The organism is Amycolatopsis vancoresmycina, from assembly GCF_000716785.1.
Classification (GTDB): domain Bacteria; phylum Actinomycetota; class Actinomycetes; order Mycobacteriales; family Pseudonocardiaceae; genus Amycolatopsis; species Amycolatopsis vancoresmycina.
Map to the genome: position 1 here is coordinate 284113 of NZ_JNYY01000008.1, position 54873 is coordinate 338985.

Genomic DNA, 54873 nt, shown 5'->3' on the forward strand with positions numbered 1-54873 from the left:
CCCCCAGTACCGCGTCGAACAACTGCAGCTGACCGAGGTCCTGCTCCGGCCGGGGACGCACCATGGTTTCCCGGTCGTTGGAGGTCATCGGCGGGTGTTCGGCCGTCCGGGGCTCCTCGAAGCCGGGGCCCTGCGGCAGCAGCCGCCCGAGCGCCGGCCGGGCCCGCACCGCGGCGGCGACCACCGGGTCCGCCGCGCTGCCCAGCGGGGCGAGCGCTTCGGCGAACGGAAGATAAGGAAGACCGCCCTCGCGGACGTCGATGCAGCGGCCGGTGAGCACCAGCCCACCGCACGCCGAGACGTGCTCGCCGAGCGCGGTCAGCAGCCGGGTCTTGCCGACCCCGGCGTCCCCCGAGAGCAGCACCGCGCCGGCTTCGCCACGTTCAGCCCTGGCGAAGGCGGCGCGGAGCCGCCGCATCTCGTGGGTACGGGCGACGAGCGGGATTCCGGAGCCGAGTCGGGGCACGAGGAGCATTCTTGCCTACACCCCCGACAGTTTCCGACCGCTTATCGCCATCGACACCATCACGCCGCCCCTTACCGGGCGGTCTCGCCGACACCCGCGGTCTCCCGCGCGGCTTCCCGGCGCTCCTGCTTCGGTACGTCGACGTCGGTGTGCGCGGCCCGCAGGTGGCGGACGGCGCGGCGGGCGCGGGCGGCCCAGGCGCTGCGCCCGGCCTTCCGCAGTTCCTCGGCCCGGTACGCCGCTTCGGCTCGGACCGCGTCGAGCATGAGATCGCTGTGCATCGTGTTCCCCTGTTCCTGGTTCTCCGGTTCGGTAGCACTCAGGTTCGTCCTGAGGGGGCACCTCAGGCATCGGGTGATCACGTTGCCGTGGGCACGAAAAGACCCCTTACTCCCGGCCAAGCCCAGCTCGGCGGGGGTAAGGGGTCTTCCCGAGCGCCTCAGTCGTGCGCCGGGCCGCCGGTCCGCACCGTGGCCAGCAGCCCCTGCCAACCCGACGCGGGCAGGCGGAACGCACCCCCTTCGGGGTCCTTCGAGTCGCGCACCGCGGCGCCGCCGCCGACGAACGCGACCTCGACGCAGTCGTTGCCGCCACCGCTGTGGCTGCTCTTGCGCCACCGCGCCCCGGAGAGTTCTGCTTCCATGGTCCCCACTCCTTACTGTGTCCTCGGTTCCAGTTGGTGCACCGGAGCCGGTACGGCCGCCTGTTCGGCGAACCGTCCGGCCGCCTCGGCGATCAGCTCCACCGAGTCGTCCGGCTTCAGTGCGGCCGCGCGCAGATGGTCGAACATCAGCCCGTAGCGCCGGACGTCTGTGGGTTCCTCCAGGTAGAGGCCGCTGGACGTGCTGTCGTCGACGTAGACGACGTCCGGGTCGGCCTGCTCGGGGAAGCCCATGATCAGGAAGGGGCCCTCCATGCCGGGGTGCGCCCCGGCGCCGAACGGCACCACCTGGATGGTCACGTTCGGTTTCTCGGCGACGGCGACCATGCGGTAGAGCTGCTCGGCCATCACCTCGGGGGTGTCGACCACGCGGCGCAGCACGGCCTCGTCCATCACCGCCCAGTACTCCGGCGGCGGGGTCTCGGACAGCAGTTCCTGGCGCGCCATCCGCGCGGCGACGCGCCGGCGGATCTCGGCTTCTTCGGCGTCCGGCCGCAGTGCGCGGATCACCGCGCGGGCGTACCGCTCGGTCTGCAGCAGGCCCGGCACCAGCAGCGCCTGGAACGCCCGCAGCGAGCTGGCGTCGGCTTCGAGCCCGACGAAGGTGCCGGTGAAGACCTCGTTGTACGCGTGCCACCAGCCGCGTTTGCGGGCTTCCCTCGCCAGCTGGACGAGCGCCTCCTGCTCGTCGCCGGTGATCCCGTAGAGGGCCAGCATGTCCCGGGCGTCACGCGGGGTGACCCCGACGTGGCCGGTTTCGATGCGGCTGATCTTCGAAGCGGAGCACTCGAGCTTCTCTCCCACCTCGTCGATGGTGAGGTCCGCGGCCTCGCGGAGCCGGCGCAGCTCGCCCGCGAGCCGCCGGCGGCGAACCGTGGGGCTCTGTCCCCTTGCCATCGCGGCACCTCCGGATCTCGACGTTCCTGTATCTAACCAGCCGGTCGCAGACTCGGTGGAGCATTAACACGAGGCGATTGCCGGCACCGGATCTGCAATTTGCAAAATGCTCTTGTACCCTCGCACCCTGCACTCGCAACGGGCGCTCGACAGTCGGCCCGCCGTGGCTTCGACCGGCCTCTGAGCAGGGTAGACGATGATCCCGCGATGTGCCGCCCGGTCGCCGGGCGAAGGGGTCCGGGGCCGTCCCCCGATCGGTCCCGGCCCCCTCACAAGGGCCGGGTGCCCCTTTCCCGGGACCAATATTCGACCTATTCGTCGCCCGGAAGGGTGATTTCCCGGCGAACTTCACAACACGCGCAAGAGTCCTTCTTGGACGACCGTCGCGATCAGGGTGCCGTCCGCGGCGAAGAACCGGCCGGTGGCCAGACCACGGGCCCCGGACGCGGTCGGCGAGGCGCTGTCGTACAGGAACCACTCGTCGGCGCGGAACGGCCGGTGGAACCACAGCGCGTGGTCGAGGCTGGCGCCGAGCACCTTGTCGGTGTCCCAGTAGACGCCGTGGCGCGCGAGCACCGAGTCCAGCAGCGTCATGTCGGAGGCGTAGGTGAGCACGCACACGTGCAGCAGCTGGTCGTCGGGCAGCTTCCCGTCGGCGCGCATCCACACCTGGTTGCGGGCGGGCCGCTCGCCGGTCTCGCGGGTGATCCACGGCGGCTCGTTGACGTACCGCACGTCGATCGGCCGCGGCCGGGCGTGCGCGCCGATCGCGTAGCCCTCGGCGCGTTCCATCAGGGTCGGCAGCGTCTCCGGCGCCGGGACGCCCGCCGGCATCTCCTCGGCGTGTTCGATGCCCGGCTCGTCCTTCTGGAACGACGCCGAGAGCGAGAAGATCGCCTTGCCGTGCTGAATCGCCACGACCCGGCGGGTGGTGAACGAACGGCCGTCGCGGATCCGGTCGACCTCGTACACGATCGGCACGCTGGGGTCGCCGCCGCGGATGAAGTACGCGTGCAGCGAGTGGACCCGGCGTTCGTCGGGGACCGTGCGCCCGGCCGCGACCAGCGCCTGGCCGGCGACCTGCCCGCCGAACACCCGCACCGGCGAGTGGGCGGGCGAGACGCCGCGGAAGATGTTCTCTTCGATCTTCTCCAGGTCGAGCAGCGCGATCAGGCGGTCGAGCACCGGCTGGCCGCCGCCGGGGGTTTCCTGTTCGGCGGCGGCCCTGGCCATTTCAGTCATGGCCAGACCCTATGCGCTGGACGGGTGACGCGTCCCTTATGCGTGGTCGTCTTCACCGAGGCGGTGCACGCGGATCAGGTTGGTCGACCCGACGGTGCCCGGCGGGGAACCGGCCACGATGACGACCAGGTCGCCCTTCTGGTACTTGCCCATCTCCAGCATGGCGTGGTCGACCTGCTGGATCATCTGGTCGGTCGAGTTGACCTGCGGGACGATGTGGGTGTTGGTGCCCCAGGTCATCGACAGCTGGCTGCGCACGCACTCCTCGGGGGTGAACGCCAGCAGCGGCAGCCGCGTGTGCAGCCGCGCCAGGCGGCGCACGGTGTCACCGGACTGCGTGAACGCGACCAGCGCCTTCGCGTTGAGCCGCTCGCCGATGTCGCGGGCGGCGTAGGAGATCACGCCGCGCTTGGTGCGCGGGACGTGCGACAGCGGCGGCACGATCGGCGAGTCGGTCTCGACCGCCTCGATGATCCGGCCCATCGTCTGCACGGTCTCGATCGGGTACCGGCCGACGCTGGTCTCGCCGGACAGCATCACCGCGTCGGTGCCGTCGAGGACCGCGTTCGCGACGTCGGATGCCTCGGCGCGGGTCGGGCGCGAGTTGTTGATCATCGACTCGAGCATCTGCGTCGCGACGATGACCGGCTTCGCGTTCTCGCGGCAGATCTGGATGGCGCGCTTCTGCACCAGCGGGACCTGCTCCAGCGGCAGCTCGACGCCGAGGTCGCCGCGGGCGACCATCACCGCGTCGAAGGCCAGCACGATGGCTTCGAGGTTGTAGACGGCTTCGGGCTTCTCGATCTTGGCCACGACCGGCAGCCGGCCCTTGCCGACCCGATCCATCACCTGGTGGACCAGGTCGATGTCGGCCGGGGAGCGGACGAAGGACAGGGCGATGAAGTCGACGCCCAGCTCCAGCGCGAACTCGAGGTCCTCGATGTCCTTGTCGGACAGCGCCGGCACGGAGACGTCCATGCCGGGCAGCGAGACGCCCTTGTTGTTGCTGACCGGGCCGCCTTCGGTGACCTCGCAGACCACGTCCGGGCCCTCGACCTTGCGGACCACCAGGCCGACCTTGCCGTCGTCGACGAGCAGCCGGTCGCCGGGCTTGGCGTCCTTCGCCAGGCCCTTGTAGGTGGTCGAGACCCGGTCGTGGGTGCCGGCGACGTCCTCGACGGTGATCCGGACGACGTCACCGTTGTGCCACTCGACCGGCCCGCCGGCGAACGTGCCCAGGCGGATCTTCGGGCCCTGCAGGTCGGCGAGGACGCCGACCGCCCGCCCGCTCTCGGCGGCCGCGGACCGGATGAGGTCGTAGACCTCCTTGTGGTCGCTGTGGCTGCCGTGGCTGAAGTTCATTCTGGCCACGTCCATGCCCGCGTCGACCAGCGCCCGCATCTTCTCCGGTGTGGCGGTGGCGGGGCCCAGGGTACAAACGATCTTCGCGCGTCGGCTCACGTCCACATAGCGTAGACCCTCTTCGCTCGTTCGTCTGTACCGATCCCGAATGTTCAAGAAGATGTTCAGAAACCTGCCCGCTCAGGTCACGCTCAGCGACGCGGCTGTTCGCTGGGGCCGACCCGGTCACGGGCCCATTCGTTGAACTCGCGCAGCTGCCGCCACGCCTTCCGGACCCGGTCGAAGGCACCCCGCTCGTGCAGGACGTCGTCGGGCTCCCAGCCGCGCACGGCGTACACCGAGCGGTAGCGCAGCAGGTCCAGGCGCGGGTGTTCGGCGTCGAACCCGCGCGGCTTGGACTTCAGCCGGTCGCCCTTGACCTCCCAGCCGGTGCGCTCCAGCTTGGCGAGGATCTTCTGCAGCGCTTCGCCGTGCAGGTCCGTGTCGACCGCCTTGCGGAACCGGGCGACCTGGTCGGAGGCGAGGTAGAAGCAGCCGCCGCCGACGCGCAGGCCCTCCGGCCCGACCTCGACATAGTAGGCGCCGCCGCCCCGGCCCTGCTCGATCACCCCGCCGCAGTGGGTCTTGTACGGCGTCTTGTCCTTGGCGAAGCGGACGTCCCGGTAGGGGCGGAACACCTTGGGCTCGCCGAACCCGTCGGAGAACTCGGGCGCCAGCTCGGCCAGCAGGGCTTCCATCGGGGCGCGGACGTCGGACTTGTACGTCTCGACGTGGTCGTCCCAGTAGGGCTTGGAGTTGTCCTCCACCAGTCCGTCGAAGAAGTCGACGGCGTACTCGCCGAATCCGCTGAACTTCACGCGGACGACAGTAAACGGGGGCACCGACGGTTTCCGCCGGTGCCCCCGGGACGCTACTTCGCGACGGCGGTGATCAGCTCGCCGTTCGTGGTGTCACCCGAGAGCTCCCAGAACATCGCGCCGCCCAGGCCCTGGGTCTTGGCGTAGGAGATCTTGCCCGCGATGGTCGCCGGGGTGTCGTAGCTCCACCAGTTGCTGCCGCACTTGGCGTACGCGGTGCCGGCGATGGTGCCGGTCGCCGGGCAGGACGTCTTGAGCACCTTGTAGTCCTCGATGCCCTGCTCGTACTTGCCGGGCGCCGGGCCGGTCGCCGTGCCGCCCGGGGCGCTCTGCGTGACGCCGGTCCAGCCGCGGCCGTAGAAGCCGATGCCCAGCAGCAGCTTGCTCGCCGGGACGCCCTTGCTCTTCAGCTTCTGGATGGCCGCGTCGGAGTAGAAGCCGGCCGTCGGGATGCCCGAGTAGCTGGTCAGCGGCGAGTGCGGGGCAGTCGGGCCCTGCGCCGCCCATGCGCCGAAGTAGTCGTAGGTCATCACGTTGTACCAGTTGACGTACTGCGCCGCGCCGCCGTAGTCGGCCGCGTCGATCTTGCCGCCGCTCGTGCCGTCCGCGGTGATCGCCGCGGTGACCAGCTTCGAGCCGAACTTCGCCCGCAGGGCCTGGAGGAGGTTCTTGAACGCCGCCGCGCCGCTGGTGTCGCAGCTCAGGCCGCAGGCGTTGGGGTACTCCCAGTCGATGTCGATGCCGTCGAAGACCCCGGCCCAGCGCGGGTCGTTGACCAGGTTGTAGCAGGAGTTCGCGAACGCGGTGGGGTTCTTCGCCGCCTGCCCGAAGCCGCCCGACCAGGTCCAGCCGCCGAAGGACCAGATGACCTTCAGGCCGGGGTGCTTGGCCTTGAGCTTCTTGAGCTGGTTGAAACTGCCGGCGAGGGGCTGGTCCCACGTGTCGGCGACGCCGTCGACGCTGCCCGCGGCGTCGTAGGTCTTCTGGTAGTCGGCGTAGGCGTCACCGAGCGCGCAGCCGCCGTTCGTCACGTTGCCGAACGCGTAGTTGATGTGGGTCAGCTTGCTCGCCGAGCCCGACGTCTCGATGTTCTTGACGTGGTAGTTGCGGTCGTAGACACCCCATTCGGTGAAGTAGCCGACCACCTTGCCGACGGACGCCTCGGTCGCGGCGGTGGCGGCCGGGGCGGTGACCCCGCCCGCGACGAGACCCGCGGCGGCCGCCACGGTCAGCAGGGCCGAGAAGCTTTTCCTGCGGAAACGGGACATGCGTTCTCCCTCCGGGGAATTACTCACGGCGTCGGTGCCGGAGTGGTGGGGACCACACTCACCGTAAGTGGACTAGACCACTAGGTCAATGGTTCAGACCATGGTCGATCCACATTCCTTGACAGGAATATGCCCGGCGGAGCACATTTCAGGGGTGATGCGGACTTTCGACGTCCTCGCCGAGCCCCGGCGCCGGACCATCCTCGACCTGCTGCGCGACGGCGAGCGCTCGGTCGGCGAGCTCGTGGACGAGCTGGAGCTGAGCCAGCCCGCGGTGTCCAAGCACCTGCGGGTGCTGCGCGAAGCCGGGCTGGTGACGGTCCGGGTCGCGGCGCAGCGGCGGTGCTACGCGCTGCGCCCGGAACCCCTGGCCGAGGTCGACGCCTGGCTGGCGCCCTACCGCCGGTTCTGGTCGGACCGGCTCGACGCGCTGGAACGGCGGCTGGACGAGAGCTGAGCGTCAGCCGAACGTGATCCCCCGGTCCGCCGCCCGGCGCTCGCCCCATTCGTACAGCGCCGTCAGCGCGGGCCGCAGCTCCTCGCCCACCGCCGTCAGGTGGTACTCGACGTGCGGGACCCGGCCGTCGAACTCCTCGCGGCGGACGATGCCGTCCGCCGCCAGCTCGCGCAGCTGCTGGGTCAGCATCTTCTCGCTCACCCCCGGCATCCGGCGCCGCAGCTCGCCGTAGCGGTGCGCGCCCTCCTTCAGGTGCGCCAGGATCACCGGTTTCCACTTGCCGCCGATGAGGTCGACCGCCAACTCCGTCGCGCAGTGGTACCGCTTCATCGCCACTCCCCCTACGCACCGGAAAGTACGTGGTTGCCCGGCCGGGCCACCCCTGGTTGCCTGGTGATCGTGCCAGAAACCCCGCCGACGCCGACCCTCTACGACTGGGCCGGCGGCCACGAAGCCTTCGTGAAGCTGCTGACGATCTTCTACGGCCACGTCCTCGAAGACCCGCTGCTCGAGCCCGTCTTCCGCGACATGGACCCGGACCACCCGGAGCACGTCGCGGTCTGGCTCGGCGAGGTCTTCGGCGGACCGGCGGAGTACTCCGCGAGCCACGGCGGCCACGCCCACATGGTCGGCCGCCACCTCGGCCGCGGGATCACCGAAGAGCAGCGCCGCCGGTGGGTGAACCTGCTGCTCGACGCCGCCGACGAGGCCGGCCTGCCCGGCGATCCCGAGTTCCGCGCCGCCTTCGCGGGCTACCTCGAATGGGGCAGCCGGCTGGCCGTCGTCTTCTCCGCGCCCGGCGCCGAGCCGAACCCGCACGAACCCGTCCCCCACTGGGACTGGCCGATGCCCCCCTGGCAGCCGCCGTCGCCCTGACCGCATAGTGAGGGCAGCCGGAAAGGAGGGCTGCCGTTGATCCGGGTGGACGGCCGGACCCTGCGCTGCGCCGACGTCGTCACCGCGGCGCGCACCGAGGGCCCGCTGGGCATCGACGTCTCGATCGCCGCGCTGCGCGCGGCCGAGCACGCGTGGAAGCTCGCCGAAGAACTGAGCACGCGCCGGGTGGTGTACGGCCGGACCACCGGCGTCGGCGCCAACAAGGACGACACGGTTGAAAGCTCCGTCGAGCACGGCCTGCGGCTGCTGCGCAGCCACGCCGGCGGCAGCGGCGAGGAAATGCCGCCGGGGCACGTGCGGGCGATGCTGCTGATCCGGCTCAACCAGCTGCTGGCCGGGCGGTCCGGGATCAGCCCCGAGCTGATCGGCGCGCTGGCCGAAGCGGTCCGCACCGGCGCACGGCCGCTGGTGCACCGGCTGGGCGCGATCGGCACCGGCGACCTGGCCCCGCTGGCCGAGGCGGCGCTGGCGCTGACCGGCGAGCGGCCGTGGGTGACCGGGCACGTGCCGCCGGTGCCGGTGCGGGCGGGCGACGCGCTGGCGTTCATGAGCAGCAACGCCTCCACGCTCGCCGAAGCGACCCTCGCCGCGATGCGGCTGGACACCCTGACCAGGGCGAGCCACGCGGTCGCGGCGCTGACGTACGTCGCCCTCGACGGCAACCCCGAGGCGTACGCGACGCCGGTGCACGAGGCGCGGCCGCACGCGGGGCAGGTCGCCTGCGCGGCCGAGATGCGGCGGCTGCTGGGCATGCACCAGACGCCGAAGCCGGGGCGGCGGATCCAGGACCCGTTCGGGCTGCGGGCGTTCCCGCAGGTCCAGGGCCCGGCGCTGGACGCGATCCACTACCTGCGTGACGTGCTCGCCGTCGAGATCAACGCGAGCACGGAGAACCCGATGATCTCGACGGTCCACAACGACGCCTACCACCACGCGCACTTCCACACGGCGTACGTGTCGACGGCGCTGGACCAGGCCCGGGCGACGGTGCACCAGGTGGCGGAGCTGTCGGTGGCGCGGCTCGGTGACCTGGTGGAGCCGGAGTTCACCGGCCTGCGGCCGTTCCTCGCGGCCGGGCCGCCGGGCAGCTCGGGCGTGATGATCCTGGAGTACGTGGCCCACGACGCGCTGACGGAGCTGCGCCAGGCGGCCCTGCCGGCCACCCTCGGCACGGCGGTGGTGTCCCGCGGCATCGAGGACCACGCGAGCTTCTCGACCCAGGCGGCCCGCGCGGCGACCGCGGCGTGTGCGGCGTACCAGCAGGTGCTGGCGTGCGAGCTGGTGGCGGCGGTGCGAGCGCTGCGGATGCGGGAGGCCGACCTGGTGGAGCTGCCGGTGCGGGACGCGTTCGACGCCGCGTCGGCCGTGCTGGACCCGAGCGTCGACGACCGGCCGCTGACCGAGGACATCGCCGCCGCCGTCGGCGTACTGGCGGAGCTGGCCCGCATCTAGCGTGAACCCGATCCGCCAGGTGAAACCGGGGACGGCGCGGACGTGATCACCGCGTCCCGAGCGGTTCGCGGCGGTTTCGACCGCTACCTCGCCCGGCGGCTCGGCGCCCAGGTCGCCGGCGTGGTGAGCCAGGGCATCGTCGACGCCGTGCGGCAACGGCCCTGAACGCGCGAAGGGCCGCCCCGGGACTTCCCGAGGCGGCCCTTCGGCGGCAGAACTCAGCCGAAGAAGACTTCGGCTTCCTGGTAGCGCTCGGCCGGGACCGTCTTCAGCTCGGCCGTCGCCTCGGACAGCTTCACGCGGACGATGTCCGTGCCCTTCAGCGCCACCATCACGCCGAAGTCGCCGTCGGCCACCGCGTCGACCGCGTTGAGGCCGAAGCGGGTCGCCAGGACGCGGTCGTAGGCCGTCGGGGTGCCGCCGCGCTGGACGTGGCCCAGGACCACCGCGCGGGACTCCTTGCCGGTGCGGTGGGCGATCTCGTCGGCCAGCCAGGTGCCGATGCCGCCGAGGCGGACGTGCCCGAAGGCGTCCTTCTCGCCGGTCAGCAGCTTCTCCTCGCCGCCCTCGGGCAGCGCGCCCTCGGCGACGACGATGATCGGCGCGAACTCCTTCTCGAAGCGGCGCTCGACCCAGGAGACGACCTGGTCGACGTTGAAGTGCCGCTCCGGCACCAGGATCACGCTCGCGCCGCCGGCCAGGCCGGAGTGCAGCGCGATCCAGCCGGCGTGCCGGCCCATGACCTCGACGACGAGGGCGCGGTGGTGCGACTCGGCCGTGGTGTGCAGCCGGTCGATCGCCTCGGTCGCGATGGAGACCGCGGTGTCGAAGCCGAACGTGTAGTCGGTGGCGCCCAGGTCGTTGTCGATCGTCTTGGGGACACCGACGACGCCGACGCCGTCGTCGGTCAGCCGCTTCGCGACGCCGAGGGTGTCCTCGCCGCCGATCGCGATCAGCGCGTCGACACCTTGGTCGGCGAGGACCTGCTTGATCTTGTCGACCCCGCCGTCGACCTTGTACGGGTTGGTGCGCGAGGACCGCAGGATGGTGCCGCCGCGGGTGAGGATGTCCTCGACGTCGTTCAGGCCCAGCGGGCGGCTGTCGCCGGTGAGGGGGCCGTTCCAGCCGTTGCGGAAGCCCACGAAGTCCCAGCCGTGCACCTCGATGCCCTTGCGCACCACCGCGCGGATCACCGCGTTGAGCCCCGGGCAGTCGCCGCCGCCGGTCAGCACACCGACACGCATGAGAAGCCTCCGTCTGTTCTCGGGAGATGACAGTCACATTTCGTCAGACGCCAGGGTAGCGGCTCACGTCTTGATCGGTGCAGCCCGTACCACCTGCCGGATCGGTCCGCGTCCGGGCTGTGCTACGTTGACTGCGTGCAGCGCTATTTCTGGTTTACGAAGCCGGCCCCGGGTGGGCACGGCGGCGTGAACCTGCGCTGACTCCCACCCCGAGCCGGATTTCGAAACCGGCTCGGCGAGTCCCCCGCGGGTCGGTGTCCACCAGGAAGGAACACCCCCGCCATGACGCTCTCCGCCGGACCGGCCACCATCGGCGACCTCGACGCGGCGCGCACCACGTCGATCAGTCCGCTCATTTCGCCCGCGCTGCTGCGCGAAGACCATCCGGTCGACGCCGCCGTCGCGAAGGTGGTGCGACACGGTCGCGCCGAGACGGTCGACATCCTCGAGGGCCGCGACGACCGGCTCCTCGTCGTGGTCGGCCCGTGCTCGGTGCACGACCCCGAGGCGGCCCTCGACTACGCCCGCCGGCTGGCCGCGAAGGCCGAGGAGCTGCGCGGCGAGCTGCACATCGTGATGCGCGTGTACTTCGAGAAGCCGCGCACCACGCTGGGCTGGAAGGGCCTGATCAACGACCCGGACCTCGACGGCACGTTCGCCGTCAACAAGGGCCTGCGGATGGCGCGCAAGCTGCTGCTCGACGTGTCGGCGCTCGGCCTGCCGGTGGGCTGCGAGTTCCTCGACCCGATCACGCCGCAGTTCATCGCGGACATCGTGACGTGGGGTTCGATCGGCGCGCGGACGGCGGCCAGCCAGGTGCACCGCCAGCTGTGCAGCGCGCTGTCGATGCCGGTGGGCATCAAGAACTCGACGGAGGGCGACGTCCAGGTGGCGATCGACGCCACCCGAGCGGCGGCGGCGAGCCACGTGTTCCCCGGCATCAACACCGACGGCCTGGCGGCCCTGCTGACGACGGCGGGCAACCCGGACTGCCACGTGATCCTGCGCGGCCACAACGGCGGCCCGAACTACGACGCGGCCACGGTCGCCGACACCTTGGCGCGGCTGGCGAAGGCGGGGCTGCCGGAGCGGGTGATCATCGACGCTTCGCACGGGAACAGCGGCAAGGACCACGTGCGGCAGGGGGTGGTGGTTTCCGAGCTGGCGGAGCGGCTTGCCGGCGGTGAGCGCGGGATCGCGGGGCTGATGATGGAGAGCTTCCTGGCCGGTGGGCGGCAGGAGCTGTCGCTGGGGCACGCGGCGGAGCTGACGTACGGGCAGTCGATCACGGACGCCTGTTTGGCTTGGGACGACACGGCGCCGCTGCTCGACGAGCTCGCTTCGGCGGTGCGGGCGCGGCGGTAAGGAGCCCGGGCGCGGGGCCCCGGCGGCGTTCGCGCCGGCTGGGGGTCCCCGCCCGGGGGATCCCCGGTTTTTACGTTACCGGTGGGCACCGACAGTTTTCGGATCGCGGCGGCCGGGCTTCTCCCGCCCGGCCGGATCGGCCCCTCAACTCCCAGCGCAACGACCCCGAACTCAGCCCGGCTGAAAGAACTCCAACAGCCGCTGGGCCGCATCCGGGGACATCAGCAGCTCCTGCATCTCCGCCGACATCCGCGCCGCCGCACCGGTTCGCTCGAACATCTCCAGCTCGTACTCCTCGACCGCCGCCGCGTAATCGGCCGGGTGAGCGACCAATGCCAACGCCAACAGCGCGCCATCCAGCAGGGCCATGTTCGCCCCCTCCCCCACCGGAGGCATCAGGTGCGCCGCGTCGCCGACCAGTGTCACGTCCGGCTTTGATTCCCACCGCAGGCCCGCCGGGAGCGTGGTGAGCGTCCGGGGCACCACCCGGTCGTCGCACGCCTCGATCAAAGCCGTGATCCCCGCGTCCCAGCCCGGGAGCAGCTCGATCAGCCGGGCGCGGGCCGCCGCCGGGTCGTCGAAGCGGATGCCGCTCGTCTCGAACCAGTCCTCCGGTGTGTTGTAGAAACTGATGCCGATCCGGACCCTGCCGTCGCCGTTGCGCTGGGCCGCCAGGGAAATCCCGTCGCCGAAGACCCAGTAGTTGCCGCGGCCCACCATGGCCGCCAGGCCCGGGTGCGTGCGGTCGATGTCGGGGATGCCGAGCTCGACGGCGTTCTGGCCGAGGTGCGCCGGGCGGGCGTCGGTGAGCAGCGGGCGGACGCGGGAGTTCGCGCCGTCCGCGCCGACCAGCAGGTCGTACGGTGTGCTGCGGCCGCCGGCGAAGCGCAGCACGCCGTCCGCGGCGGACTCGAACGCGTGTCCCCAGTGCACCACGCCGTCGGGCAGGGAATCGAGCAGCAGGTCGCGCAGGTCCGCGCGGTCCACTTCGGGGCGCAGGAGCGGGGCGTCGTCGGGCGTGTCCTCCTGCAGCAGCAGGGTTCCGTCCGGTTGCAGCAGCCGCATGTCCTGGCCCTCGCCGCGGGCGATCGCGAAGAACCGGTCGAGCAACCCGGCTTCGCGCAGCGCGCGCTGTCCCGAATGGATGTCGAGCATGCTGCCCTGGTCCCGCGCGTCGCGCGCCGGTTCGCGCTCGTACACGGCCGAGTCGACGCCGTGCACGTGCAGCACCCGGGCCAGAGCCAGGCCGCCCATGCCCGCTCCGATGATGGCGATGGTCATCGTCGTCCCCTTCGATACGCTGTATCTCTCGATACACTGTATCGCAACAGGCGATGTATCGTCCGCGGCATGCTCGTGTGGGAACGACCCGAACCGCCGGAGCGGCCGGCGCCGGCGCCGCTGAGCCGGGAGGCGATCGTCCGGGCGGCGGTCCGGCTGGCCGACGCGGACGGCCTGGACGCGGTGTCGCTGCGCAAGGTCGCCGGCGCGCTGGACGTCGGGCCGATGCGGCTGTACGGCTACATCGACACCAAAGAGGAGCTGCTCGACCTGATGGTCGACGCCGTCTACGCCGGGATCCGGCCGGACGGCGACGGCTGGCGCGAGGTGCTGCGCTCGCACGCCGAAACCGTCCGGCGAGCCGTGCACCGGCACGAATGGCTCGCCGACCTGCTCGGCGGGCGGCCGCAGCTCGGGCCGCACACCCTGGCCAGCGGGAACGCCGTGCTCACCGGGCTGCAGGACCTCGACCTCGGCACCGCCGTGCCGGCGATCTCCGCGGTCAACGCGTACGTGATCGGCGCGGTGCGCCGCGAAATCGGCGAGCGGCGGGCCGAGCGGAGCAGCGGGCTGGACAAGCGGCAGTGGCAGGCCGCCTACGGGCCGTACCTGGAGCGCACCTTCGCCTCGGGACGGTTCCCCGCGGTGGAGTCGATGGTCCGCGACGGCCCGCACCTGGACGCCGGCGAAACCTTCCGGATCGGTCTCGAGTTCCTGCTCGACGGCATCGCCGCCCGGGTCAGCGGCGGGGGAAGTACTCCTCGATGACTTCCCAGCGGGCCAGGTTGTGCTTCGCGTCCGCGAGGGCGTCGTGCTGGTCGGTGGGGGCGGCCGGGAGCTTCGGCTTCCCGGCGTCCTCCCAGCGCTGACGCAGGTCGCGGGTGAACCGCGGCAGCTGCCGCGGCAGGGCGGGCATCGGGCCCCAGAGCTGAGCCAGCGCCACGTGGTCGTACGCCGCGAACCAGGCCCACAGTTCGATGCCGCCGGGCGGCTTGCCGAAGAACTCCAGCAGGTCGGCGCGGATCTTTTCCCGGCTCCGCCAGGCCGGGTCCGCCGGCGAGGGCAGCTTGTCCAGGACGTTGTCGCGGACCCAGGCGCCCGCGCGAGCGGGGTCGAACTCCGTCGACACCGCGTAGAACTCGCGGCCGCGTTCGTCCACCACTCCGATCGACACCAGATCGATGGTCACGCCGTCTTCGATGAACTCGGTGTCGTAGAAAAAACGCACTGGTGAACAGTAGTGGGTCAGCCGACCTTGGAATCGGGGACCCGGGCGGCGTCGCGAGCGGCCGGTTGAGCAGGCACCTTCGGCTTCACGCCGGCCGCCTCGGCCGCGAGGAGTTCCTTCGCCTTCGCCGCGTAAATGTCGACGTACTCCTGGCCCGACAGCTCCATGAGCGCGTACATGATCTCGTCCGTGATGGACCGCTCGATGAAGCGGTCACCCGACAGACCCTCGTAGCGCGAGAAGTCCAGCGGCTTGCCGAAGCGGACTTCGAGGCGGCGCGGCCACCACATCTTCGAGCCGATCGGGTTGACCTTGTCGGTGCCGATCATCGCCACCGGGACCACGACGCCGCCGGACTCCAGGGCGATCCGGGCGACGCCGGTCTTGCCCTTGTAGAGCCGGCCGTCCGGGGACCGGGTGCCCTCCGGGTAGATGCCGAGCAGGTGGCCGGCCTTGACAAGGCGGATCGCGGTGTCGAGCGCGGCCTGCGCGGCGTTGCCGCCGGACCGGTCGATCGGGAACTGGCCGACGCCGGTGAAGAACCACTTCTTGAGCGTGCCCTTGAAGCCGGGCTCGGTGAAGTACTCGGACTTGGCCGGGAAGGTCACCTTGCGCTTGACCCGCAGCGGCATGAAGAACGAGTCGGCGACCGCCAGGTGGTTGCCGGCCAGGATCGCGCCGCCCGTCTCGGGGATGTTCTCCGCGCCGACGACCTTCGTCGGCCACAGCGTCTTGAGCAGCGGTCCGATGAATACCCACTTCATGAGCCAGTACAGCACCGGTGCCTCAGTCCTCCATCGCAGCGCAGCCCCTGTTCACCCGAGACGAACAGCCTACGAACACCGGTGGCCGCCGCACAACGCAGACCACCCGGTTACCACTTCGGCAGCGATCGATCTCACAGCGAATTCCGGGCCCGGGCGGAGCCCCACAAGGTCCGCCGGGCGTGAGAGCATGGAGGGACTGCCCCGCTCACACGGAAGGCGATCGCATGGGCGTGCTCGCCGGCGCGGAACCGTTCGGCCACACCGGTTCGGCCGAAACCGGGTTCCTGCTCTGCCACGGGTTCACCGGTACCCCGGCGAGCATGCGGGCCTGGGGTGACCACCTGGCCGGAGCCGGGTTCACGGTGCGCTGCCCGCTGCTGCCGGGCCACGGGACCCGCTGGCCGGACCTCAACCGCACGACGTGGGAGGACTGGTACGGCGCCGTCCGCGAGGCGCTGCTCGCCCTGCTCGCGACGTGCAAGACCGTCTTCGTCGGCGGCCTGTCGATGGGCGGCACGCTCACCCTGCGCCTGGCCGAGGAGTTCGGCGACCGGATCGCCGGGATCGTCCTGGTCAACCCGTCGGTGACGCGGCTGAAGTGGGACACCAAGCTGCTGCCGGTGCTGGGGAAGATCGTGCCGTCGGTGCCGGCGATCGCGAACGACATCAAGAAACCGGGCGAGACGGAGCTGGCCTACCCGCGCACGCCGGTGCGGGCCGCCGCGAGCCTGGCGAAGCTGTGGGCCGTCGTCCGCGCCGACCTGGCGAAGGTGACGCAGCCGGTGCTGCTGCTGCACTCGTCGGTCGACCACGTCGTCGAGCCGGTGAACTCGCAGCTGGTGCTGCAGGGCGTCTCGAGCACGGACGTCACCGAGGTGGTGCTGGAGAACAGCTACCACGTGGCGACGCAGGACAACGACGCCGAGGTGATCTTCACGCGCAGCGTCGAGTTCGCGAAGGCGCACGCCGCCCAGCCGGAGGAGACCGCATGAGCCGGGGGAAGGACGGGCCGGAGGACGTCGACGCGACGTTCGCCGAGATCGTCGCCGACCTGCGGGCCGGCGGGTTCGGGCTCCCCGAAGAGGACACCGCCGACACCGCGGACGCCGCCGGCGCCACCGGGGCCGGCGCGGGGACCGAGCCGCGCAAGGCGCCGGACCGGCCCGCCGAGCCACCCGCCGTGGACTCGCCGCCGGAGCCCGGCTGGCGCTCCGGGGGCACGACGTGGGACACCACGATGTTTTCCGACGACCCGGCGGACGACGACGAGCACTACGTCCCGCCGGAGCCGCCGCCGCTGCCCCGGCCGAAGATGGGCGCGTTCCTCATCCTGCTGCTGTTCCTGGCCGGGCTGTTCCTGCTGATCCTGCCCGGCGCGATCGGCGTCGGCCCGACGGTGGCGACGCCGCTGGGCATCCTCGCGCTCGCGACGGCGATCGCGCTGCTGCTGCTGCGCGTCCGGCAGGGTCCGCCGCCCGGCGCGGACCCCACCAACGGCGCCCAGGTCTGACCGCGCGGCGATGCACATCGAGTTCAGCCCTTCGCGGCGATCGACCGTCGGCGTGGAATGGGAGCTCGGCCTGGTCGACCGCCGCAGCGGCGAGCTGTCCTCGGTGGCCGAGCAGATCCTCGAAGCCGTCCGGCCCGACGGGCAGGCCGAGCACCCGAAGATCAAGCAGGAGCTGCTGCTCAACACGATCGAGATCATCACCGGCGTCTGCGACACGATCGGCGAGATCAAGGCCGACCTGAACGACTCCCTCGACGTCGTGCACGGCGTCGCCGACCCGCTCGGCGTCGAGATGTTCTCGGCCGGGACGCACCCGTTCTCGAACTGGTACCAGCAGAAGGTCACCGACAAGGAGCGCTACGCCAAGCTGATCGACCGGACCCAGTGGTGGGGACGGCAGATGCTGATCTACGGCGTCCACATCCACGTCGGGGTCGACCACCGCGAGAAGGTGCTGCCGGTCCTCGACGCGCTGCTCAACTACGCCCCCCACCTGCAGGCGCTGTCGGCGTCGTCGCCGTACTGGGGCGCCGAGGACACCGGGTACGCGTCGAACCGGGCGCTGATGTTCCAGCAGCTGCCGACGGCCGGGCTGCCGTTCCAGTTCCGGAAGTGGGCGGAGCTGGAGAGCTACGTCGAGGACATGTTCACCACGGGCGTGATCGACAGCTTTTCGGAGATCCGCTGGGACATCCGGCCGTCGCCGAAGCTCGGCACGATCGAGATGCGCGTCTGCGACGGCCTGCCGACGCTGGAGGAGGTCGGCGCGATCGCGGCGCTGACGCAGTGCCTGGTCGACGACTTCGTCGAGCGCCTGGAAGACGGCGAGATCCTCCCGACACTGCCGCCGTGGCACGTCCAGGAGAACAAGTGGCGCGCGGCCCGCTACGGCACGGACGCGATCATCATCTTGGACGCGGCCGGGCGCGAACGCCTGGTCACCGACGACGTGGCCGACCTGCTGGACCGGCTGGAGCCGGTGGCGAGGCGGCTGGACTGCGTGGCCGAGCTGCGGGACGTCGAGATGATCCTGCGGTACGGGCCGAGCTACCGGCGGCAGCGCGCGGTGGCGGAGCGGCACAAGGGCAGCCTGAAGGCCGTCGTGGCGTCGCTGGTCGCCGAGATGCGCGACGGGATCGCGAAGGACTAGAGCGCGTCCAGCCGCGTGCGGAGGGTGCCGGGGCCGAGGATCGACGCACCGAGGGCTTCGACGCGCCGCTTGAGCTCCCGGTCGGCCGTCGCGACCAGGACCCGCGCCTTCTGCTGCGCGACGACCTCGACGATCTTCGAGTCACCGTCGGTGTCCGCGGCGACAACCTCGACCCCGGGCGTCGGCGTGACGTGCTTGGCCTTGCCTTCGACGACCAGGATGATCCGCGGCCACCAGGTCACGGTGGCGTGGTCCGGGTCCGCCACGCCGTGGCGCGCGAGCTCGGCGAGCTGGTCGCGGAGGCGTTCGGCGGCCCCGTGCCGATCACGCCACCAGCCATCGGGCCGCGAGCCGACGACGTTGGCGCCGTCGACGACCAGGACGAGCTCCTGCCCGACGCGGTCCCGAAGGCCCGGCCAGGCGGCGGCGAAGTCGCGGTGGAGGGGGTAACCGGGGACGTCGTCGGGATCCACCCAGCGCACCTCCGCACTTTCGGTGTTGGCGACCCGGGCCTCGGCGCCATCGGCCAGGGCGAGGACGGTGGTGTAACTCCAGTTCCCATGGTCCACCACGGACGCCGAGACCGCGCGAAAGGCCTCGGCCGGAACGGATGCCTCTTCGAACGCTTCACGGGCCGCCGCTTTGACGGCGGTCTCGCCCGCTTCGATGGCCCCACCGGGCAGCGCCCAGGTGCGACCGTGGTGCACCCACCAGGCCCGGCGCTGCAGGAGGACACCCCGGGCGGGATCGACGAGCAGCAGGCCGGCGGCACCGTAGCGGCCCCAGTGCAGGTGCCCGCAGGAGCAGCGGACGAAGACGCTCGCGGACGGCGGACTCACGGCCCCAGCCTGTCACACTCTCCGGCGTGACCCGGTTCGATCAGCTCAAGACCACTTTCTGGGACGGCGGCCCCGGCGAACCGCTGGACGCCCGCACCTTCGCCCACGCCGGCCGCGAGCTGGGTGTCCGGCTGCCCCTCGAACTGGGCGAACTGCTGGGCGTGCGCAACGGCGGCACGGTCGCCGCGCACTGCGACGCCTTCCCGACGAGCGAGCCGACTTCGTACAGCGCAACGCACGTACCGTTCGACCACCTCCTCGGCATCGGCGGCCGGCTGTCCATCCTGGATTCGCCGTACTTGAGCGCGGAGTGGGGCCTGCCGAAGCGGGTGGTGGTGCTGTCCGGGGACGGCCACACGTGGACGGCGCTGGACTACCGGCGCTCGGCCGTGCCATCGGTGACGTGGTTCGACGTGGAGCTGGAGTCGGAACTGGCGCTGGCACCGACGTTCCGGACGTTCCTCGAAGGGCTGGTTCCGTCGGGAAGCTTCCCGGAGGAGTGACCGGCGGGACGGCCGCGGCAGCGAACCGACCGGAACATGAACGCAGCCCACACCCCCGCACCCCCGATCCGAAGCCAGAACACGGCCGGCGGCACCGGGTCAAGGCACGCTTTCCCGCCTTGACGCGGTGCCGACGGCCGTAGTCACAATCGGGCTTCGGGGGTGCGAGAAGACCACCGAACTCGAGCACCTGCCCGCGGGGCCCGCCCCCCCGACTTCCACGCTACCGGACACCACCGACAGTTCCCCGCGACCGGACCGCCCACCGCGGTAGCCATCCACAAGCGAAGCTCAGACCGGCGTCTTCGCCGCCTCCAGCGCCAACGCAGCCGCACCCACGATCGCCGTGTCGTCGCCCAGGTGAGCCGTCCTGATCCGAGCCAACGGCCGATGCCGCGCCCCCGTGATCGCACCCGCGTAATGCTCCCGCGCCTCGTCCAGGAACAACGGCGCCGACTCCGACACTCCCCCGCCGATCACGATGATCTCCGGGTCGAACACGTCCGCCACCAGGGCCAGCCCCTCACCCAGCCACTTGGCCAGCTCGGCCATCGCCAGCTGGGCGATCGGGTCGCCGTCCCGGGCCGCGCCGGCCACCCGGCGGCCCGTCACCGAGCCCGGGTCGCCGGCGACCTGCGGAGCCAGCACCGTCGAACGCCCAGGATGCCGGGCGAGCAGTTCCACCGCCGTCGCCGCCAACGCCGTTCCGCTGCAGTACCGCTCCCAGCAGCCGTACTTGCCGCACGGGCAGGGACGGCCGCCGCGGACCACCGTCAGGTGGCCCAGCTCCGGGGCCACGCCGTACGCGCCGCGGAACAGCTTGCCGTCCAGCAGCAGCCCCGCGCCGATGCCCGTGCCCAGCGCGACCAGGGCCGCCACGTGGGCGCCGCGGGCCGCGCCGAAGCGGTGCTCGCCCACCATGGCCGCGTTCACGTCGTGTTCCAGCAGCACCGGGAGGCCGACGCGCTTTTCGATCCGGTCCGCCACCGGGGCGCCGCGCCAGGCCAGGTGCGGGGCGAACATCACCGACCGGCGGTCGCGGGCCACGAACCCCGCCACCGCGAGCCCGACCCCGGCCACCTCGTGCCGGTTGCGCAGGTCTTCGACGACGCCCGCGATGGCGTCCTCGAGCGCGCCTTCCTCGGTCGGCGTCGCGACGCGGGCCGTGTCGAGCAGGGAGCCGCGTTCGTCCACCACGCCGGCCCGGACACTCGTCCCGCCGACGTCCACCCCTATCGTCCGCACTCAGCTCTCCCACTCGTCGCGCCGGCGGACGGCGATGTGCTGCACCCTGGTCGGCACCGTCGCGTCCGCCGCGGGCCGCGGAGCGGGCTTGAACCCCGGCATGTGCACGCCCTCCTCCGGCTCCCAGCGGTCCGCGAGCACCGCGCGCAGCAGGGCGACCAGCTGGGCGAGCTGTTCGGCCAGCCGCGCGACGAGTTCGGGCCGCTCACCGCGCACCACCGCGACGATCGCACACAGCGGACACCAGCCGCACGCCGAACCGTCCGGTTTCGCCTCGTCAGGGCTGTGATCCCCGGGGCTTCGCCCCGAGCCGGGGGCTCCGCCACCCGGACCCCCCGAAAAGAAGCTGTAATCCCCGGTGCTGCGCCCCGAGCCAGGGGCTCCGCCACCCGGAAACGCGCTGCCGTGCCCGGCCGCGAGCACCCCTTCGAGCCACGGCGCCGCCTTGTCGGCGACCAGCTCGGCGAGCAGGCGGATCTCCTCCGCCAGGCGCGGCCCGTGTTCCTCTTCGCTCACCCGCGTCCCCGGTTCCCGGCCAGGTGCACGACCAGGCCGTCGGCGTCCGATTCCGCGCCGGTGATCCGGCACGGCCGCAGCGGCTCCGGCAGGGCGATGAGCCTGCGGAACCCGTCCACGGTGATCGCCAGGTCGTCGTCGACGCGGGCGAGGTCCACCTCGGCGTCCCGCGCCAGCGGGATCGCGACGCGCAGGGTGTACCCGCCGGTGGCGGGCCGCACCCGCAGCAGCGGGGTGACGGGCCTGCCGTCGCCGTCGAGCGGGTCGCCGCCGCGGTACAGCTCGGCGGCGATCTCCAGCAGCGCGGGCAGCCCGACCGGCTCGGCCGCGCGGTGCTCGACCCGGGTGACCGGCGCGATCCCGGCCGCGGCGAGCCCGGCGAGGACGGCGTCCTGCTGCGTCCGCCGCGTGCGCAGCCAGGTTGCGGCACCGCCGCGCCAGATGCCGGGCGCCGGCATCAGCCGGTTGGCGATCAGGCCGTCGACGGCGATCCCGCGCAGGGCCAATGAGCTGAGCGTGCGCCGCGCTTCGGCGACGACCACCCGCTCGGGGGTCAGTACCAGCCGGACCGTCGTCACCGCCGGGTCGGTGAGCAGCCCGCGCAGGCCGTCGAGGTGGGCGGCCAGCCGGCGCACGGGCTCGGTGACGCGGCGCCCGAACACGCGGGGCAGGTAGCCCGAGACGGCCTCGGGCAGGGCCAGCAGGCGCAGCGTCTCGGCCGTCGGCCCGCAGTCGACGACCACGGTCTCCCACGGGCCGTCCTCGGCCAGCCGGCGGACCTCGGTCAGGGCGAGCAGCTCGTCGACGCCGGGCAGCACGGTGAGCTCTTCGGCGTCGAGGTCGTCCAGGCCCGCGCCGGCCAGCACCGAGCGCAGCTCGCCGCGCAGCCCCGCCCAGGTGGCGTCCACCAGGGTGCGCGAATCGACCTGCACCCCCGAAAGCAGAACGTCCACTTCGGACGGTTCGGCGCCGAGCGGGCGGCCGAAGGCGTCGCCGAGGGAGTGCGCCGGGTCGGTGGACACGACGAGGGTCTTCCTGCCGCGGGCGGCGAGGGCGGCGCCGGTGGCCGCGGCCAGCGTGGTCTTCCCGACACCCCCCTTGCCGGTGAACAGCAGGATCCGCACGCTACCCCTCAGCCCGCTTCTTGAGCTCCTTCAGCGCGGTGTCCATGACCATCTTCTCGGCCTTGCGGCGCAGCAGGCCGATCATCGGCAGCGCCAGCTCGACCGACAGGGTGTAGGTGACCCGCGTCCGGCCGCCACCGAGGTCGGCCAGCGCGTAGCGGCCGTTCTGCGCCTTCTGCATCTGGCCCTTGACCAGGTGCCAGCTGACGCCGAGACCGTCTTCGTCCCAGTCGTACTCGAGGGTGTAGACGTCCTTGATCGGGCCCGCGTCGAGGGTGAGCTTGACCTGCTTGGCCCGCCCGCCGGCGTCGGTGTCGAGGACCTCGGTCTCCCGGACGGCCTTGGCCCATTCCGGATAGGCGGGGAAGTCGGCGATCACGGCCATCACCCGGCTGGGCTCGGCGTCGACCTCGATGGACTGTGTGGACTGCTCGGCCATGGGACGAAGCGTAGCCGCCGCGGTCGGTCACCAGCGCAGCACGTACGGCTGCCCGGTCTCCTTGAAGTGACCCACGTTACGGCACTCGGTCAGGCCGACCCGGGCGCGGCGGGCCAGCGGCTGGTGCACGTGCCCGAACACCGACCAGCGCGGCCGCTGCGCCCGGATCAGCTCCAGCAGCGCCACCGAGCCGATCTCGTTGCGGCGCGCCACGACGTCGTAGACCAGCTCCGGCAGGGCCGGCGGGCCGTGCGTGCAGAGGACGTCGACGTCGGTGAGCGCGGCGACGCTGCGGTCGTAGTCCTCGCGATCCCGCAGGTAGGGACGCCAGGCGGCGCCCTTGCGGCGGCGCGGGACGACGCCGTCGGGCAGCAGCGCGCCGCCGACGAACCCGAACCGCAGGCCGCCGAGCTCGGCCACCTCGCCGTCCAGGACCCGGATGCCCTCGCCGGCGAACTCGGGCCACAGGTCCGGGGTGTCGACGTTGCCGGGGGTGGCGTAGGTGGGCGCGGTCATCGCCGCGAACAGGGTCGCGTACTGGGCGCGGATGGCTTCGTCGACCGCGGCGGCCGGGTCGTCGAGGCTCGCCCAGAGCTCCCGCGAGTAGGCAACGGTTTCGTCACGGGTGCCCTCGCGGCGCAGGCGGGCGAACCCGGCCACCTTCTCCGCGCCGAACAGGGCACCCATGATGCCCTTCTCGTGGTCGTGGTAGTCGACGAAGTCGATCAGGTCGCCGAGCACGACCAGGGCGTCGGCCCCGTCGCCCGCCCGCTTCAGCGCGTCCGCGTTGCCGTGCACGTCCGAGACGACGTGTACCCGCACCCCAGGTCCCCTTAGCCCTCGCCGCGCGGAGGAACGCCGGGCTCGCGCCCGTCCTCCAGGATCTCCTTCAGCCCGAGCGCGATCGCCTTCGCCGCGCGGGCCCGCCGGTCGAACTCCCGGCGCAGTTCACGCAGGCCCAGCGCACGGGGCGCCCCGGCCGCGTCGGCGGGGGTCGCCCGCAGGAAGTAGTGCAGCAGGGTGCCGTCGAGCACGGGCTCGAGCCAGACCTCCATCGTACCGACGAGCGCGCCCCGCACGGTCCAGCGCAGGCCCTTGTCCCCCCGGTCGGTGTAGACCTCGAGGACCAGGTCGGGCCAGTAGCGCCGCCAGGACGCCGGCTCGGCGAAGACCGCGGCCACGGTGGACGGCGGCACGGCGAGGAAGGTCTCGTCGACGATGTCGAGGGAGGGTGGCGCGGTCACGTGCGAAGAATGTCACGGCCTCGCCGCGCGCGGGCGATCAGCATGGTCTTAAGGTGCTCACCACGCTAAGTTGACTGGCGGGTAACAGCGGTGTCGCCTGCCGCACGCGTTTGAACACGGAGGTCCACGTGCGCGAATACAGCGCTCCCGCCGGCAAGCCGGTGGCCGACGACGAGAACATGTCCGACGTCGTCTGGGCGAACGCCGAGCGGTTCTCCGACGTGGTGAGCTTCCGCCGCCAGGTCGAGGGCAGCTGGCTGGACGTGACCGCCAAGGAGTTCGCGGCCGAGGTGCTGGCCGTGGCCAAGGGCATGGCCCAGGCCGGCATCGGCCGCGGCGACCGCGTCGCGATCATGTCGAAGACCCGCTACGAGTGGACGCTGATCGACTTCGCGATCTGGGCGGCCGGCGCGGTCACCGTCCCGATCTACGACACGTCCTCCCCCGAGCAGGTGTACTGGATCCTCTCCGACTCGGCCGCGAAGGGCGTGTTCGTCGAGACGAACGCCCACGCCGGCGCGGTGGACGAGATCCGGGACCGGCTCACCGACCTGCAGAACACCTGGCAGATCGAGGGCGACTCCCCCGCCGTCGAAGAACTGGCCGCGCTCGGCGCTTCGCTGTCGGACGACGAGCTGCACGACCGGCGCCGCGAGGTGACCGCGGACGAGCTGGCCACCATCGTCTACACCTCGGGCACCACCGGCCGCCCCAAGGGCGTCGAGCTGACCCACCGCAACCTGCTGGCCGAGATCCGCGCCGACATCGAGGCGTTCCCGCAGCTGATGGAGCAGGGCAACTCGCTGCTGTGCTTCCTGCCGCTGGCGCACGTGCTGGCCCGCGCGATCGCCGTGACCGCGCTCACCGCGCGCGTCACCCTCGGGCACACCCCGGACGTGAAGAACCTGGTCGCCGACCTGGGCACCTTCCGGCCGACGTTCGTCGTCGCCGTGCCGCGCGTGTTCGAAAAGGTCTACAACTCGGCGAAGCAGAAGGCGCACAGCGAAGGCAAGGGCAAGATCTTCGACGCCGCCGAAGCCGTCGCGGTGGAGTACAGCCAGGCGCAGGACACCGGCGGCGCCGGGTTCGCGCTGAAGCTGAAGCACCTGGCGTTCGACAAGCTGGTCTACGGCAAGCTGCGCGCGGCCCTCGGCGGCCGCTGCGTCGCGGCGGTCTCCGGCGGTGCGCCCCTGGGCGCCCGGCTGGCGCACTTCTTCCGCGGCATCGGCGTCCCGGTGTTCGAGGGCTACGGCCTCACCGAGACGTCCGCGGCGGCGAACGTCAACACGCAGACGGCGTTCCGCGTGGGCACGGTCGGCAAGCCGGTCAACGGCACGTCGGTCCGCATCGCCGACGACGGCGAGGTCATGCTCAAGGGCGACGTCGTGTTCCGGGCGTACTACAACAACCCGGCCGCGACGAAGGAAGCGCTCACCGACGGCTGGTTCCACACGGGCGACCTCGGCGAGCTCGACGCGGACGGCTTCCTGAAGATCACCGGCCGCAAGAAGGAGATCATCGTGACGGCGGGCGGCAAGAACGTCGCCCCGTCCGGCCTCGAGGACACGATCAAGGCGTCCCCGCTGGTCAGCCAGGCGATGGTGGTGGGCGACCAGCGCCCGTTCATCGCGGCGCTGGTGACGGTGGACGAGGAGTACTTCCCGTCCTGGAAGACCCAGCACGGCAAGCCCGCTTCGGCCACGGTGGCGGACCTGGCTTCGGACGCCGACCTGCTCGCGGAGATCCAGGCCGCGGTGGACGAGGCGAACAAGTCGGTGTCCAAGGCCGAGGCGATCAAGAAGTTCACCGTGCTGGCGAACGACTTCACCGAGGCCGGTGGCGAGATCACGCCGAGCCTGAAGCTGAAGCGGAACGTCGTCTCGAAGAACTACGCGAACGACATCGAGGGCCTGTACAAGAAGTAGTCACCGTCATGGGGGGACCTTCACCGATGTCGCCTCAGGAGGGTGCCCCTCATAGCGGTGAACGCCATGAGGGGCACCTCGGCATCCGGATGACGCAAGCCCGACCAATGCCTCTCTGCTCGGAGCCGCGCCTCAAATCCCGTCACTAGGGCCTATAGAAGTGAAATGGCCCGATATCTATATGGACACCGAAGACCCACGCGGATGCCGCAGCAATTATGATCAGGCTAGCAACGACTGCCAGCAGCCGGGCGGTTCCGGCCCAGGTGCCAAGGGCACAGCGAATGCTTCTCCGGAGGCTCTGCTCGAACCGCACCGAGGCATAATTGCCTGGCTTCGGCTCTGGTCTGGGAACGCCCGGTTGGCGTATGGTCACGTATGCAGGCTCCTTCGGCTCATGGTGGAGCACGTTGCAATCGGCAAGCTTGCAGGCAGTTGATTGCTACGTGCATGTGGGTTCGAAGGTTGAGCGGTCCCCCTGGCTTCCAGGGGGACCGTTCTTACTCCGCTCCGAGCTTACCTCGCCACCCAGCAAAACCGCCCCCGCTCGCCCAACCATTCGGCGAACGGTTCCATCGCTCATTTGCCCCACTAGTCATTTGCGGTGGATGACATCATCTTGATTAGCGGAACCGAATCAGTTTTACGGCGAACGGTCACCTGGATGCGATTAGTGGTTTACCACCGAAGAATCAAGTCATTGTACGCACGCTGTCAAGGCTTGAGCCTCATTCTGAACGATCAATGATCAATTATCAGCTCGATGACCTGCAGGTTTTCCGCTCGTCGCATCAAATTGCCGCTCATCGCAACCGGCGATCAGGAGGACTTATAAGCAACGTGTCTCCGCTCAACGACCGCAGTCGCGGCGTTCCGGACCGATCGCAAGATCGGTTTGAGTACGCTGGACCACCCCTCGAACAGGAATGCCACCTACCCGAGCCTGGAGACGTGGACCCGCGTAGAGCATGCCTGCTCCGGTCGAAGTTGCCGAACAGCGACCACCAGAAGTACCCCGCAGGTCGACGCCAGCCGCCTGAGGCAGGGCGCCTCGATGCGCTCGGCGTCGGCCTGGCTGCCTGAGAGCGTCGATGTCGTGGAACCAACCGGGTGATGCCGAGGCTGCTGGGCGGCTGCGCGTGCTTCGTTCCCAATGTAAGCCCGCAATTCGCCGAACGTGGTCTCCGTACGGGCACTGGTTTCGCAGTAGCCGTTCCACTCCGGGGTGCATACCGTGGAGCGGATTGCCGCATAGGAGGACTGGACGGTCCCGAGGTGCAGCCAGACGACCGTTCACGGCGACACCGAGGGAGCGAGCGGTCCCGCCCCGTCACCGCTTGTCTCTCACCCGCGCCGCTGGGCCGCGATGAAGTCGCGGTACCAGCGGTAACTCGACCGCGGCGTGCGCTCTTGCGTCGCGTAGTCCACGTGGACCAGGCCGAACCGGTGCTTGTACCCGTGGGCCCACTCGAAGTTGTCCAGCAGCGACCAGCAGAAGTACCCGCGCAGGTCCACCCCGGCCGCCGCCGCGGCGCGGGCCGCCTCGATGTGCTCGCTCAGGAAGCTGATGCGCTCGTAGTCCGCGAAGTCGCTTCGGTCGGCGTACACGCAGCCGTTCTCCGTGACGTACACCGGTGGCAGGCCCGGATAGCGGTTGTGCAGCCCCACCAGGGCTTCCGTCAGGCCCTCCGGCTCCACCGGCCAGCCCATGCCCGTGCGCGGGACGTCCGGCAACCGGGTCGTGTCCACCCCGATGTCGGCCGCCGTGCGCTGGGCCGGGTCCGGCTCGCGGTGGGGGGCGTCCGCCACGTGCAGGCGGTAGTAGTAGTTGACGCCCAGGTAGTCCAGGGGCACGCCGATCGTTTCCAGGTCTTCGTCGCGGCGGAACGCGAAGTCCGAGACGCCGCTGAACATCGCCGGCAGGCCCGGGGCGTACCGGCCGCCGAACAGCGGGTCGGTGAACTGGCGCCGCAGCAGCGTGTCCTGGCGGGCGGCCGCCGCCGTGTCCGCCGCCGAATCCGACACCGGGACCGCGGGCGACTGGTTGAGCACGATGCCGAACTGGTGGTGCGGCAGCGCCAGCGCCCGCATCGCGCGCACCGCCAGGCCGTGGCCGAGCAGCAGGTGGTGGGCGGCCGCCAGCGCGCCGTCGCCCTCCCGTGCCCCGGGCGCGTGGCGGCCTTCGCCGTACCCGGCGACCGCGCACGGGTACGGCTCGTTCAGGGTGGTCCAGTGCTCGACCAGGTCGCCCAGTTCCGCGTGGACCAGGGCCGCGTAGTCGGCGAACCGCGACGCCGTGTCGCGGGACCGCCAGCCGCCCGCGTCCTCCAGGGCCTGGGGCAGGTCCCAGTGGTAGAGCGTCAGGAACGGCTCGATCCCCTTCTCCCGCAGGCCCTCCGCGAGCCGCCGGTAGAAGTCGAGGCCGCGGCGCTCCACCCCGCGCCCGTCCGGCTGGATCCGGGGCCAGGACACCGAAAACCGGTAGGAGTCGACGCCCAGCCCGGTGAGCAGGTCCAGGTCGGCGGGCCAGCGGTGGTAGTGGTCGGCCGCCGGTTCGCCGGTGTCGCCGCCCGCCACCGCGCCCGGGACCGCGGCGAAGGTGTCCCAGATGGACGGTCCGCGGCCGTCCGCGGTGGTGGCGCCCTCGATCTGGAACGCCGAGGTCGCGACGCCCCAGCGGAAGCCGGGCGGGAAACTGGTGGTCACAGTGAGCTCCGGGAGGGTCAGCCCTTGAGCGCGCCCTGCATGATGCCGCCGACGATCTGGCGGCCGAACAGCAGGAACACGACGAGGACGGGGACGGTGCCGATGGTGGCGGCGGTGAGCACGAGCGTGTAGTCGGTGGTGTAGCCACTGGCCAGGGTGGACAGTGCGGTTTGGACGGTCGGGTTCTCCGGCACCAGCACCACCAGCGGCCAGAAGAAGTCGTTCCACGCCTGCATGAACGTGAACAGGCCGAGCACGGCCGCGGCCGGCCGGGCGGCGGGCAGGGCCACGTGCCAGAACAGCCGCAGCGAGCCGCAGCCGTCCATCCGCCCGGCCTCCAGCAGCTCCAGCGGCAGCGCCCGCTCGAAGTACTGGCGCATGAAGAACACGCCGAACGCGGTGACCAGGCCGGGCACGATCACCGCCTGCAGCTGCCCGGCCCACCCGAAGTCGGCCATCATCATGTACAGCGGCACGACGCCCAGCTCGGTCGGGATCGCCTGGGTGGCCACCACGACCAGCAGCAGCGCCGTCCGCCCGCGGAAGCGCATTTTGGCGAAGGCGAACCCGGCCAGCGTCGAGAACAGCACGACCGACACGGTGATGGTGCCCGCGACGATCAGGGAGTTCCCCAGCGCCAGCGCGAAGTCCGTCTCGTCGAAGACGCGGGCGATGTTCTCGAACAGGTGCCCGCCGGGGACGAGCACCGGTGGCACCTTCCCGACCGCCTCCGTCGTCTGCGAGGAGACGACGAACGACCAGTACACCGGGAACGCCGAGCCGGCGAGGACGGCGATGAGCGCGGCGTAGGTCCACGGGCTCGTGGCCCGCCGGACCAGCCGCCGCGCCCGGCCGGGCGGGCTCGGCGCCGCGGCGGGCGCCGAGGTCAGCACGGTAGTCATGTCGCTCCTCGTGTCGTGTCGTGAGTGGGAAACAGGGTTAGAACACTGTTTCCCACTCACGACTAGTCCGTGGATATGCGCCGGGTGACCAGGTACGACAGGCCCGCGACGAGCATCGTGGCCACGGCCAGGATCAGCGCGATCGCCGAGCTGTAGCCGAAGTCGTACTTGGTGAAACCCTGCTCGTAGAGGTAGAGCGCGGCGGTCTGGAACTGCCGGTCCGACCCGCCGGTGGCGGCCGCCGTGCCTGGGTTGAACAGCAGCGGCTCGGCGAGCAGCCGCATGTTCCCGGTCGTCGCGATCACCGTGGAGAAGATGATCTGCGGCCGCAGCAGCGGCACGGTGATCCGCCAGAACTGCTGCCACCCCTTGGCGCCGTCGAGGGTGGCGGCCTCGTACATGCTCGACGGGATCGCCTGCATCGACGCCAGGAAGATCAGCGCGTGGTAGCCGGTCCAGCGCCACACCACCATCGCCGCGATGGCGGTGTGCGAGCTGGCCGTGCCGGCCTGCCAGTCGACGTGCCCGGCGCCGAACCAGCTCAGCACCCAGTTGACCAGCCCGAAGTCCCGGCCGAACAGCTGCGCGAAGATGATCGTCACCGCCGCCACCGAGGTGATGTTCGGCAGGATCATCCCCATCCGGAAGAACATCCGCCCGCGCAGCCGCCGGTTGAGCAGGTGCGCGACGCCGAGCGCGAACAGGATCTGCGGGATCGTGGTCAGCAGCCACAGGCTGACCGTGTTCCCCATCGAGTTCCAGAAGTACGGGTCGTGGAACAGCAGCTGTTCGTAGTTGCCGAACCCGATGAACTGCGCGCCTTCGGCGTCGATGAGGTTGCGCTTCTGCAGCGACACGAACGCCGTGTACAGCAGCGGGAACAACCCGAAGACGCCGAAGATCAGGAAGTACGGGCTGATGAAGCCGAACGGCGACAGCTTGACGTCCCACTTCTGCCGCCGTTCGGCGAAGGTCAGTGCCATTACTTGATCTTCGCGACGTCACCGACCAGCTGCTGCCACGCCGCCGGGCCGTCCTGCTTGCCCTGCTCGACGCGCTGCATCGCGTTGCCGAACTCGGTCTGCACGTCGCCGGCCTTCGGGCCCTGGTACTGCGGGTTGAGCTTCTTCGCCGCGTCCGTGAAGACCTTGCCCACGGGCGCGTTGTTGAAGAAGGGGTTGGCGTAGGCGGTGATCTTCGGGTCGTCGTAGAGCGACGGCACCGACGGCAGCAAGCCCTTGCTGGTGAACACCTTCGCCTGCTGCTCGGGCGCGGTGAGCCAGGCGGCGAGCTCGGCGGCTTCCTTGGTGTGCTTGCCCTGCTTGGGCACGGTCAGGTACGAGCCGCCCCAGTTGCCACCGCCGCCGGGCACGGCCGCGACGTCCCACTTGCCCGCGGTGTCCGGCGCCTGGTCCTTGATCTTGGTCATCATCCACGCCGGGCAGGTGACGGTCGCGAACTGGCCCTGGGTGAAGCCGGTGTTCCACTGCGGCGTGCTGTAGAGCAGGCCCGCGCTCAGGTTCGCCTTGACCGCGTCGACCACGAGGTCCCAGCCCTGGCGCAGCGCCGGGTTGCTGTCCACGATGAGCTTGTCGTTCTGGTCGTAGTAGCCCTGCGGCGCCTGGCCGACGATCGCGTTGAGCACGGTCGGGCCGCCGTCCATGAACTTGACGCCGTTCGGCGCCTTCGCCTGGAAGCGCTTGCCCGTGTCGAAGAACGCCTGCCAGGTCGGCCAGAGCGCGGAGACGGCGTCGCGGTCCTCGGGCAGCCCGGCGGTCTTGAACATGTCGCGGCGGTAGCAGATGGCCAGGCCGCCGACGTCGGTGCCGTAGCCGATCTGCTGCCCGCCCTTGGCCAGCGAGGCCGCCCACTTCCAGTCCAGCCAGCGGCTCTTGAGCTGGTCGCCGCCGACGGTGTTCAGGTCGACGAACTTGTCCGGCGTCGCCTTGAACTGGGCGACGTACCCGGTGTCGATGGCTTCGACGTCCGCGGCGCCGGCGCCGGTGGCCAGGTGCGCGGCGAGGTTCTTGTGGTGGTCGGAGTAGGCGGCGGTCCGCTCGGTGATCTCGATGTCCGGGTGCGCCGCCTGGTACTCCTTGATCAGGTCGGTGTAGCCGAAGTTGCCGAACAGGCCGAGGCTCAGCTTGACCTTGCCGCCGGTGGCGCCACCGCTGCTCCCGCAGGCGGTCAGCGCGGTGAGCGCGACCAGGGTGGCGCCCACTCCGGCGAGCAGGCGAGTCCGGCGGTTTCTCGTTTTCGGGCGCATGAGATCTCCGTTGTTCTGCGGGCCGTCGGGAAAACGCGGGTCCCATGAGAGCGCTCCCAGTAGTGATCCGTCAAGTAACGAAATGATAACTCACAGCCGCGTTTACGCAGCCAGAGATCGTGTGCTACTCATGTAACCGGTTACAATATCGGAGGTCACCATGGTCACCGCCCGCGAAGTAGCGCAGCTCTGCGGGGTCTCGGTCGCCACCGTGTCCCGGGTCTTCAACCGGCCCGCCACGGTCAGCGCGACGACCCGCGAACGCGTCGAGCGCGTCGCGCGGGACCTCGACTTCTCGCCGAACGAGTCGGCGCGGGCGCTGTCGCGGCAGCAGTCGGCGATGGTCGGGCTGGTCTGGGACACCGACCACCGGCGGCCGGGCTGGCGGCACCCATTCCTGCAGGACCTGTTGCTGGGCCTCAAGTCCGCGCTGAGTTCGCACGGCTACCACCTGCTGATGCTCGCGACGAGCGACGACGCCCGCGACCGCCACCCCGGCGTGTCGCTGGCCGACCCGATCGCCTACGTGAGCATGACCCGGCGCCACCACCTGGCCGGGCTGGTGCTGATCGACAGTGGGACGGACGCCGAAGCGTTCACGGCGTTCGCCCAGTCGGGACTGCCGTGCGTCGCGCTGGACGTGGCCCTGTCGGGCCCGCGCGCGACCTACGTGACCTCGGACAACGCCGGCGGCGCGGCGGCAGCGGTCCGGCACCTGGCGTCCCTCGGCCACCGCCGGATCGCGACGATCACCGGCCCGCGCGGCAACGCACCGGCGGCCGCCCGCACCGAGGGCTACCGCCGCGGCCTGGCCGAGGCGGGCCTGGAGGCGCACGAGAACCTGGTGGTCACGGGGGACTTCTACCGCGAAAGCGGCTTCGTGGGCCTGCGCCGGCTCCTGACCCGCAAGGACCCGCCGACAGCGGTGTTCGCGGCCAGCGACGAGATGGCGGTGGGAGCGCTGCTGGCGGCCCGCGCGGCGGGGCTGCGGGTGCCGGACGACCTGGCGGTGGTGGGCTTCGACGACATCGAGGTGGCATCCCTGGTGGACCCGGCGCTGACGACGGTGGCCCAGGACAAACCGGGCTTCGGCACGGCGGCGGCGGGCGCGCTCATGGCAATGCTCGAACGCACGACGACGCCGGAACCGGTGCTCCTGCCGACGAAACTGGTGGTCCGCGACTCGTGCGGCGGCCGGCCGGCGCGTTAGGCCCTATCGGGTTTCTCAGGAGTGTCCGGGCCGTACATCGAGCCGTCCGGCCCTTGTCTCGACAGGGGCCGGACGGCTGACAACGACGGCCGGAAACGCCGACTACGGTATGTAGGAGTAGGAGAAGGTCTGGTACTGCGAAAAGTTGCACGTGTTGGTGCGGAACCCGTAGTCGCTGTCGTCGATGCAGCGACGGGTGGCGTGGTTCAGCATGGGGAACGGCCAGCCATTGTTCCCGTTGAGCCCGAGAGACCAGGTCTGGTAGTCGCTGGAATTGCAGGTGTTGGTGCGGAATCCGAAATCGCTGTCATCGATGCAGCGGCCGGTCGCCACGTTCTGGAACTCGTACTTGTCGCCGAACGGGATCTGCGACCACCGCTGGTAGTTGGAACCGTTGCAGGTGTTGGTGCGGAACCCGAAGTCGCTGTCGTCGATACACCTTCCGGTGGCCGCGTTCTGCAGCTTGACGATCGGGTCGGTGTTCGACGCAGCCGCCGTCGCGGTCCCGCCGAAAACGGTCAGTAAAGCGACCAGCCCAACGGCGGCGATCTTCCTCAGCGCCACCAGCATGTTCCCTCCCGGATGAGCTCGGTTACGGTGCGTTCGTGTACGGCGTGTCGAAGAAGGTCTGGTACGCCGTGAGGTTGCAGGTGTTGGTGCGGAATCCGAAGTCGCTGTCGTCGATGCAGCGGCCGGTGCCGAGGTTCTTCAGTGCGTACGCGCTCGGGTCGGTGCTGTTGATGATGTAGGCCCAGCGCTGGTAGACGGAGTTGTTGCAGATGTTGGTGCGGAAACCGAAATCGCTGTCGTCGATGCAGCGGAAGGTGGACATGTTCTCGAATCGGTAGCTGCCATCCGAGTACTGAGCGACTGCCCACGTCTGGTTGAAGGAGTTGTTGCAGTCATTGGTGCGGAACTTGAAGTCGCTGTCGTCGATGCACCGGGTGGTCGCCTCGTTGTGCATATGCACCCAAGCGCCGTTCGGCGGCGGGTTCGACTGCGCGGACGCCGTCGCGGTTCCGCCGAAGACGGCCAGCAGCGAAACCGATCCGACGGTGAGAATCTTCCTCAGTGCCACAAGCATGTTCTCGTCACCCTTCAAAGAAGGTCTGGTACTCCGTGAAGTTGCAGACGTTGGTGCGGAACCGGAAGTCGCTGTCGTCGATGCAGCGACCGGTGAACTGGTTCTGCAGCGTGTACCCGCCCCCGGTCTGGTAGGGGAACCACATCTGATAGGGCGAGAGATTGCACTCGTTGGTGCGGAATCCGAAGTCGCTGTCGTCGATGCAGCGGCCGGTGAACTGGTTCTGGAATTGATGACTGTGACCGGAGGACCCGATGGGCGTCCACTTCTGATAGATGGAGCCGTTGCAGGCGTTGGTGCGGAAACCGAAATCGCTGTCGTCGATGCAGCGGCCGGTCGCCTGGTTCTGGAACGTGGACCATCCGGAGGCGTGCGGCGCGCTCGGCTGCGCGGACGCCGTCGCGGTTCCGCCGAGGGCGGCCAGGAAAGCAACCGCGCCGACGGCGGCAATCTTCCTCAGTGTCACAAGCATGTTTCCCCCTAAATAACGTCCGCACCTGATGTTGGTTCAGCTCTGTGGATCTTCAGCGGATCCCAAGAGACCACGCCACCCCAACGCAGCTGCTGTTTAACTTCACAAAGAACTCGGTAAACCTCAGTTGTGCAGGGTGATTGTATGCTGGCAGCGACCTACGACGTCAAGCCCCAGTTGCAAGTCGGCGCGCCAGCAGCAACCTGAGCTGCACTGAAGGAGGTGGCGGGTGCCCCCGGAGGAGCGACCACGCACGCTCGCGGAGAAGCTGGAACGCCTGTTCCAGACGATCCGCCCGCACGGCGAGGCCGAGTACGGCCACAGCGCGGTGGCCGAGGCCATCCGGACCCAGCAGGGCATCGCCATCTCGCACACCTACATCTGGCAGCTGCGCACGGGACGCCGGGACAACCCGACGATCCAGCACCTGGGCGCGCTGGCCAAGTTCTTCGGCGTGCCGGTCAGCTACTTCCTCGACGACGAGGAAGCCGAGCGGATCGAGGACGACCTCGAGCTGCTCGTCGCCATCAAGGAGAGCGGGGTCAGTGAGATCGCCTTGCGCGCCGCCGGGCTTTCCTCACGCAGCCGGGACACCGTCGGCGACATGATCAAGCAGATCTGGCAGCTCGAACACCCCGGCTCACCGGACACTCCGGAAGCGGTGTAGCGAGCCACACCGGGACGGCGGCACCAGAGGGGGGTGTCTTGGGCATGCGGCTGGGCAAGCACGCGCGACGCTGCCTCGACGTCATCGAGCTGCTGGACATCCCCGATCCGTTCGACGTGGCCGCCCTCGTGCGGCAGATCGCGGCCGGCCGCGGGCGGCCGATCGTGCTCAAGCCGATCACCACCGGCGACTCGGCGCCGTCCGGGTTCTGGGTGGCCGCCCGCACCAAGGACTACATCTGCTACGAAGCGGACACCGCGAAACTGCACCAGGAACACATCATCCTGCACGAGCTGGGCCACATGGTGTGCGAGCACGACACACCGGCCGGCTCCCACGACCTGCTGGCCCAGCTCCTCCTGCCGACCCTCGACCCGGCGGTCGTCCGGAAGGTACTGGCCCGGACCGCTTATTCCGATCCGGAAGAAGAGCAGGCCGAACTGTTCGCCACCTTGGTGCTCGGGCAAGCCGGGCGCTTCTCCCTGCGCAAGATGCGCGCCGACTCCCCGGAGCTGCTCGCCCTGCTCGACCGCATCGAGCAGGCGATCGCCCCGACCAAGCCGAGGTGACCTGGATATGTCCGTCTCGATCGTCGTCGTCGGCATCTGCTGGGCCGGGCTGCTGGCCAAGCTGTGGGACCTGCGCAGGAACCCGCGCAACCACGCCACCCGCTGGCTCTGCGTCATGCTGATCACCATTTCCCTGGCCTGCAGCGGGCAACTGCGCCCGGTCTCGGACCGGGTCGACGGCTTGACCACCCCCGGCACCACCTGGGTACTGGCCAACTGCCTCACCCTCGTCGCCGGGCTCGCCGCGCAAGCCTCCTTCCTGCACACCGCCAATCCGGGCGAGGCCGCGGTCCGCAAGGTCCGGGCCCGGCTGTGGCTCACCGTCGCGGTGATCGTCGTGATCGCGATCCTCTTCCTGACCGTCAAGTCGAACTACGCCGAGTTCCACGCCAAAGAGGGCACGGCGCAGCAGGTCCCCGCCACCGGGGCGCATTCCTACCTGTACGTCGCCTACCTCGCGGTCCTGGCCGCCGCCGGCACGCAGGCAGCACTGGCCTACGCCGCCATTGCCGACCGGTTCTGCCTCCGTGCGGGATTGCGGATCACGGCCACGGGGATGGCCGTCACGGTCCTCTACGGCGTGACCAAGGTCGTCGGCATGGCCGGCTACCAACTCGGGCTGCTCCCGGCCGGCAAGTACACGGAATCCGTGATCGGCAGCCTGTTCACGGTGGCGATCCTGCTGTTCATGCTCGGCTCCACCCTGCCGGCCTGGGGACCGCGGGCCGGCCTCGACACCCTCGCCGACTGGTCAGCGCTGAACGTGACCTACTACCGCCTGTTCCCGCTGTGGGACGCACTGTCGAAGGCCTTCCCCGACATCGCGCTCGACGCCCCTCGCTCGTGGTTCGGCCGGCGCATTCCCCTGCGCAACGCCAGCTTGGCCGTCTACCGCCGCGTCATCGAGATACTCGACGCCCGGCTGCGGCTTCGGCCGTTCCTGGACGAGCAAGTCGCGGACAGCGCGCGCGGCCGGATCGAAGAGGCAGGAATACCCGCAGCGCGAGCCGACGCCATCGTCGAGGCGACGGTGCTGAAGGAAGCACTTGCCGCGCACCGGCAGGGAATCGCCGCGGGCACCCCCGCCCACACCCCGGAATCCTATTTCCACGACGGCACCGCGGCCCAAACCGCGTGGCTGACCGCGGTCGCCAAGGAGTTCCCGGCCACGGTCCTCCGCCCCCGCGCCACCACGGATCTTCGCGCCGGAGAAGTCAGGCGGTGATCTTCGCGTCCCAGTCGATGTGGTGCGAGTAGAGCCAGCCGCGTTCCTCGCCGACGTCGCCGCCCGCGCTCGCCTTCACCAGCTTCTCCACCCGCTCGCGGCGAAGTCCTTCGTACGCCGCGAAAGCCGACACCGGGTCCGGCCGGTCGCGCAGGCACTGGGCCAGGACCACGCTGTCCTCCAGCGCCATCGACGCGCCCTGGCCCGCGGCCGGGGAGGCGGCGTGTGCGGCGTCCCCGGTGAGGACCATCTCGGGTGTCGACCACACCCGCGTCTCGGGGACGTCGTACGAATGCCCGCCGAACACCTCGTCGCCCGTGGCGGCGATGATGTCCTTGCAAGGCAACGGATCCCCGTCAAACGCCGCGTGGGCGAACTCGCGCCAGCCCGCCGGGGTGACCGCCGCGATCTCGTCGCGGGGCCGCTCGTTGTCCGGGATGCGGGCGAACCAGAACGTGGCGCCGTCCGGGTCCGTGGTGAACCCGAAGGCCGCCCGGCTGCCGCGGATCATCCGGTAGATCCCGGGCGCCGCGGGCAGGCCGCCCGCCCGCGTGTAGCCGTACACCACGGTCAGCCCGGTGTAGCGGGGCTCGTCCGCGGCCGGGTCGATCAGCCGCCGGACCACCGACCGCAACCCGTCCGCGCCGACCAGCACGTCACCCGTTTCGGTGGTGCCGTCGGCGAACTCCGCCGTGATCCCGGCCGGACCGGGCTGCGCGCCCACCAGGCGGCGGCCGCGCTCCAGGGGGACGCCGCGACGCGCAGCCTCGTCCTGCAGGACGCCGTAGAGCGTGGCGCGGGTCAGGGTGCGCGGCCCGTCGAGACCTTCGGTGTCGAACTCGCGCCGCCCGACGGTCTCCCCCGTCGGGGCGACGAGCTCGACGCCGTACGCCGCGAACGAATTGTCGATCACCGGCCGGTCGGCACCGATCGCGCGCAGGGCGTCCATGCCGTTGTGCATGATCGTGAGGAACGCGCCGATGTCGTCCCCACCTGCGGGGTAGGCCTCGAACACCACCGGGTCGTGCCCGGCGAGCTTCAGCGCCATCGCCGTCACCGTGCCCGAGATCCCGCCACCCGCGACCAGTACCCGCACTTCGCGCCCCCTCGACTCCGCGTGCCGCCGCCGGTGACGTTACCGTGACGGCGGCACGCGGTGCCTACTTCTCCTTCGCACCGCTGGTGGCGATGTCGCCGTTCAGGCCGCGCGGGTAGAAGCCGCCCGAGGACACCTTGTCGGGGTTGAGGTAGGCGATGTTCAGCACGCGCTCGGCGGAGCGCCCGAACGCGATGCCGTTGGCGTCCGCCGGGACGAGGTTCGCCTTGCCGTCCTTGAGCACACCTTCGTCGTCGTCGGCCTTGCCGTCGAGGCTGTCGCGGGCGTCGGACATCTTGTTCGTGATGTCCCCGAGGCCGCGCTCGAACAGGGCCGACCGCACGATCCCGGCGTGGTAGGCCTCGACGGCCAGGATGCCCGCGGCCGCGTCGAGGAACGTCTTGTTGTTCACCAGGGGGGCCGCGCCCTTGTAGGCGGACACGCCGACGTCCTCGAACAGGTAGGCGGCGAGCAGGAAGTTGTTCTCGCTGCCGAACGGGTCGAACGTCTGGCCCTGCTTGATGACACCCGCGGCCTGCATCGCCGCGGTGAAGCTGTTCTGGAAGTCGATCTCCGGCTGCGCGACGGCGGCCTTGTCCAGCGCCTTGCGCAGGAAGTTGACGTGGGCGACCTCGTCGCCGGCGATTTCCTGGACGAGCTGCTTGGTGTGCTCGCTCTTGAACTTCACCGCGTGGCCGCCGGACACCTTGCCGAGGTTGCCGACGCCGTTGACGTACTTCTCGTTCAGGCCGTAGCCGTAGACGGCGAACGAGTACAGGTTCGCCTCGAGGTATTCGAGGTTCAACGCGAAGTTCAGCACGGCGGCGTCGCTCGCCGCCTCCTTCGCCTTGTCACCTCCCTGCGCGCCGTACTGCGACGTGGCACCCGCCGAGCCGAGGCCCAGCGACAGCGCCGTGCCGAGCGCGCCGGCACCCGCGACGCCGAGTCCCGCCGCTCCCGCAGCCTTGAGGAAGCGGCGGCGGTCGGTCGCGTTCTCCGCGCTGCGCTCGATCAGCTGCTCTGTGTAGCGTTTTCCGAACACCGGGGGACGTCCTCTCGTGACGAGTTCGTCCACCTCACCCACCGGTCATACGTACCTGGGCGTCCCCCGGCTCGGTCAAAACGGGAAAATTTTTGATCGACTTGCGTTTCCCCAGGTCAGCCGCGCTGCGCGACCGCGAGCCGGACGCACACGGCCAGCGCGCGAACGGCCTCTTCGACCTCGGCGAGCTTCGGGAACGTCGGCGCGATCCGGATGACCGCGTCGGCCGGGTCGTTGCCGTGCGGGTGGGTCGCCCCGGCGGGGGTCAGCGCGACACCGGCCTCCTTGGCCAGCCGCACGACCTCCTTCGCGGTGCCCTGGGGGACGGTCAGCGTGATGAAGTACCCGCCGGTCGGCTTGGTCCAGGACGCCAGGTCGGCCAGCTCCTCGGTGAGGATGCGGTCGACGGCGGCGAACTTCGGGCCGATGATCTCGGCGTGCTTGCGCATGTGCGCCCGGACGCCGGCTTCGTCCTTGAGGAAGTGCGCGTGCCGCAGCTGGTTGACCTTGTCGGGGCCGATGGTGCGCTTGCCGATGTTGCCGGTCCACCAGGCGAGGTTGGCCTCGGACGCGCCGAAGAAGCCGACGCCGGCGCCGGCGAGGGTGATCTTCGACGTCGAGCCGAAGACGAACACGCGGTCGGCGTTGCCCGCCTCGGTGGCCAGCGCGAGGAGGTCGGCCAGCTCCGGCTCGGCGTCGGTGAGGTGGTGCACGGCGTAGGCGTTGTCCCAGAAGATCCGGAAGTCCGGCGCCGCGGTGCGCATGGTGGCGAGCCGCTGCACGACGTCGTCACTGAACGTGACGCCGGTGGGGTTGCTGTACTTCGGCACGCACCAGATGCCCTTGACGGCCGGGTCCTCGGCGACCAGCGTCTCGACGGCGTCCATGTCCGGGCCCTCGTCGGTCATCGCCACCGGAACCAGCTCGATGCCGAACCGCTCGGTGAGCGCGAAGTGCCGGTCGTAGCCCGGGACCGGCGCGAGGAACTTCACCTGCGGCTCGTCGGCCCAGCGGCGCTCGGCGCCCGGGAGCTTGCTCAGCAGCGCCTGGACGACGGCGTCGTGCATCAGCTCAAGGCTGGAGTTGCCGGCCGCAAGCAGCTGCGCGGCGGGCACCTGCAGCGCGCCGGCGAAGATGCGGCGCAGCTCCGGCAGGCCGTTCAGGCCACCGTAGTTGCGGACGTCGGTGCCGTCCTCGGCCTTGAAGGTGCCCTCGCCCGGGAGGGCGAGCAGCGCGTTCGAAAGATCGAGCTGCTCGGGGGACGGCTTGCCGCGGGTGATGTCCAGGGAGAGGCCTCGGCCGACCAGGGCCGCGTACTCGCTGCGGGCCGTGTCGACGTCGACGGAAGCAGTGGTCATGGGTCAACGCTAAACCCGGTGTCGATACCATTTCGGGGCGGGTCCTGGCTAGGGTGGTTCGTGTGCACCTCGTCGTCCACGCCGACCAGCGGCAGTTCTCGGTGCGGGACTCCCGTTCCCGGTTGACCGGCAGCGGCTGGACCCCGGAAGCGGTGGAACATCACCGGATCGGGGCAGAACCGGGCGGGATCGCGATCGCGACGGCACGCTCGGACCTGGTCGAGTCTTCGGTGACGCTGGTGCCGTCGGCGCCCGCGCTGCCGGCGGCCGCCGAGCACGTGGTGGAGGCGGATCTTCCGGTTCCGAGCGGGAAAATCGTGATTTCCGGGCCTGCCGACTACCCGTCGCAGGAAAAGTTCTTCTCGGTGCTGCCGGGGTTGTACCGGGCGCGAGTGTCGTACGTGCCCGCCGGCCCGCCGCCGGTGGACTGGAACGACCACGAGTACGGGGAGCATTACCGGTACGTGGTGGAGCTGTGGCCGGTTTCGGCGCCGTCGGGCGTCGAAGTCCTGCGCCAGGGCGCGGGAGTCTGGGACGGCTGAGCTCCGGTGTGCCACTGTATGGCCATGCCGGGATCGCCCAGACGCCTGCAGTGGCAACGCCTCGACGAAGCACTCCCCTCGCTGCCCGATCCCCAGGACGAGGCCGACGTCGTCTGGCAGCACCTGCGCGCGGAGTTCGCGTGGTACCACCGGGCCGCCACCCGGACCCGGCTCGGCTACCAGGGCCTGAAGACGGTGTCGATCACGGTGGCGGCCGCGGTCCCGGTGCTGGCCGCGGTGGCCGCCCCGCCGGCCTGGACCGCGTCGTTCGCCGCGGTGGTCGTCGTGCTCGAGGGCGTCCAGCAGCTGTTCCAGCTGCACACGAACTACCTGAGCTACCGCGGTTCGGCGGAGGCGATCCGGCAGCTGGCGTACCAGTACGCCGGGCGGGTCGGTCCCTACCGGGACGCCGGAACCCGCCGGGACGCGTTGGCGGCGGACCTGCACGCGGTGATCAGCGACGAGGGCGCCCGCTGGTCGAGCACCATGCGGAAGGCACCCGGCCCGGCGCCTTCGCCGGGCACCGGCGGCTAAAGCGCCGTCAGGGTGGCCAGCTTCCAGCGGCCGTCCACCCGTTTCGCCGTCACCGCCAGCTGGGCCACCGACGACGTCGGTGCTCCCCCGCCCTGGGCCACCGTCTGCTGGTCCAGGAACAACAACAACGACGCCTCGTCGCCGCGCAACGAGCGCACGCCCACCGCGCGGACCGTCGTCGTGCGGACCAGCTTCTCCGCCGATGCCCGTGTCCTGGCCGAGGCGAACTGGGCCTGGTACTGCCGGATCGCGTCCCCCGTCAGGACGTCCGCCGCCGCGCGCTCGGTGCGGGCCAGGTTTGCGTAGTCGTACGAGAACACTGCCTTCACCGCGTCGCTCACTTCGGACGAAACCGCCGCTGTCGCCGCGGAATCCACCAGGGCCGCGTTGTCGCCCGGTGACAGGGAAGCCGTCTCGATCGTGAACCACGCCGTGCACGCCAGGGCGAGCACCACCACCAAGGCCAGGACCCGGGTCATGACCCCGCCGCCTGGACGCCGGCGATCTTCCAGCCGGCGGGGGACCGGGCCGCGTCCACCGTCAGGCGGTTCATCCGCGGCGAGACCGCGCCGCCGCCCGTCGACACCCGGACGTCCAGCACCGCCAGGAGCCGCGCGGTGCCCTGAACGGGATCCACCTCCGTCACCGCCGCCTGGACCAGGGAGGCCGAGGAAACGGTGCGGGCCGAAGCAGCGCGGTCGATCTGCAGCTGGCGGTCGCCCGCGAGGTCCTTGCCGTACTGGCCCGTCGTGGCCGCGATCCAGCGGTCCACGTCCGCCGCCGCCGTGCGGTAGTCGATCGTGTTCAGCGTGACCAGCTGGGGGCCCGCCGCCGCCAGGACCGCGTCGCGCTCGCGGCCGCGGGCGGCCGAGTCGTCCGCCGCCGCGCGCCACCAGGACCAGCCCGAGAAGGCCGCCGCCACGACCGACACGACCGCCAGCACCACCAGGAGACGCTGCTTCACGGCGCGCCCAGCAACCGGCCGAGCCCGCCCGAGGACGGCCCGGTCAGCAGGCTGAGCATCCCGGGGAGCTGCGGCGGAGCCGACGCGGCCTGCTGCTGGGGCGCCGCCGGGATCGCGGGCGGCTTCCCCGCGTACGGCGCGTTCTGCGCCCCGCGCACCCCGGTCGGGCTGCCCGGCGGCTCGGCGCAGTACGCGTTCATGTTGACCGGAGCTTCGGTCTGGTCGTTCGCCGGACGCTGTTTCGTCCCTTCGTACCCCTTCGTGCACGACGCCGGGTCGAAGAAGTTGAACACCACGCCCAGGTGGCCCGTGCCGTCCGGGGACGTCGACGGGGAAAACGCCCCGATGATCGGGTACGCCACCAGCAGTTCCTCGATCGAGTCGCGCCGGGACGACGTGATCTGCGCGGTCGTCAGCAAGTTCGCGAACAGCACGCCCAGGTCAGTCCCCGACGCGGCCAGCACGTCGGAAATCTGCCTGCTCAGCTGCGGTGCCTGCGCGATCACCCGGCGCAGGTCCGGATCGGACTTCTTGAGCTGCCCGGCGATCGTCCGGAGCCCGGACGCGAAGTCGGTGATGTTCGCCGCCTGCCGCTCCTGGGTGCCCAGCACGATCCGCGAGTTCGCCAGCAGCCCCTGCGTCTGCGGGACGTACTGCGCGGCGACCGCCGTCAGCGAGCCCGTGCTGTCCAGCAGCTGCTGCAGTTCCGGCCCCGCGCCCGCGAACGCGTTGTACGTCTCGTCGACGACCGTCCGCAGGGATTCCGGGTGCACGCTCGCGACGAGATCGTCCAAATGCGACAGAACCGTGTCCGGCGACGGCGGCAGCGACGTCTTGTCCGCGGTGATCACCGACCCGTCCTCCAGGAAGGGGCCGCCGTTGTGCAAGGGCAGCAGGTCGACGAACTGCTCCCCCACCGCCGACCGGTTCGCCACCTGCGCGTGCGCGTCGGCCGGGATGTCCGGGGCGCCCGCGTCGATGTCGAGGGCGACGTCGACGCCGTGCTCGGTGAGCGTCATCGACGTCACCCGGCCGACCGTGACCCCGCGGTAGGCGACCTCGGAGTTGACGAAGACGCCGCCGGAGTCGGTCAGCTGCGCGGTGACGACGTAGCCGCGGTTGCCGAAGAGCCGGTCCAGCCCCGCGTACCGGCCGCCGGCGTAGACGACCGAAACCACCGCGATCACGACGAACGCGAACAGCTGGATCCGGATCTTGCGGGTCACCGGCCGCCCCCGATCAGGCCGAGCAGCCCACCCAGCAGGTCGGGGCCGGCGGCCGGCGGGACCGAACCCAGGTCGGGCAGCGGCAGCGGCGGCGCGACCGGCGGCTGCTGCCCGCCGATCCCGGACGGCAGCGCGATCGGCGGCTGCGACGAGTTCGTGAAGTTCGAGATCAGCGTGTCCAGGTCGAGGTTGACGTTCGCCTCGACGTTCGCGTAGTCGCCCTTGATCACGTTGCCCGCGTAGTCCGGGAACGGGTAAGTCAGCAGGATCTGCAACGCGTTCGGCAGGTTCTGCCCGGCCTCGCCGAGCTTCGTCAACGTCGGCTGCAGCGCCCGGAGGTTCGCGACGAGCTGGTCCCGGCTCTTCGTGACGGTGTCCACCGCGACCCCGGACAGCGCGTTCAGCGCGTTCAGCATGCCGACGAGCTGGTCACGCTGGTCCGTGACGACCTTCAGGCCCGGCGCGAGGTTGTCGAGGGCGTTGGTCAGGTTCTGCGTCTGACCCGTCAACGTGTGAGACAGCTTGGCGAGGCCGTCGATCGCGCGCAGGATCTCCGTCTTGTGCCCGTCGAGCTGCGTCGCCAGTTCGTCCACTCGGGACAGCAGCGCGCGGATCTCCGGCTCGTTGCCCGACAGTGCGTCGTTCAGTTCGTGGCTGATCTTCTGGATCTGCTCGACACCGCCGCCGTTGAGCAGCAGCGACAGCGCGCCGAGCACCTCCTCGACCTCGGGGTTGCGGTTGGTGCGCCCGAGCGGGATCTGCCCGCCGTCACCCAGTTTCCCGGTGGCCGGCTCGGCCGTGGGCACGCTCAGCTCGACGAACTTCTCGCCCAGCAGCGAAGACTGCTTCAGCTCGGCGCGGGCGTTGGCGGGCAGCGCGATGTCGCCGTCGACGGTCATCGCGACCAGCGCGGACCGGGTGTCCGGGGTCAGGGTGATCTTGTCGACGCGCCCGACGGCGACGTCGTTGACCTTGACGCTGGACTGCGGCACCAGGTCGAGCACGTCGGTGAACAGCGCGGTGACGTGGTACGGGTGGTCGCCGACGTCGGCGCCACCCGGCAGCGGCGTGCCGTAGAGGCCGTTGAACCCGCCGTCACTGCAGCCCGCGAGCACGAGCACCCCGGCCAGTGCGCCCGCGATCCGCCTGCGCCCCTTCACTTCGCACCGCCCGACAGCTGCTCCATGACGTCGACGAGCGGGAGCGGCAACGGCGGCAGCGTCCCGTTCTGCAGGGAGTTGAGCACCTGCGGGATGGTCGGCAGCTTCAGCACGCCGTCCAGCACCGGCGCCAGCTGCTTGCAGATGTTCCCCAAGGCGTCGGGGACTTCCTTGGGGGTGAACGAGCTGATCAGGCGGCACACGGTGAGGATCGGCGGGTTGGTCAGCTCGTTCAGGTTGTCGCGGACGGCGATGGTGCCCGACGCCGCGTCGTAGGAGTTGATGAAGTTCGTGGCGCCGGTCGGCGCGATGTCGAGCACCTCGGCGAGCGCGGCGCGCTGGTCGACGAGGACCTTCGACAGCGACGCCAGTTTGTCCACATTGGATTCAAGGGCCGTCTTGTTGTCGTTGACGAACTGCTGGACGTCGCCGAGCGCCCCGCCGAGGGACGACAGGGCCGCTCCGACGTCGGAGGAGTCCGCGGCGAGGAACTGGCTGACGTCGGCGACGCGGCCGTAGAACTCGTTGAGCTGCTGGTCGCTCTGGGCCAGGGCGCCGGTGAAGGAGTTCAGGTTCTGCACGGTCGAGAACAGGTCGTCCTTCGAGCCGTCCAGGGTCTTCGCGAGTTGCGCCAGCTGCCCGACCGTCGAGTTCAGCGAAGCGCCGTTGCCCTTCAGCGTGTTCGCCGCGGTGTCGAGCACGCCGGACAGGGCACCGTCCTTGTTGGCGCCGTTCGGGCCCAGCGCCGTCGAGAGCTTGTCCAGGCTGGAGTACAGGTCGTCCAGTTCCACCGGCGTGGCCGTGCGGTTGCGCGGCAGGACCGTGCCCGAAGCGAGCACCGGGCCGCTGTCGTAGGCCGGGGTCAGCTGGACGTACCGGTCGCTGACCAGGCTCGGCGCGACGACGACGGCACCGACGTCGGCCGGCAGCTGGGTGCCGTCGACCTGCATGTCGACGCGGACCGCGTCCCCCTCGGGCGTGACGTCGGTGACCTGGCCGACCGGCACGCCGAGCACCCGAACCGACGAACCCGCGTACAGCCCGACGGTCTTGCCGAAGTACGCGGACAGCTTGACGCCGTTCGAGGACCGGAACACCAGGTACAGCCCGGCGGTGACGATCAGCGCGAGGATGCAGGCGAACGCCAGCCAGGTCACCAGGCTGCGTCCGCGGGCGGTGTGGATGGTCATCGGCGGCCCACCCCCTGGTTCGGCGCCGCGATCGGCGGGGTGCAGCCTTCGGGGTTGATGTGCAGGCCGCCCACGGTGATCGTCGGCGGCAGCAGCCCGCACAGGTAGCCCTCGAACCAGCGGCCGTTGCCGGTGGCGTTCGCGCCGACGCGGGCGAACGGCGCCATCAGCTGCAGGCTCTTGTCGAGGTTGCCCTGGTTGCGCTGGAGGATGTCGGTGACCTTGCTCAGCTTGTCCAGCGTCGGCTTCAGCTGCGCGCGGTTGTCCTGGACCAGCCCGGTCAGCTGCTGCGAGAGCTGCTGGGTGCCGGTGAGCAGGGCGTTGATCGCCTGCTTCCGGTTCTGCAGCTCGGTGAGCAGCAGGTTGCCGTCGCTGATCACGCGCTGCAGCTGCGCGTTGCGGTCGGACAGCGTCTTCGAGATCTGGCTGGTGTTGGCCAGGAGCGTGTGCAGGTCGGCGTCGCGGGAGGAGACGGTGCGCGCCAGCGACGACAGCCCGTTCAGCGTGTCCTTCAGGTACTGGGGGCTGTCCTTGAGGCTGTCGGAGAGGGCGTTGAAGCTGTCGGCGAGCTGCTTCGTGTCGATGTCGCCCACTGTCGTCGACAGCTGCTCGAACGCGTCCTGCAGCTGGAACGGCGTGCGCGTGCGCCCCTGCGGGATCGTGTCGTCCGGCTCCTGCGCGCCGCTGCCCTTCGGGTCGAGCGCGAGGTACTTCTCCCCCAGCAGCGTCTTGATCTCGATGGACGCGGTGGTCGCGTCCCCGACCCGGACGTCCTTGACGCGGAAGCGGACCAGGACCTGCTTGCCCGCCAGCTTCACCGACGACACCGTGCCGACCTTCACGCCGGCGACCTCGACCTCGTTGTCCGGCGCCAGCCCGGCGGACTCGCCGAAGTACGCCGAATACGTCGTGCCGTTGCCGAAGAACGGGAGCTGGTCGGAGAAGTACGTGGTGGCCGTGACGAGCACGATCAGCACGAGCGCGACCGCGCCGACCGCGGCCTGGTTGCGTTCCTTCAGCGGCTTCACGGACCACACCTCTCCGCGCGCTGCGTACCGGGGATCGGGATGATCGGCAGGGTGATGTCGAGCGAGGAAATGCCGATGGTGCCGGTGATCCCGCACAGGTAGTAGTTGAACCAGCTGCCGTAGCTCAGGGTCCGGGTGAACTTCTGCAGGTTCCCCGGCAGCACCTCGAGGAGGTGGTTGAGCAGCACGCCGGAGTCGCCGAGGTGCTGCGACAGCACGCCGAGCTGCGCCACGTCGTCCTTCAGCGCCGGGCGCGCGTCGGCCAGGAGCCCGGTGGTCGACACGGCGAGGTCGCCGAGCGCGCTGACCGCGTCGCCGATCGGCTTGCGCTGCTCGGCGAGCCCGCTGACCAGTTTCTGCGTCTGCTCGACGAGGTCGCCGAGCTCCGGGCCGCGGGCGTTGACCGTGCCGAGCACCGTGTTGAGGTTCGCGATGACCTGGCCGATCACCTGGTCCTTGCTCGCGATCGCCGTCGTCAGGGACGCGGTGTGCTGCAGCAGGCTGGTGATCGTGCCGCCCTCGCCCTGGAAGACGCTGATGATCTCGGCCGAGAGCTGGTTGACGTCCTTCGGGCTCAGCGCCTTGAACAGCGGCTTGAACCCGTTGAACAGCACGGTGAGGTTCAACGCCGGTTTCGTGCGCTCGGGCGGGATCGTGCCGCCGTCGGGCAGCGTCTTGTCGCCGGGGACGTCGGTGCCGAGCGCGAGGTAGCGCTGGCCGACCAGGTTGCGGTACTTGATGGTCGCGGTCACCGTCTCCGGCAGCCGGTAGGTGTGCTCGACGTCGAACCGCACCTGCGCCAGGTTCCGGTCCCCTTCGACCACTTCGATCGCGTCGACCTGGCCGACCTTGACCCCGGCGATGCGGACGTCGTCGCCTTCCTTGAGCCCGGAGGCGTCGGTGAACTTCGCCAGATATCCGGACGTCTCCCCGAAGTTCGTGTTCGCGATGGTGGCCGCGAGGATCCCGGTGAGCAGCACCGTGACGACCGCGAAGACGCCGAGCTTGATCAGCGACGGGACGAAACTCCTCACTTCAGTTCCACCTCCGCCCCGCGGTAGAGCGGCCCGACGAGCAGGTCGGCCCAGCCGGGCACCTCACCGGGCGAGGCGCCGAGCGCGGGCGACGCGAGCAGGTCGATGAGGTCGTTTTCGTAGGCCGAGCCGACGATCGTGCCGTCCCCGCCGACCGCGCCACCCCCGGCGGGGAGCGTTTCGGGCGGGTTCTTCGGCGGCGGGGGCTTGCTGGAACCGTCCTTGATCGCGCCGTCCGGCGGGTACTGCGGCCACACGCCGGGCTTCGGGACCTGCGGGTAGCAGCGCGGGCCGCGCTTGTCGTCGTACTTCGGCTCGTCGACGCCGGGGAGGTACTTGCCGCGGCTGGCCGCGAACTCGATGGTGACCCGGCTGACTTCGGGGTGCGCGGTGCCCTTGCCGAACGCCAGTTCCGCGCGCGGCACGGATTCCGCGAGCTGCCGCAGCAGGCACGGGTACTCGGGCGCGTACTTCGCGAGGACGTCGAGCGTCGGCTGGACGGCGGTGGTGAGCCGGATCAGGTTGTCCTTGTTGACCTGCAGGAAGTTCGTCAGGTCGACCGAAGCCGCGGTGACGGTGGCGTAGAGGTCGGTCAGCTGGGCGCGCTGGTCGACGATGGTCCGGCTCGTCGTGGTCAGGTCCGAGAGGGCCTGCAGGAGGTCCGGCGCGGCTTTGTCGTAGGTGTTCGCGACGTTCGCCAGGCCGGTGATGTCGGCTTTGACGTCCGGCAGCGACGGGTTGAGCTTGCCGAGGTAGTCCGACAGCCCGGCGAGAGTCTCGCCGAGCTGCTTGCCGCGGCCGTCGAGCGCGGTCGCCACCGCGGTCAGCGTGCTCGACAGCTTCTCGGGCTGGACGGCCTGCAGCAGCGGCATCACGTCGTCGAGGACCTTCTGCAGCTCGATCGCCGCGCTGCTGCGGTCCTGCGGGATGACGTCACCGGCCTTGATCGGGCCTTGGGACGTCTCGGGCAGCTGGAGGGCCACGTACCGCTCGCCGAACAGCGTCTTCGGCAGCAGCCGCGCGGAGACGTTCTTCGGGATGACGTGCGTCTTGTCCGGGTCGAGCGCCAGCTCCAGCTCGGCGTGGTCGCCGTTCGCCAGCACCGAGCGGACTTCGCCGACGAGCATGCCGCGGACCTTGACGTCGCCGCCGGTGCGCAGCTGGCTGCCGACGCGGTCGGTCTCCAGCTTCACCAGCGTCACCGGCGTGAACGCCTTGTGGTAGACGGCCAGGGTGAGCGCGATGAACAGCGCGGCCACGAGCAGGAAGGCGAGCCCCAGCACCTGGTACCGGAGCCGCTGCCAGAGCTCGCGCCTCATCCCGAGATCCTCACCGTCGTGTTGGCGCCCCAGATCGCCAGCGACAGGAAGAAGTCCAGCACCGAGATCAGCACGATCGACGTCCGCACCGCGCGGCCGACCGCGACCCCGACGCCGGCCGGGCCGCCGCTCGCGGTGAAGCCGTAATAACAATGGGACAGGATCACGAGCACGCTGAACACGATGACCTTCCCGAACGACCAGAGGACGTCGCCGGGTGGCAGGAAGAGCGTGAAGTAGTGGTCGTAGGTGCCCGCAGACTGGCCGTAGAGCCAGATGGTGATCTGCCGGGACGCGAGGTAGCTGGAGAGCAGGCCGACCGCGTACAGCGGGATCACCGCGGCGACGCCGGCGAGCACCCGGGTCGTCACCAGGTACGGCATGCTCGGCACACCCATGACTTCCAGCGCGTCGATCTCCTCGGAGATCCGCATCGCGCCGAGCTGGGCGGTGAAGCCGCAGCCGACGGTCGCGCTCAAGGCGAGTCCCGCGGACAGCGGCGCGACTTCGCGGGTGTTGAAGTAGGCGGAAATGAAGCCGGTGAGCGCGGCCGTGCCGAGCTGGTTCAGCGCGGAGTAGCCCTGCAGGCCGACGATGAGGCCGGTGAACAGCGTCATCCCGATCATCACGCCGAGCGTGCCGCCGATGACGGCCAGGCCACCGGTGCCGAAGCAGACTTCGGTGAGCAGCCGCAGCGTTTCCCGGCTGTAGCGGCGGATCGTGCGCGGCGACCAGGCGAGCGCTTTCGCGGCGAACGCCAGCTGCTTGCCGAGCCCTTCCAGGCTCTGGCCGGGGCGCGCGATGTACTCGAGCGTCCGGTCGGTGGTGTCGAGGGGTTCGGCGGTCATCACATCGCCTTCGGCGGGACGATCCGCAGATAGATCGCGGTGAGCACTACGTTGATCAGGAACAGCAGCAGGAACGTGATCACGACGGCCTGGTTGACGGCATCGCCGACGCCCTTCGGGCCGCCCGCCGGGTTCAGCCCGCGGAACGCGGCGACGACCCCGGCCACGAAACCGTACAGCAGCGCCTTGATCTCGCTGATCCACAGGTCCGGGACCTGCGCGAGGGCGTTGAAGCTGGCCAGGTACGCGCCGGGCGTGCCGCCCTGCAGGACGACGTTGAAGAAGTAGCCGCCGAGCACGCCGACCACGCTGACCAAGCCGTTCAGCAGCACGGAGACGACCATCGCGGCGAGCACCCGCGGCACGATCAGCCGCTGGATCGGGTTGACGCCGAGGACCTCCATGGCGTCGATCTCTTCGCGGATCTTGCGTGCGCCGATGTCGGCGCAGACCGCGCTACCGCCCGCGCCCGCCACCAGCAGCGCGGTGATCAGCGGGCTGGCCTGCTGCACGATGGCCAGCGCGCTGGCCGCGCCGGTGAACGACTGGGCGCCGATCTGCGCGGTCAGCGAACCGAGCTGCAACGCGATCACCGCGCCGAACGGGATGGCCACCAGCGCGGTCGGCAGGATCGTGACGCTGGCGAAGAACCAGCACTGCTGGATCCATTCCCGGGCCTGGAACGGGCGCTTGAAGATCGCGCGCAGCACTTCCACCGAAAGCGTCGCGAGGCGGCCGACCTGGGTCAGGGCCGCGGTTCCCGGGAGCGTGCCACTGCTTCCGCTCACCACACCTCCCCGTAGTCACTCACCCCCGAGTCTTCTCCACACCCGGTGCCCGCTTTTCGTTAGCGTCGTTAACCGGCTAGAAGTTGAGGGCGTGCGTCGCCGTGGCGCCGCCGTCCGCCACGAACTCCGCACCCGTGCAGTACGCGCTCTCGTCGCTGGCCAGGAACAACACCAGCTTCGCGATGTCCTCCGGCTGCCCGACCCGCTTGAGGGCGACCTTCTTCCCGACGTACGACATGTCGACTTTCTGGCCGCCGGCCGCGGTCTCGACCATCTTCGTGTCGATCGCGCCGGGGTGCACCGAGTTGACGCGGATGCCCTTCCGGCCGAGTTCCATGGCCGCGACCTTGGTCATGCCGCGGATCGCGAACTTGCTCGCGGTGTAGGCGACGAGGTAGGGCATCCCGGCCAGTCCCTCCACAGAGGACACGTTGACGATGGAGCCACCGCCGGCGGCGGTCATCGGTTCAACGACCGAACGCATCCCGAGAAACGCCCCGATCTGGTTCACCCGGATCACGCGTTCGTAATCGGCCAGCGTCGTCTGCCCGAGCTCGGAGAAGTGCAGGATGCCGGCGTTGTTGACCAGCACGTCCGGGTTGCCGAACTCGGTGGTCGCGCGCTCGACCGCGGCGGCCCAGCCGTCCTCGTCGCCGACGTCGAGGTGCTGGTAGACGGCGTGCTCGCCGAGTTCGGCGGCGAGCTGCTTGCCCTCGTCGTCCAGGATGTCGGCGATCACCACCCGCGCGCCCTCGGCGACGAACGCGCGGGCGGCGGCCTCGCCCTGCCCGCGCGCGGCGCCGGTGATCAGGGCGATCTTCCCGTCCAGCCTCACAGGTCCTCCAGGATTTCGGTGGCGGCGAACATCCGGCCGGGGTCGCGGCCGGCGAAGAAGGGGGCGAAGGACGTCTCGAGCTCGTCGAGGCGCCAGCGCTGCTCGATCCGCGGCGGCGCCACCAGCGCGACCGTGCCGCCGTGCACGACGAACACCTGGCCGTTCACGTGCTCGGCCGCCGGGGAGGCGAGGTGGGCGACGAAGGGGGCGACGTGCTCGACCGAGAGCGGATCGGTGCCCTCGGCGGGAGCCGCACCGAACACGCCCTCGGTCATCGCCGTCCGCGCGCGCGGGCAGATCGCGTTGGCGCGGACGCCGTACTTGGCCAGGCCGCGGGCGGCGGACACGGTGAGCGCGGTGATGCCCGCCTTCGCCGCGGCGTAGTTGGGCTGGCCGGGCGAGCCGATGAGGAATGCCTCGGACGCGGTGTTCACCAGCCGCCCGTAAACCGGCTTGCCGTCCGCTTTGGACTGGTCCCGCCAGTGCTTCGCGGCGTTGCGGGACAACAGGAAGTGGCCGCGCAGGTGGACGCGCAGCACGGTGTCCCAGTCGTCGTCGGACATCGAGAACAGCATCCGGTCGCGCAGCACGCCCGCGTTGTTGACCACGATGTCCAGCCCGCCGAGGTCGAGCGCGGCCTGCGTCAGCGCGTCGGCCGTGGCGCGGTCCCCGACGTCGCCGGCGACCGCGACCGCCTTGCCGCCCGCCGCCTCGATCTCGGCGACGACGTCCTTCGGCTCGCTGATGTCGTTGACGACGACGGTCGCGCCGCGGGCGGCCAGCGCGAGCGCCTCGGCGCGGCCGAGCCCGGCGGCGGCACCGGTGACGATCGCTGTCCTGCCGGTCAGGCTCACGCGAGGCCTCCTCATCGAGTCCTGGGATCTCGCGCCTACAGTAGAATCTGTTCTCGTTTTGAGCAAGCCGTCAAGTGAACACCGCTAACCGGTGATGAACAGCGCGTTCTTCGGGCACGCCTTGACCGCGTCGGAAACACGTTCCACCTGGCCGGCCGGTACCGGGCCGGGGGCGATGACGAGTTCCTCCTCGTCGTCCAGGTCGAAGACGTCCGGGGCGAGCCCGACGCACACCGCGTTCGCCTCGCAGAGCAGCCGGTCGACGCCGATCTCCATGCTTCCTCCGCCACGTGAGCCCTGGTACAACTAGAACAGGTTCTATTGTAACGCCGGATCGAGGTGACTGTGCGGATCGACTACACACCCGGGCAGCGGGCGCTGGCCGCGGAGCTCCGGGCGTACTTCGCCGAGCTGATGACGCCCGAGCGGCGGGCCGCCCTGCGCTCGGGCGGCGGCGAGTACGGCGACGGCGTGGCGTACAAGGAAATCGTCCGGCAGCTGGGCAAGGACGGCTGGCTCGCACTGGGCTGGCCGCCCGAGTACGGCGGGCAGGGCCGCTCGATGCTCGACCAGCTGATCTTCACCGACGAAGCGGCCGTCGCCGGGGTGCCGGTCCCGTTCCTGACGGTCAACACCGTCGGGCCGACCATCATGCGCTACGGCACCGACGAGCAGAAGGCGTTCTACCTGCCGAAGATCGCCGCCGGCGAGCTGCACTTCTCGATCGGCTACTCCGAGCCGGAGGCGGGCACCGACCTGGCGTCGCTGCGCACGCGCGCCGAACGCGACGGCGACGAGTACGTCGTCACCGGGCAGAAGATGTGGACGAGCCTGATCGAGTACGCCGACTACGTCTGGCTGGCGGTCCGGACCGATCCGGCGGCGAAGAAGCACCGCGGCCTGTCGATCCTCATCGTGCCGACGTCGGCCGACGGGTTCTCGTGGACCAAGGTGCACACGGTCGCGGGCGCGGGGACCAGCGCGACCTACTACGACAACGTGCGCGTGCCGGTGTCGGCGCGCGTGGCCGGGGAGAACGCGGGCTGGCCGCTGATCACCAACCAGCTCAACCACGAGCGGGTCGCGCTGACGTCGTCGGCGCCGGTCCGCAAGGCCCTCGCCGACGTGCTGGCGTGGGCGAAGGAGACCGGCGCCATCGACCAGGAGTGGGTGCGGCTGCACCTGGCGCGGGTGCACGCGGGCGCGGAGTACCTGAAGCTGCGGAACTGGCGGATCGCCTGGGCGGCCGCGGCGAGCGAGCTCGGCCCGGCCGAGGCGTCGGCGACGAAGGTGTTCGGCACGGAGTTCGCGATCGAGGCCTACCGGCTGCTGATGGAGGTGCTCGGCGCGGCCGCCGTCGTCCGCGAAGGCTCGCCGGGCGCGCTGCTGGCCGGGCGGATCGAGCGGCTGCACCGGTCGGCGCTGATCCTCACCTTCGGCGGCGGCACCAACGAGATCCAGCGGGACATGATCGCCGCCACCGCCCTCGGCCTGCCCGTCACGCGCTAGGAGCGACGTATGGACTTCACCCTTTCCGAAGCGTCGGCCGACCTCGCCGCGCTGACCCGGCGGCTGCTGACGGACAAGGCCACCCACGACCCGCACGGCACCGGCGGCTTCGACGCGGTGGCGTGGCAGGCCCTCGGCCAGGCGGGCGTGCTGGACGCGGCCCTGCCGTCGTCGCTCGGCGGCGGCGGGTTCGGGCTGCCGGAGCAGTGCGCGGTGCTCACCGAGATCGGCCGCGCGGTGGCGGCCGTCCCGTACCTGCCGTCGATCACGATGGCGGCGTCGGCGCTGGCGGAGTTCGGCACGCCGGAGCTGGTGGACCGCTGGGTGCTGCCGGTGCTGCGGGGAGAACGTGTTCTCGCGGTGGCGCTGTCCGGGTTCACGGCTGCGGACGGCCGCGTGTCCGGGACGCGGACGGCGGTGCCGTTCGCCGCGTTCGCGCACGGGTTCCTGGTCGCCACCGCGGACGAGGTGTTCCTGGTCGACGCGGCCGCGGCCGGGGTCTCCGT

The 54873-nt window shown here is 70.5% G+C and carries 62 protein-coding genes (2 of these 62 cut by a window edge); 19 read left to right on the forward strand and 43 right to left on the reverse strand.

Annotation, left to right across the window (positions count from 1 at the left end; all coding sequences use genetic code 11):
- The 8 genes from OO60_RS21105 to OO60_RS21140 all read right to left on the reverse strand — a co-directional run.
- On the reverse strand, positions 1–475 hold the 5' end (the start) of the coding sequence (locus tag OO60_RS21105; RefSeq protein ID WP_033261926.1) for a helix-turn-helix transcriptional regulator. 2549 nt of this gene lie to the left of the window's left edge; only the first 475 of its 3024 coding nucleotides appear in the window; the start codon lies at positions 473–475; its stop codon lies beyond the left edge, outside the window.
- A gap of 62 nt (positions 476–537) precedes the next feature.
- Positions 538–747, reverse strand: a complete 210-nt coding sequence (locus tag OO60_RS21110; RefSeq protein ID WP_004558627.1) for a hypothetical protein — start codon at positions 745–747, stop codon at positions 538–540.
- Between the two features lie 158 nt (positions 748–905).
- Positions 906–1109, reverse strand: a complete 204-nt coding sequence (locus OO60_RS21115; RefSeq protein WP_004558626.1) for a DUF397 domain-containing protein — start codon at positions 1107–1109, stop codon at positions 906–908.
- Positions 1110–1121: 12 nt separating this feature from the next.
- Positions 1122–2024 (reverse strand): helix-turn-helix domain-containing protein, encoded by a 903-nt coding sequence (locus OO60_RS21120; RefSeq protein WP_004558625.1) that lies wholly within the window; start codon positions 2022–2024, stop codon positions 1122–1124.
- Between the two features lie 348 nt (positions 2025–2372).
- Positions 2373–3266: an acyl-CoA thioesterase II gene (tesB, locus tag OO60_RS21125; RefSeq protein ID WP_033261927.1), complete on the reverse strand. Its 894-nt coding sequence runs from the start codon at positions 3264–3266 to the stop codon at positions 2373–2375.
- A gap of 36 nt (positions 3267–3302) precedes the next feature.
- Positions 3303–4727 carry a pyruvate kinase gene (gene pyk, locus OO60_RS21130; RefSeq protein ID WP_004558623.1) on the reverse strand — a complete coding sequence of 475 codons (1425 nt, stop codon included), beginning with the start codon at positions 4725–4727 and terminating at the stop codon, positions 3303–3305.
- A gap of 92 nt (positions 4728–4819) precedes the next feature.
- Complete coding sequence (locus tag OO60_RS21135; protein WP_004558622.1) at positions 4820–5485, reverse strand: DUF2461 domain-containing protein; 666 nt, start codon at positions 5483–5485, stop codon at positions 4820–4822.
- A 53-nt stretch (positions 5486–5538) separates the two neighbouring features.
- The gene (locus OO60_RS21140) at positions 5539–6753 is read right to left on the reverse strand and encodes a glycoside hydrolase family 18 protein (protein ID WP_004558621.1); all 1215 of its coding nucleotides are present in this window, start codon (positions 6751–6753) and stop codon (positions 5539–5541) included.
- Between the two features lie 157 nt (positions 6754–6910).
- On the opposite strand from OO60_RS21140, the gene OO60_RS21145 reads away from it, so the two are divergent.
- On the forward strand, positions 6911–7210 hold the full coding sequence (locus OO60_RS21145) for an ArsR/SmtB family transcription factor (protein ID WP_004558620.1): 300 nt from the start codon (positions 6911–6913) through the stop codon (positions 7208–7210).
- Positions 7211–7213: 3 nt separating this feature from the next.
- Here OO60_RS21145 and OO60_RS21150 read toward each other — a convergent pair whose 3' ends face one another.
- The gene (locus OO60_RS21150; RefSeq protein WP_004558619.1) at positions 7214–7540 is read right to left on the reverse strand and encodes a winged helix-turn-helix transcriptional regulator; all 327 of its coding nucleotides are present in this window, start codon (positions 7538–7540) and stop codon (positions 7214–7216) included.
- A gap of 63 nt (positions 7541–7603) precedes the next feature.
- Between OO60_RS21150 and OO60_RS21155 the strand changes: the two genes are divergently transcribed.
- Genes OO60_RS21155 through OO60_RS48200 form a run of 3 tightly spaced genes read left to right on the forward strand, consistent with a single transcriptional unit; the run spans position 7604 to position 9724 of the window.
- Positions 7604–8086, forward strand: a complete 483-nt coding sequence (locus OO60_RS21155; RefSeq protein WP_004558618.1) for a group II truncated hemoglobin — start codon at positions 7604–7606, stop codon at positions 8084–8086.
- A gap of 36 nt (positions 8087–8122) precedes the next feature.
- A complete protein-coding gene (locus OO60_RS21160) occupies positions 8123–9559 on the forward strand; it encodes an aromatic amino acid ammonia-lyase (protein WP_004558617.1) in 1437 nt (478 codons plus the stop codon).
- Between the two features lie 42 nt (positions 9560–9601).
- Positions 9602–9724 (forward strand): hypothetical protein, encoded by a 123-nt coding sequence (locus tag OO60_RS48200; protein ID WP_276204619.1) that lies wholly within the window; start codon positions 9602–9604, stop codon positions 9722–9724.
- 53 nt (positions 9725–9777) lie between these two features.
- On the opposite strand, the gene OO60_RS21165 is transcribed toward OO60_RS48200, so the two are convergent.
- On the reverse strand, positions 9778–10803 hold the full coding sequence (locus OO60_RS21165; RefSeq protein WP_004558616.1) for a 6-phosphofructokinase: 1026 nt from the start codon (positions 10801–10803) through the stop codon (positions 9778–9780).
- Positions 10804–11085: 282 nt separating this feature from the next.
- On the opposite strand from OO60_RS21165, the gene OO60_RS21170 reads away from it, so the two are divergent.
- Positions 11086–12168, forward strand: a complete 1083-nt coding sequence (locus OO60_RS21170) for a 3-deoxy-7-phosphoheptulonate synthase (RefSeq protein ID WP_004558615.1) — start codon at positions 11086–11088, stop codon at positions 12166–12168.
- Between the two features lie 171 nt (positions 12169–12339).
- On the opposite strand, the gene OO60_RS21175 is transcribed toward OO60_RS21170, so the two are convergent.
- Positions 12340–13449 (reverse strand): FAD-dependent oxidoreductase, encoded by a 1110-nt coding sequence (locus tag OO60_RS21175; RefSeq protein WP_004558614.1) that lies wholly within the window; start codon positions 13447–13449, stop codon positions 12340–12342.
- 69 nt (positions 13450–13518) lie between these two features.
- On the opposite strand from OO60_RS21175, the gene OO60_RS21180 reads away from it, so the two are divergent.
- Positions 13519–14217, forward strand: coding sequence for a TetR/AcrR family transcriptional regulator (locus OO60_RS21180; RefSeq protein WP_004558613.1), 699 nt, complete (start codon positions 13519–13521; stop codon positions 14215–14217).
- Here OO60_RS21180 and OO60_RS21185 read toward each other — a convergent pair.
- Both OO60_RS21185 and OO60_RS21190 read right to left on the reverse strand, forming a co-directional pair.
- Positions 14189–14677: a polyadenylate-specific 3'-exoribonuclease AS gene (locus OO60_RS21185; protein WP_004558612.1), complete on the reverse strand. Its 489-nt coding sequence runs from the start codon at positions 14675–14677 to the stop codon at positions 14189–14191. The two genes, OO60_RS21180 and OO60_RS21185, sit on opposite strands and share 29 nt — an antisense overlap.
- Before the next feature lie 17 nt (positions 14678–14694).
- Positions 14695–15456, reverse strand: coding sequence for a lysophospholipid acyltransferase family protein (locus OO60_RS21190; protein ID WP_033261929.1), 762 nt, complete (start codon positions 15454–15456; stop codon positions 14695–14697).
- A 212-nt stretch (positions 15457–15668) separates the two neighbouring features.
- On the opposite strand from OO60_RS21190, the gene OO60_RS21195 reads away from it, so the two are divergent.
- From OO60_RS21195 to OO60_RS21205, 3 genes are read left to right on the forward strand one after another with little or no spacing between them, the layout of a single operon-like run.
- A complete protein-coding gene (locus tag OO60_RS21195; RefSeq protein ID WP_004558610.1) occupies positions 15669–16436 on the forward strand; it encodes an alpha/beta hydrolase in 768 nt (255 codons plus the stop codon).
- Positions 16433–16954 carry a hypothetical protein gene (locus OO60_RS21200; RefSeq protein WP_033261930.1) on the forward strand — a complete coding sequence of 174 codons (522 nt, stop codon included), beginning with the start codon at positions 16433–16435 and terminating at the stop codon, positions 16952–16954. The genes OO60_RS21195 and OO60_RS21200 overlap by 4 nt, the downstream gene beginning before the upstream one ends.
- Before the next feature lie 10 nt (positions 16955–16964).
- On the forward strand, positions 16965–18104 hold the full coding sequence (locus tag OO60_RS21205; protein WP_003074361.1) for a glutamate--cysteine ligase: 1140 nt from the start codon (positions 16965–16967) through the stop codon (positions 18102–18104).
- On the opposite strand, the gene OO60_RS21210 is transcribed toward OO60_RS21205, so the two are convergent.
- Positions 18101–18943 carry an NUDIX domain-containing protein gene (locus OO60_RS21210; protein WP_003074363.1) on the reverse strand — a complete coding sequence of 281 codons (843 nt, stop codon included), beginning with the start codon at positions 18941–18943 and terminating at the stop codon, positions 18101–18103. The two genes, OO60_RS21205 and OO60_RS21210, sit on opposite strands and share 4 nt — an antisense overlap.
- Before the next feature lie 26 nt (positions 18944–18969).
- On the opposite strand from OO60_RS21210, the gene OO60_RS21215 reads away from it, so the two are divergent.
- Positions 18970–19446: an SMI1/KNR4 family protein gene (locus tag OO60_RS21215; protein WP_003074366.1), complete on the forward strand. Its 477-nt coding sequence runs from the start codon at positions 18970–18972 to the stop codon at positions 19444–19446.
- Between the two features lie 291 nt (positions 19447–19737).
- Here OO60_RS21215 and OO60_RS21220 read toward each other — a convergent pair whose 3' ends face one another.
- From OO60_RS21220 to OO60_RS21245, 6 genes are read right to left on the reverse strand one after another with little or no spacing between them, the layout of a single operon-like run.
- Positions 19738–20676: an ROK family protein gene (locus OO60_RS21220; RefSeq protein WP_003074370.1), complete on the reverse strand. Its 939-nt coding sequence runs from the start codon at positions 20674–20676 to the stop codon at positions 19738–19740.
- Positions 20677–20691: 15 nt separating this feature from the next.
- The gene (locus OO60_RS21225) at positions 20692–21207 is read right to left on the reverse strand and encodes a hypothetical protein (protein ID WP_003074373.1); all 516 of its coding nucleotides are present in this window, start codon (positions 21205–21207) and stop codon (positions 20692–20694) included.
- Entirely contained in the window at positions 21204–22331 is a 1128-nt protein-coding gene (locus OO60_RS21230; RefSeq protein ID WP_003074376.1) for an ArsA family ATPase, read from the reverse strand. Before OO60_RS21230 ends, OO60_RS21225 begins: the two co-directional genes overlap by 4 nt.
- 1 nt (position 22332) lies before the next feature.
- The gene (locus OO60_RS21235; protein ID WP_003074379.1) at positions 22333–22770 is read right to left on the reverse strand and encodes an SRPBCC family protein; all 438 of its coding nucleotides are present in this window, start codon (positions 22768–22770) and stop codon (positions 22333–22335) included.
- 27 nt (positions 22771–22797) lie between these two features.
- Positions 22798–23592, reverse strand: a complete 795-nt coding sequence (locus OO60_RS21240) for a metallophosphoesterase family protein (RefSeq protein ID WP_003074382.1) — start codon at positions 23590–23592, stop codon at positions 22798–22800.
- 11 nt (positions 23593–23603) lie between these two features.
- Positions 23604–24014, reverse strand: a complete 411-nt coding sequence (locus OO60_RS21245; RefSeq protein ID WP_003074385.1) for a hypothetical protein — start codon at positions 24012–24014, stop codon at positions 23604–23606.
- 128 nt (positions 24015–24142) lie between these two features.
- On the opposite strand from OO60_RS21245, the gene OO60_RS21250 reads away from it, so the two are divergent.
- Positions 24143–25939 (forward strand): AMP-dependent synthetase/ligase, encoded by a 1797-nt coding sequence (locus OO60_RS21250; RefSeq protein WP_003074387.1) that lies wholly within the window; start codon positions 24143–24145, stop codon positions 25937–25939.
- Between the two features lie 1344 nt (positions 25940–27283).
- Here the strand turns inward: OO60_RS21250 and OO60_RS21255 are convergent.
- From OO60_RS21255 to OO60_RS21270, 4 genes are all read right to left on the reverse strand, one after another.
- On the reverse strand, positions 27284–28645 hold the full coding sequence (locus OO60_RS21255; RefSeq protein WP_003074390.1) for a GH1 family beta-glucosidase: 1362 nt from the start codon (positions 28643–28645) through the stop codon (positions 27284–27286).
- A gap of 17 nt (positions 28646–28662) precedes the next feature.
- Positions 28663–29547 (reverse strand): carbohydrate ABC transporter permease, encoded by an 885-nt coding sequence (locus OO60_RS21260; protein ID WP_051767729.1) that lies wholly within the window; start codon positions 29545–29547, stop codon positions 28663–28665.
- Between the two features lie 62 nt (positions 29548–29609).
- A complete protein-coding gene (locus OO60_RS21265) occupies positions 29610–30530 on the reverse strand; it encodes a carbohydrate ABC transporter permease (RefSeq protein ID WP_004558444.1) in 921 nt (306 codons plus the stop codon).
- Positions 30530–31813, reverse strand: a complete 1284-nt coding sequence (locus OO60_RS21270; protein ID WP_033261931.1) for an ABC transporter substrate-binding protein — start codon at positions 31811–31813, stop codon at positions 30530–30532. The genes OO60_RS21265 and OO60_RS21270 overlap by 1 nt, the downstream gene beginning before the upstream one ends.
- Before the next feature lie 160 nt (positions 31814–31973).
- Between OO60_RS21270 and OO60_RS21275 the strand changes: the two genes are divergently transcribed.
- The gene (locus tag OO60_RS21275) at positions 31974–33023 is read left to right on the forward strand and encodes a LacI family DNA-binding transcriptional regulator (RefSeq protein ID WP_033261932.1); all 1050 of its coding nucleotides are present in this window, start codon (positions 31974–31976) and stop codon (positions 33021–33023) included.
- 102 nt (positions 33024–33125) lie between these two features.
- Here OO60_RS21275 and OO60_RS21280 read toward each other — a convergent pair whose 3' ends face one another.
- The 3 genes from OO60_RS21280 to OO60_RS21290 are packed head-to-tail and all read right to left on the reverse strand — an operon-like array spanning position 33126 to position 34579.
- Positions 33126–33593, reverse strand: coding sequence for an RICIN domain-containing protein (locus tag OO60_RS21280; protein ID WP_003090732.1), 468 nt, complete (start codon positions 33591–33593; stop codon positions 33126–33128).
- A gap of 22 nt (positions 33594–33615) precedes the next feature.
- Positions 33616–34107, reverse strand: coding sequence for an RICIN domain-containing protein (locus OO60_RS21285; RefSeq protein WP_155848932.1), 492 nt, complete (start codon positions 34105–34107; stop codon positions 33616–33618).
- A 7-nt stretch (positions 34108–34114) separates the two neighbouring features.
- Positions 34115–34579: an RICIN domain-containing protein gene (locus OO60_RS21290; protein ID WP_003090734.1), complete on the reverse strand. Its 465-nt coding sequence runs from the start codon at positions 34577–34579 to the stop codon at positions 34115–34117.
- Between the two features lie 229 nt (positions 34580–34808).
- On the opposite strand from OO60_RS21290, the gene OO60_RS21295 reads away from it, so the two are divergent.
- From OO60_RS21295 to OO60_RS45020, 3 genes are read left to right on the forward strand one after another with little or no spacing between them, the layout of a single operon-like run.
- On the forward strand, positions 34809–35246 hold the full coding sequence (locus tag OO60_RS21295; protein WP_003090735.1) for a helix-turn-helix domain-containing protein: 438 nt from the start codon (positions 34809–34811) through the stop codon (positions 35244–35246).
- Between the two features lie 44 nt (positions 35247–35290).
- The gene (locus tag OO60_RS21300) at positions 35291–35815 is read left to right on the forward strand and encodes a hypothetical protein (RefSeq protein WP_003090736.1); all 525 of its coding nucleotides are present in this window, start codon (positions 35291–35293) and stop codon (positions 35813–35815) included.
- 7 nt (positions 35816–35822) lie between these two features.
- The gene (locus tag OO60_RS45020; protein WP_003090737.1) at positions 35823–37040 is read left to right on the forward strand and encodes an MAB_1171c family putative transporter; all 1218 of its coding nucleotides are present in this window, start codon (positions 35823–35825) and stop codon (positions 37038–37040) included.
- On the opposite strand, the gene OO60_RS21310 is transcribed toward OO60_RS45020, so the two are convergent.
- The 3 genes from OO60_RS21310 to OO60_RS21320 form a co-directional block, all read right to left on the reverse strand.
- Positions 37030–38136, reverse strand: a complete 1107-nt coding sequence (locus OO60_RS21310; protein ID WP_003090739.1) for an FAD-dependent oxidoreductase — start codon at positions 38134–38136, stop codon at positions 37030–37032. The genes OO60_RS45020 and OO60_RS21310 overlap by 11 nt on opposite strands.
- Before the next feature lie 64 nt (positions 38137–38200).
- The gene (locus tag OO60_RS21315) at positions 38201–39178 is read right to left on the reverse strand and encodes a ferritin-like domain-containing protein (protein ID WP_003090740.1); all 978 of its coding nucleotides are present in this window, start codon (positions 39176–39178) and stop codon (positions 38201–38203) included.
- Between the two features lie 116 nt (positions 39179–39294).
- Entirely contained in the window at positions 39295–40536 is a 1242-nt protein-coding gene (locus OO60_RS21320; RefSeq protein WP_003090741.1) for an aspartate aminotransferase type Ic, read from the reverse strand.
- A 62-nt stretch (positions 40537–40598) separates the two neighbouring features.
- Between OO60_RS21320 and OO60_RS21325 the strand changes: the two genes are divergently transcribed.
- Both OO60_RS21325 and OO60_RS21330 read left to right on the forward strand, forming a co-directional pair.
- Entirely contained in the window at positions 40599–41078 is a 480-nt protein-coding gene (locus OO60_RS21325) for a hypothetical protein (RefSeq protein ID WP_003090742.1), read from the forward strand.
- Positions 41079–41102: 24 nt separating this feature from the next.
- The gene (locus tag OO60_RS21330) at positions 41103–41612 is read left to right on the forward strand and encodes a DUF4231 domain-containing protein (RefSeq protein ID WP_003090743.1); all 510 of its coding nucleotides are present in this window, start codon (positions 41103–41105) and stop codon (positions 41610–41612) included.
- Here the strand turns inward: OO60_RS21330 and OO60_RS21335 are convergent.
- From OO60_RS21335 to OO60_RS21395, 13 genes are all read right to left on the reverse strand, one after another.
- Positions 41609–42091 (reverse strand): hypothetical protein, encoded by a 483-nt coding sequence (locus tag OO60_RS21335; RefSeq protein ID WP_003090744.1) that lies wholly within the window; start codon positions 42089–42091, stop codon positions 41609–41611. The two genes, OO60_RS21330 and OO60_RS21335, sit on opposite strands and share 4 nt — an antisense overlap.
- Entirely contained in the window at positions 42088–42576 is a 489-nt protein-coding gene (locus tag OO60_RS21340) for a hypothetical protein (RefSeq protein ID WP_033261934.1), read from the reverse strand. The genes OO60_RS21335 and OO60_RS21340 overlap by 4 nt, the downstream gene beginning before the upstream one ends.
- Positions 42573–43802, reverse strand: coding sequence for an MCE family protein (locus OO60_RS21345; protein WP_003090747.1), 1230 nt, complete (start codon positions 43800–43802; stop codon positions 42573–42575). Before OO60_RS21345 ends, OO60_RS21340 begins: the two co-directional genes overlap by 4 nt.
- Positions 43799–44962, reverse strand: a complete 1164-nt coding sequence (locus OO60_RS21350; RefSeq protein WP_003090748.1) for an MCE family protein — start codon at positions 44960–44962, stop codon at positions 43799–43801. The genes OO60_RS21345 and OO60_RS21350 overlap by 4 nt, the downstream gene beginning before the upstream one ends.
- Positions 44959–46152, reverse strand: a complete 1194-nt coding sequence (locus tag OO60_RS21355; RefSeq protein ID WP_003090749.1) for an MCE family protein — start codon at positions 46150–46152, stop codon at positions 44959–44961. The genes OO60_RS21350 and OO60_RS21355 overlap by 4 nt, the downstream gene beginning before the upstream one ends.
- Entirely contained in the window at positions 46149–47180 is a 1032-nt protein-coding gene (locus tag OO60_RS21360) for an MlaD family protein (protein ID WP_003090750.1), read from the reverse strand. Before OO60_RS21360 ends, OO60_RS21355 begins: the two co-directional genes overlap by 4 nt.
- Positions 47177–48214 (reverse strand): MCE family protein, encoded by a 1038-nt coding sequence (locus tag OO60_RS21365; RefSeq protein ID WP_003090751.1) that lies wholly within the window; start codon positions 48212–48214, stop codon positions 47177–47179. The genes OO60_RS21360 and OO60_RS21365 overlap by 4 nt, the downstream gene beginning before the upstream one ends.
- A complete protein-coding gene (locus tag OO60_RS21370; RefSeq protein WP_003090753.1) occupies positions 48211–49533 on the reverse strand; it encodes an MCE family protein in 1323 nt (440 codons plus the stop codon). Before OO60_RS21370 ends, OO60_RS21365 begins: the two co-directional genes overlap by 4 nt.
- A complete protein-coding gene (locus OO60_RS21375; protein ID WP_003090754.1) occupies positions 49530–50381 on the reverse strand; it encodes an MlaE family ABC transporter permease in 852 nt (283 codons plus the stop codon). Before OO60_RS21375 ends, OO60_RS21370 begins: the two co-directional genes overlap by 4 nt.
- Positions 50381–51172 carry an MlaE family ABC transporter permease gene (locus OO60_RS21380; RefSeq protein ID WP_420835564.1) on the reverse strand — a complete coding sequence of 264 codons (792 nt, stop codon included), beginning with the start codon at positions 51170–51172 and terminating at the stop codon, positions 50381–50383. Before OO60_RS21380 ends, OO60_RS21375 begins: the two co-directional genes overlap by 1 nt.
- A gap of 73 nt (positions 51173–51245) precedes the next feature.
- Positions 51246–52004 (reverse strand): glucose 1-dehydrogenase, encoded by a 759-nt coding sequence (locus tag OO60_RS21385; RefSeq protein ID WP_003090756.1) that lies wholly within the window; start codon positions 52002–52004, stop codon positions 51246–51248.
- Positions 52001–52858: a 3-oxoacyl-ACP reductase gene (locus tag OO60_RS21390; protein WP_003090757.1), complete on the reverse strand. Its 858-nt coding sequence runs from the start codon at positions 52856–52858 to the stop codon at positions 52001–52003. Before OO60_RS21390 ends, OO60_RS21385 begins: the two co-directional genes overlap by 4 nt.
- Positions 52859–52942: 84 nt before the next feature.
- The gene (locus OO60_RS21395) at positions 52943–53134 is read right to left on the reverse strand and encodes a ferredoxin (protein ID WP_003090758.1); all 192 of its coding nucleotides are present in this window, start codon (positions 53132–53134) and stop codon (positions 52943–52945) included.
- 69 nt (positions 53135–53203) lie between these two features.
- Here OO60_RS21395 and OO60_RS21400 point away from each other — a divergent pair, with 69 nt between their 5' ends.
- Both OO60_RS21400 and OO60_RS21405 read left to right on the forward strand, forming a co-directional pair.
- Positions 53204–54367, forward strand: coding sequence for an acyl-CoA dehydrogenase family protein (locus tag OO60_RS21400; RefSeq protein WP_003090761.1), 1164 nt, complete (start codon positions 53204–53206; stop codon positions 54365–54367).
- A 9-nt stretch (positions 54368–54376) separates the two neighbouring features.
- Positions 54377–54873, forward strand: the beginning of a protein-coding gene (locus tag OO60_RS21405; RefSeq protein ID WP_003090763.1) for an acyl-CoA dehydrogenase family protein. The gene runs 532 nt beyond the window's last position; 497 of the gene's 1029 nt are visible here — the first part of the coding sequence; the start codon lies at positions 54377–54379; its stop codon lies beyond the right edge, outside the window.

What these genes read in the sequence shown, in the direction of transcription:
- OO60_RS21370 (WP_003090753.1), bottom strand. Translation starts at nt 49,533, where the DNA reads ATGAGGCGCGAGCTCTGGCAGCGGCTCCGGTACCAGGTGCTGGGGCTC.
- OO60_RS21330 (WP_003090743.1), top strand. Translation starts at nt 41,103, where the DNA reads ATGCCGGGATCGCCCAGACGCCTGCAGTGGCAACGCCTCGACGAAGCA.
- OO60_RS21145 (WP_004558620.1), top strand. Translation starts at nt 6,911, where the DNA reads ATGCGGACTTTCGACGTCCTCGCCGAGCCCCGGCGCCGGACCATCCTC.
- OO60_RS21175 (WP_004558614.1), bottom strand. Translation starts at nt 13,449, where the DNA reads ATGACCATCGCCATCATCGGAGCGGGCATGGGCGGCCTGGCTCTGGCC.
- OO60_RS21140 (WP_004558621.1), bottom strand. Translation starts at nt 6,753, where the DNA reads ATGTCCCGTTTCCGCAGGAAAAGCTTCTCGGCCCTGCTGACCGTGGCG.
- OO60_RS21375 (WP_003090754.1), bottom strand. Translation starts at nt 50,381, where the DNA reads ATGACCGCCGAACCCCTCGACACCACCGACCGGACGCTCGAGTACATC.
- OO60_RS21280 (WP_003090732.1), bottom strand. Translation starts at nt 33,593, where the DNA reads ATGCTGGTGGCGCTGAGGAAGATCGCCGCCGTTGGGCTGGTCGCTTTA.
- OO60_RS21275 (WP_033261932.1), top strand. Translation starts at nt 31,974, where the DNA reads ATGGTCACCGCCCGCGAAGTAGCGCAGCTCTGCGGGGTCTCGGTCGCC.
- OO60_RS21270 (WP_033261931.1), bottom strand. Translation starts at nt 31,813, where the DNA reads ATGCGCCCGAAAACGAGAAACCGCCGGACTCGCCTGCTCGCCGGAGTG.
- tesB (WP_033261927.1), bottom strand. Translation starts at nt 3,266, where the DNA reads ATGACTGAAATGGCCAGGGCCGCCGCCGAACAGGAAACCCCCGGCGGC.
- OO60_RS21355 (WP_003090749.1), bottom strand. Translation starts at nt 46,152, where the DNA reads ATGACCATCCACACCGCCCGCGGACGCAGCCTGGTGACCTGGCTGGCG.
- OO60_RS21285 (WP_155848932.1), bottom strand. Translation starts at nt 34,107, where the DNA reads ATGCTTGTGGCACTGAGGAAGATTCTCACCGTCGGATCGGTTTCGCTG.
- OO60_RS45020 (WP_003090737.1), top strand. Translation starts at nt 35,823, where the DNA reads ATGTCCGTCTCGATCGTCGTCGTCGGCATCTGCTGGGCCGGGCTGCTG.
- OO60_RS21115 (WP_004558626.1), bottom strand. Translation starts at nt 1,109, where the DNA reads ATGGAAGCAGAACTCTCCGGGGCGCGGTGGCGCAAGAGCAGCCACAGC.
- OO60_RS21200 (WP_033261930.1), top strand. Translation starts at nt 16,433, where the DNA reads ATGAGCCGGGGGAAGGACGGGCCGGAGGACGTCGACGCGACGTTCGCC.
- OO60_RS21170 (WP_004558615.1), top strand. Translation starts at nt 11,086, where the DNA reads ATGACGCTCTCCGCCGGACCGGCCACCATCGGCGACCTCGACGCGGCG.
- OO60_RS21320 (WP_003090741.1), bottom strand. Translation starts at nt 40,536, where the DNA reads ATGACCACTGCTTCCGTCGACGTCGACACGGCCCGCAGCGAGTACGCG.
- OO60_RS21195 (WP_004558610.1), top strand. Translation starts at nt 15,669, where the DNA reads ATGGGCGTGCTCGCCGGCGCGGAACCGTTCGGCCACACCGGTTCGGCC.
- OO60_RS21205 (WP_003074361.1), top strand. Translation starts at nt 16,965, where the DNA reads ATGCACATCGAGTTCAGCCCTTCGCGGCGATCGACCGTCGGCGTGGAA.
- OO60_RS21110 (WP_004558627.1), bottom strand. Translation starts at nt 747, where the DNA reads ATGCACAGCGATCTCATGCTCGACGCGGTCCGAGCCGAAGCGGCGTAC.
- OO60_RS21300 (WP_003090736.1), top strand. Translation starts at nt 35,291, where the DNA reads ATGCGGCTGGGCAAGCACGCGCGACGCTGCCTCGACGTCATCGAGCTG.
- OO60_RS21180 (WP_004558613.1), top strand. Translation starts at nt 13,519, where the DNA reads ATGCTCGTGTGGGAACGACCCGAACCGCCGGAGCGGCCGGCGCCGGCG.
- OO60_RS21235 (WP_003074379.1), bottom strand. Translation starts at nt 22,770, where the DNA reads ATGGCCGAGCAGTCCACACAGTCCATCGAGGTCGACGCCGAGCCCAGC.
- OO60_RS21395 (WP_003090758.1), bottom strand. Translation starts at nt 53,134, where the DNA reads ATGGAGATCGGCGTCGACCGGCTGCTCTGCGAGGCGAACGCGGTGTGC.
- OO60_RS21150 (WP_004558619.1), bottom strand. Translation starts at nt 7,540, where the DNA reads ATGAAGCGGTACCACTGCGCGACGGAGTTGGCGGTCGACCTCATCGGC.
- OO60_RS21265 (WP_004558444.1), bottom strand. Translation starts at nt 30,530, where the DNA reads ATGGCACTGACCTTCGCCGAACGGCGGCAGAAGTGGGACGTCAAGCTG.
- OO60_RS21120 (WP_004558625.1), bottom strand. Translation starts at nt 2,024, where the DNA reads ATGGCAAGGGGACAGAGCCCCACGGTTCGCCGCCGGCGGCTCGCGGGC.
- OO60_RS21260 (WP_051767729.1), bottom strand. Translation starts at nt 29,547, where the DNA reads ATGACTACCGTGCTGACCTCGGCGCCCGCCGCGGCGCCGAGCCCGCCC.
- OO60_RS21335 (WP_003090744.1), bottom strand. Translation starts at nt 42,091, where the DNA reads ATGACCCGGGTCCTGGCCTTGGTGGTGGTGCTCGCCCTGGCGTGCACG.
- OO60_RS21290 (WP_003090734.1), bottom strand. Translation starts at nt 34,579, where the DNA reads ATGCTTGTGACACTGAGGAAGATTGCCGCCGTCGGCGCGGTTGCTTTC.
- OO60_RS21165 (WP_004558616.1), bottom strand. Translation starts at nt 10,803, where the DNA reads ATGCGTGTCGGTGTGCTGACCGGCGGCGGCGACTGCCCGGGGCTCAAC.